The sequence below is a fragment of the Sphingobacterium sp. UBA1498 genome (assembly GCF_002325125.1).
Classification (GTDB): Bacteria; Bacteroidota; Bacteroidia; order Sphingobacteriales; family Sphingobacteriaceae; genus Sphingobacterium.
This window is the reverse complement of the sequence record NZ_DCRG01000023.1, coordinates 1-57,671: the sequence shown is the minus strand read 5'-3', so window position 1 is coordinate 57,671 and position 57,671 is coordinate 1. Positions and strand designations below refer to the sequence as shown.

The 57,671-nt window shown below is 42.1% G+C and carries 32 protein-coding genes (1 of these 32 running past the window's edge); 30 read left to right on the top strand and 2 right to left on the bottom strand.

The genetic code is table 11. The features are described from left to right. From araA to B3139_RS13460, 5 genes are all read left to right on the top strand, one after another. A protein-coding gene (gene araA / locus B3139_RS13480) for an L-arabinose isomerase (RefSeq protein ID WP_293883928.1) crosses the window boundary here: on the top strand, positions 1 to 849 show its 3' portion. Its footprint begins 654 nt before the window's first position; 849 of the gene's 1,503 nt are visible here — the last part of the coding sequence; the start codon falls outside the window, past its left edge; it ends in the stop codon at positions 847 to 849. Between the two features lie 72 nt (positions 850 to 921). Then, positions 922 to 2,622, top strand: coding sequence for a sodium:solute symporter family transporter (locus B3139_RS13475; protein ID WP_293883926.1), 1,701 nt, complete (start codon positions 922 to 924; stop codon positions 2,620 to 2,622). 95 nt (positions 2,623 to 2,717) lie between these two features. Then, positions 2,718 to 3,866, top strand: coding sequence for an aldose epimerase family protein (locus tag B3139_RS13470; RefSeq protein WP_293883924.1), 1,149 nt, complete (start codon positions 2,718 to 2,720; stop codon positions 3,864 to 3,866). Positions 3,867 to 3,878: 12 nt separating this feature from the next. Further along, a complete protein-coding gene (locus B3139_RS13465) occupies positions 3,879 to 5,420 on the top strand; it encodes an alpha-N-arabinofuranosidase (protein ID WP_293883922.1) in 1,542 nt (513 codons plus the stop codon). Positions 5,421 to 5,471: 51 nt separating this feature from the next. Further along, positions 5,472 to 7,433: an alpha-L-arabinofuranosidase C-terminal domain-containing protein gene (locus B3139_RS13460; protein ID WP_293883920.1), complete on the top strand. Its 1,962-nt coding sequence runs from the start codon at positions 5,472 to 5,474 to the stop codon at positions 7,431 to 7,433. Between the two features lie 147 nt (positions 7,434 to 7,580). Here the strand turns inward: B3139_RS13460 and B3139_RS13455 are convergent, their stop codons facing one another. Both B3139_RS13455 and B3139_RS13450 read right to left on the bottom strand, forming a co-directional pair. Continuing rightward, positions 7,581 to 9,494 (bottom strand): DUF294 nucleotidyltransferase-like domain-containing protein, encoded by a 1,914-nt coding sequence (locus B3139_RS13455; RefSeq protein ID WP_293883918.1) that lies wholly within the window; start codon positions 9,492 to 9,494, stop codon positions 7,581 to 7,583. Between the two features lie 10 nt (positions 9,495 to 9,504). Further along, positions 9,505 to 10,125, bottom strand: coding sequence for a 3'-5' exonuclease (locus B3139_RS13450; RefSeq protein ID WP_293883916.1), 621 nt, complete (start codon positions 10,123 to 10,125; stop codon positions 9,505 to 9,507). Positions 10,126 to 10,290: 165 nt separating this feature from the next. On the opposite strand from B3139_RS13450, the gene B3139_RS13445 reads away from it, so the two are divergent. The 25 genes from B3139_RS13445 (at position 10,291) to B3139_RS13325 (ending at position 57,461) form a co-directional block, all read left to right on the top strand. Continuing rightward, positions 10,291 to 13,002 (top strand): alpha-d-galacturonidase, encoded by a 2,712-nt coding sequence (locus B3139_RS13445; protein ID WP_293883914.1) that lies wholly within the window; start codon positions 10,291 to 10,293, stop codon positions 13,000 to 13,002. 107 nt (positions 13,003 to 13,109) lie between these two features. Next, positions 13,110 to 14,648 carry an MGH1-like glycoside hydrolase domain-containing protein gene (locus B3139_RS13440; RefSeq protein WP_293883912.1) on the top strand — a complete coding sequence of 513 codons (1,539 nt, stop codon included), beginning with the start codon at positions 13,110 to 13,112 and terminating at the stop codon, positions 14,646 to 14,648. Position 14,649: 1 nt separating this feature from the next. Then, on the top strand, positions 14,650 to 16,236 hold the full coding sequence (locus B3139_RS13435; RefSeq protein WP_293883910.1) for a glycoside hydrolase family 28 protein: 1,587 nt from the start codon (positions 14,650 to 14,652) through the stop codon (positions 16,234 to 16,236). Continuing rightward, a complete protein-coding gene (locus B3139_RS13430) occupies positions 16,236 to 19,034 on the top strand; it encodes a glycoside hydrolase family 95 protein (RefSeq protein WP_293883908.1) in 2,799 nt (932 codons plus the stop codon). Before B3139_RS13435 ends, B3139_RS13430 begins: the two co-directional genes overlap by 1 nt. Before the next feature lie 47 nt (positions 19,035 to 19,081). Next, positions 19,082 to 22,543, top strand: coding sequence for a malectin domain-containing carbohydrate-binding protein (locus B3139_RS13425; protein WP_293883906.1), 3,462 nt, complete (start codon positions 19,082 to 19,084; stop codon positions 22,541 to 22,543). 221 nt (positions 22,544 to 22,764) lie between these two features. Then, positions 22,765 to 23,337, top strand: coding sequence for a DUF3826 domain-containing protein (locus B3139_RS13420; protein ID WP_209578190.1), 573 nt, complete (start codon positions 22,765 to 22,767; stop codon positions 23,335 to 23,337). 15 nt (positions 23,338 to 23,352) lie between these two features. Continuing rightward, the gene (locus tag B3139_RS13415) at positions 23,353 to 26,607 is read left to right on the top strand and encodes a SusC/RagA family TonB-linked outer membrane protein (RefSeq protein WP_293883903.1); all 3,255 of its coding nucleotides are present in this window, start codon (positions 23,353 to 23,355) and stop codon (positions 26,605 to 26,607) included. Between the two features lie 7 nt (positions 26,608 to 26,614). Beyond that, positions 26,615 to 28,639 carry a RagB/SusD family nutrient uptake outer membrane protein gene (locus B3139_RS13410; RefSeq protein WP_293883901.1) on the top strand — a complete coding sequence of 675 codons (2,025 nt, stop codon included), beginning with the start codon at positions 26,615 to 26,617 and terminating at the stop codon, positions 28,637 to 28,639. A 119-nt stretch (positions 28,640 to 28,758) separates the two neighbouring features. Beyond that, positions 28,759 to 30,390 (top strand): polysaccharide lyase, encoded by a 1,632-nt coding sequence (locus B3139_RS13405; RefSeq protein WP_293889405.1) that lies wholly within the window; start codon positions 28,759 to 28,761, stop codon positions 30,388 to 30,390. Between the two features lie 4 nt (positions 30,391 to 30,394). Further along, a complete protein-coding gene (locus B3139_RS13400) occupies positions 30,395 to 32,029 on the top strand; it encodes a polysaccharide lyase (RefSeq protein ID WP_293883897.1) in 1,635 nt (544 codons plus the stop codon). 2 nt (positions 32,030 to 32,031) lie between these two features. Further along, positions 32,032 to 35,148, top strand: coding sequence for a DUF6298 domain-containing protein (locus tag B3139_RS13395; protein ID WP_293883895.1), 3,117 nt, complete (start codon positions 32,032 to 32,034; stop codon positions 35,146 to 35,148). Positions 35,149 to 35,152: 4 nt separating this feature from the next. Then, positions 35,153 to 36,553, top strand: a complete 1,401-nt coding sequence (locus B3139_RS13390) for a glycoside hydrolase family 140 protein (protein ID WP_293883893.1) — start codon at positions 35,153 to 35,155, stop codon at positions 36,551 to 36,553. Further along, positions 36,553 to 37,482, top strand: coding sequence for a glycoside hydrolase family 43 protein (locus tag B3139_RS13385; protein WP_293883891.1), 930 nt, complete (start codon positions 36,553 to 36,555; stop codon positions 37,480 to 37,482). The genes B3139_RS13390 and B3139_RS13385 overlap by 1 nt, the downstream gene beginning before the upstream one ends. A gap of 1 nt (position 37,483) precedes the next feature. Continuing rightward, the gene (locus tag B3139_RS13380; protein ID WP_293883889.1) at positions 37,484 to 39,316 is read left to right on the top strand and encodes an exo-alpha-sialidase; all 1,833 of its coding nucleotides are present in this window, start codon (positions 37,484 to 37,486) and stop codon (positions 39,314 to 39,316) included. After that, positions 39,317 to 40,432 (top strand): sialate O-acetylesterase, encoded by a 1,116-nt coding sequence (locus B3139_RS13375; protein ID WP_293883887.1) that lies wholly within the window; start codon positions 39,317 to 39,319, stop codon positions 40,430 to 40,432. A gap of 12 nt (positions 40,433 to 40,444) precedes the next feature. Beyond that, positions 40,445 to 43,174 (top strand): glycoside hydrolase family 2 protein, encoded by a 2,730-nt coding sequence (locus B3139_RS13370; RefSeq protein WP_293883885.1) that lies wholly within the window; start codon positions 40,445 to 40,447, stop codon positions 43,172 to 43,174. Continuing rightward, entirely contained in the window at positions 43,083 to 45,818 is a 2,736-nt protein-coding gene (locus B3139_RS13365) for an alpha-L-rhamnosidase (protein WP_293883884.1), read from the top strand. Before B3139_RS13370 ends, B3139_RS13365 begins: the two co-directional genes overlap by 92 nt. A 40-nt stretch (positions 45,819 to 45,858) precedes the next feature. Continuing rightward, positions 45,859 to 47,007, top strand: coding sequence for a sialidase family protein (locus B3139_RS13360; RefSeq protein WP_293883883.1), 1,149 nt, complete (start codon positions 45,859 to 45,861; stop codon positions 47,005 to 47,007). Continuing rightward, positions 46,988 to 48,400 carry an acetylxylan esterase gene (locus B3139_RS13355; protein ID WP_293883882.1) on the top strand — a complete coding sequence of 471 codons (1,413 nt, stop codon included), beginning with the start codon at positions 46,988 to 46,990 and terminating at the stop codon, positions 48,398 to 48,400. The genes B3139_RS13360 and B3139_RS13355 overlap by 20 nt, the downstream gene beginning before the upstream one ends. Beyond that, on the top strand, positions 48,397 to 49,278 hold the full coding sequence (locus B3139_RS13350; protein ID WP_293883881.1) for a sugar phosphate isomerase/epimerase family protein: 882 nt from the start codon (positions 48,397 to 48,399) through the stop codon (positions 49,276 to 49,278). Before B3139_RS13355 ends, B3139_RS13350 begins: the two co-directional genes overlap by 4 nt. Then, on the top strand, positions 49,275 to 50,738 hold the full coding sequence (locus tag B3139_RS13345) for a glycoside hydrolase family 28 protein (protein WP_293883879.1): 1,464 nt from the start codon (positions 49,275 to 49,277) through the stop codon (positions 50,736 to 50,738). The genes B3139_RS13350 and B3139_RS13345 overlap by 4 nt, the downstream gene beginning before the upstream one ends. A gap of 39 nt (positions 50,739 to 50,777) precedes the next feature. Continuing rightward, positions 50,778 to 53,516, top strand: a complete 2,739-nt coding sequence (locus B3139_RS13340; RefSeq protein WP_293883877.1) for a family 78 glycoside hydrolase catalytic domain — start codon at positions 50,778 to 50,780, stop codon at positions 53,514 to 53,516. A 105-nt stretch (positions 53,517 to 53,621) separates the two neighbouring features. After that, positions 53,622 to 54,737 carry a glycosylase gene (locus B3139_RS13335; protein WP_293883875.1) on the top strand — a complete coding sequence of 372 codons (1,116 nt, stop codon included), beginning with the start codon at positions 53,622 to 53,624 and terminating at the stop codon, positions 54,735 to 54,737. Positions 54,738 to 54,891: 154 nt separating this feature from the next. Beyond that, positions 54,892 to 57,288, top strand: a complete 2,397-nt coding sequence (locus B3139_RS13330; RefSeq protein ID WP_293883873.1) for a glycoside hydrolase family 2 TIM barrel-domain containing protein — start codon at positions 54,892 to 54,894, stop codon at positions 57,286 to 57,288. Positions 57,289 to 57,320: 32 nt separating this feature from the next. Further along, positions 57,321 to 57,461: a hypothetical protein gene (locus B3139_RS13325; protein ID WP_293883871.1), complete on the top strand. Its 141-nt coding sequence runs from the start codon at positions 57,321 to 57,323 to the stop codon at positions 57,459 to 57,461. The last annotated feature ends 210 nt before the right edge of the window (positions 57,462 to 57,671 follow it).

The window sequence follows — 57,671 nt, the reverse complement described above, 5'->3', positions numbered from 1 at the left end:
ATCAACGCCAGTACTGAAGCGGAAATTGAAGCCTTGCTGGCGGAGTACGAATCGGCTTATGAGTTGGCCGAAAATGTGAAAGCTGGCGGAGCGTTTCATACGAACTTAATCGAGGCCGCTAAAATCGAAATTGGTTTAAGGAAGTTTTTGGAACAAGGAAACTTTAAAGGTTTCACGGATACTTTTGAGGATCTGCATGGTATGGTGCAACTTCCGGGCTTGGCAGTACAGCGATTAATGGCTGAGGGATATGGTTTTGCAGGTGAAGGAGATTGGAAGACTCCAGCTTTGGTGCGTGCATGTAAAGTGATGGGAGCAGGATTACCAGGAACCACTGCATTTATGGAAGACTATACTTATCATTTTGATCCACAGAATCCAATGGTACTTGGTTCACATATGTTAGAAGTAGACCCGGCATTAGCAACCGGAAAACCGCGTATCGAAGTGCATCCGCTAGGGATTGGTGGCAAGGCGGACCCTGCCCGTTTGGTGTTCAACGGTCAGAGCGGAAATGCACTGAATGCTTCATTGGTCGATATGGGAACGCGCTTTCGTTTGATCGTTAATAAGGTACAAGGTGTTTCCGTGGAAGAGGATTTACCAAAGCTTCCCGTCGCACGCGTGTTATGGAAACCGCTTCCTGATATGAAAACAGGTTGCAGCGCCTGGATTGTAGCTGGAGGTGCTCACCATACCGCTTACAGTTTGAGCTTGACGCCTGAATATCTCGAAGATTTTGCGCGTATTGCCGGACTGGAATATGTTTTGATCGATGAGGAGACTACACTAGCGAAACTCGAAGATCAATTAAAATGGAATGAACTTTATTATTTACTCAGTAAATAATAACTTAAGCCATTTATGTGCTTCTCTCGTGAAGGCATAAATGGCTTATTTATAATAACCAATTTGGGAAATATGGAAAAATTTGCAACGGTAGATTACATCATCTTTGTAATTTACTTCTTTATCGTAGCTGGCTATGGCTACTGGATTTATCGTAAAAAGACCAATAGTTTGAGCAGTAGCAAGGACTACTTTTTGGCGGAAGGATCACTTACCTGGTGGGCCATAGGCTCTTCATTGATTGCGTCAAACATCTCGGCTGAACAATTTATCGGGATGAGCGGTAACGGCTTTGAGGTTGGTATTGCTGTGGCGGCATATGAGCTTATTGCGGCGGTAGCGCTAATTATTGTGGCGGTTTGGTTTATACCGGTCTATTTGAAAAATAAGATTTTCACCATGCCCCAGTTTTTGAATAATCGATACAATGAAACGACAAGTCTTATCATGGCAATTTTCTGGTTGTTTTTATATGTTTTTGTCAACCTGACATCGATTTTGTATTTAGGGGCAATTGCCATTTCGAGTATGGCCGGTGGCGGAGATAGCTTTCATACGATAACAGTCGCTTTAGCTGTATTTGCGGTGATTATTACCCTAGGTGGAATGCGTGTTATTGGTTTTACGGATGTTATTCAGGTTGTTGTGTTGATTATTGGTGGTATAGCTACGACCTATGTAGCGTTGACTTTAGTCAGCGAACATTTTGGTTTAGGAAAAGATGCGTTAGCTGGATTTAATAAACTGATGGAAGACTCTCCGGAGCATTTCAACCTTTTTGTTGATAAACCCGGACCAGGCGCCAGTCAGGAAGATATTAATAAATATCTGATGTTACCTGGAATAGGGATGTACCTTGCGGGAATCTGGATAGTCAATTTAAATTACTGGGGTTGCAATCAATATATCACCCAACGCGCTTTGGGTGCTGATTTGAAGACTGCGCGAACCGGAATTCTCTTTGCGGGATTTCTAAAATTGTTTATGCCAATTATTGTCATGCTTCCAGGCATAGCTGCTTATGTGCTCTATAAAAATGGGGCATTACAACAAGAAATGGCCCCTGGGGGCGTGTTTCATGCCGATAATGCATATTCAGCAATTTTGGGCTATTTGCCAAATGGTATGAAAGGACTTGCATTAGCTGCCTTAACAGCTGCTATTGTTGCTGGATTAGCAGGAAAAGCAAATAGTATCGCAACAATCTTCACATTGGATATTTTTAAAAAATATATCAATAAAGATGCGAGTGAAGCTAAAATGGTCTGGGTAGGAAAGATAACGATCGTTATCTCTATTTTACTTTCTGTGCTGTTTACGTGGAATGATGCGCTGGGCATCGGCGGGGCCGGAGGATTTACATTCATTCAAAAATATACCGGTTTTATTAGTCCTGGGGTTTTTGCGATGTTTTTGTTGGGTATGTTTTGGAAAAGAACCACCGGAGCGGCGGCTATCACTGGACTGATCACTGGATTTGCGTTGTCTATATTCTTCAACGAGTTTGCAACGAAAGTTTTTGGACCAGAGACATGGATCTATACTGCGTATCTGAATAAAGCTGGTGTATATGAAATTCCGTTCCAGATCTGTATGGGGTTAGCTTTTGTATTTACTATGATCGCTATGATTGCCGTTAGCTTATTCGGACCGAAGGTTAATCCAAAAGCTTTCGTCTTGGATCGATCGATGTTCAAAGTAGAACCATCCGTATTGGCATTAATTGTCGTGACTTTATTATTGGTCACTGCTATTTATGTGCGTTTTTGGTAGCATTAACGCTGTTTGATTAAATAAATGATTATGAACCATTCCTAATTGAAATTAGGAAGCCTCCATCAAAACGATGGAACAAAACTTAATTGCAGATGAATAAGAAAATTATTATTGGTTTGTTGACCTGTGCTTCATTAGCTTATGGCTGTCAGTCCCCGTCAACTCAAAATAAGCCAGCATCGACATTGGCTGATTCTTCTTCCAACCAGGCTTTTGACAGCCAGATTGATGGTAAAGAGGTTAAACTATTCCAGCTTAAGAATGACAAACTTGCCATTACCTTGACAAATTATGGTGCACGCTTGGTGAGTTTAAATGTTCCTAATAAGGATGGTCAAATGACAGATGTGATTTTGGGTTACGATTCAGCTAATGAATACAAGGAAAACTATAATAATTTTTATGGGGCTATTGTAGGACGGTATGGTAATCGGATTGGTAAAGCTTCGTTTAAGCTGAATGGAGAGGTGTACTCTCTGGAAAAGAATGATGGCGAAAATTCCCTTCATGGTGGTACAAATGGTGTGTATAATAAAGTGTGGGATGTCGTTAGTAGCACGGAAACATCCATTACATTGGCCTATACTTCACCCGATAAAGAAGCTGGTTATCCGGGGACAGTCAAGATGGAGGTAACTTACACCTTGGACGACAATGGGTTGGCTATAGACTATCAAGCAACAACGGATAAGGAGACCGTATTGAACCTTACCAACCACGCTTACTTTAATCTTAATGGGGCCGGTGATTCTTCGATTTTGGATCACGAACTTCAGATTGATGCAAAGACGATTACAGAAGTTGACGACAGCTTAATTCCAACAGGAAAGAGTTTGCCGGTAGCGGGTACAGCATTCGATTTTAAGAAGCCGGCACGTATTGGTGCTCGGATTGAGGATGAAAATGCGCAGCTAAAGATCGGAAAGGGCTATGATCATAATTTTGAACTTGATAAGAAAGATGGTTTCCAAAAGGTTGCTCAGGTGTATACAAGCAAGACTGGTATTGCAATGGAAGTCTATACGACCGAACCTGGTTTGCAGTTTTACAGTGGCAATTTTATGAAGGATACAGACCCTAAAGGGAAAGCAGGAAAAGTCTATCCATTCCGTTCGGCATTCTGTTTGGAAACGCAACATTTTCCAGATGCACCGAATCATCCCAATTTTGCATCGACAGTATTAAAGCCTGGAGAGCAATATAGCTCCAAAACGACTTATAAATTTATCGTGAAAGAGTAAAGTCAATATAGGATGAAGCTAAGATTTACATTAGGCGTTGTATTCGCGCTGGTCAATGGGCTACTCCATGGACAGAGTAGTGTCAAATTGCAAACTCCGCAGCAAGAGCAGATTATAAGTCGACATATATATGGTCATTTTGCTGAACATTTGGGCCGCTGCATTTATGATGGATTTTATGTTGGTGAAAAAAATGACTCGATTCCCCATGCTGATGGCGTTCGGAAAGATGTTATCGAAGCCCTCAAAAATTTGAACATCCCCAATCTACGTTGGCCCGGTGGATGTTTTGCCGATACGTATCATTGGAAGGATGGAGTTGGCCCCAAAGCCCAACGTCCTGCTATGGTTAATAACTGGTGGGGTGGCGTGACAGAGGATAATTCATTCGGAACGCATGATTTTCTAAATATGTGTGAATTGCTTGGGGCAGAACCTTATCTAGCTGGTAATGTTGGTAGTGGTGAGGTGCAGGAGCTTGCTGATTGGGTTCAATATGTAAACTTTAAAGGAGAAAGCCCCATGTCAGATTGGAGACGTAAAAATGGACGGCAGGAACCTTGGAAGGTTAAATTTTGGGGTGTAGGAAATGAAGCTTGGGGCTGTGGTGGAAATATGACTGCCGATTATTATACTGATATCTACCGCAAATACGCGACTTTCATGTCGGATTGGACGAATGGGAGTGGTCTATATCGAATTGCTTCTGGAGCCAATAGTGCAGATTACAATTGGACCGAAACACTCATGAAGAAAATTCCAAGTGGTTTGATGAAAGGTATGGGATTACATCACTATGCGGTCATCAACTGGGATAAGAAAGGCTCTGCAACGAAATATTCGGAAGAGGAGTATTTCAAGACCATGAAATCAGCTTGGTTTATGAATGAACTAGTGGAGAAGAATATTGCCATCATGGACAAATACGATCCAAAAGGACTGATAGATCTAATCGTAGACGAGTGGGGGGGCTGGTATGAGGTCGAACCAGGGACGAACCCTGGCTTTCTCTACCAACAGAACACCATGCGTGATGCTATGATTGCTGGTATGACATTGAATATCTTTAATAATCATGCTCGTCGGGTTAAGATGGCCAATTTAGCCCAGGCAGTAAATGTATTACAAGCGGTTATTCTTACGGAAGGGAAGAATATGATTTTGACGCCTACGTACCATGTCATGGAAATGTATAAGGTACATCAGGACGCTAAGTTAATTCCTATATCGCTGCAATCGACTGATTTTGAATTTAATCAAGAGAAAATCCCTGCGGTTTCGGTTTCAGCCTCAGAGGACAAACAAGGCCGTACACATATTTCCCTTGTGAATATTGACCCAAAAAAGAAAAATAAGGTGCAGGTGGATTTGGGCTCGTTGAAAGCCGGAAAAGTAACTGGTAGAATACTTACCGCTGAGCATCTGCGCGATTTTAATTCGTTCGACAAACCGACAACGATTACACCTGCCGTGTACAATAAGGCGAAGGTTGTTAATGGTACCGTTGAAGTAGATATTCCTGCTTTTTCAGTAATCGTATTGGAATTAACCTAAGATAGTTTTAAAACTCATTAATTAAACATTAATGATCAAATAATTATATAGATGAAGAAAGTTGTATCGTTGATGGTAGCGCTAGCGGGTTTAGGCTTTTCAGCTGCGGCGCAGTCACCAATAGCATTAAATATTCAGTTAGATAAGCCCTCGGGGAAAATATCGCCACATATGTGGGGCGTGTTTTTTGAAGACATTAACTTGGGCGCTGATGGGGGAATCTATGCTGAATTGGTGAAGAATAGATCCTTTGAATTTGATGAACCTTGGATGGGCTGGAAGAAGCTCGAAAATGGTGTTGAGGGGACTTATTTGCTGGTGAATGACAGTAAGCGGAAGGGTAATAAACGTTATTTAAGATTAAATAATGCGGGCAATCTAAAATTAGGATTGCAAAATGAAGGCTTTAGGGGAATGGGGGTAAAAGCGGGAGGAGCATATGAGTTTTCTTTACAGTACCAAAGTACTGCGAAAGGAATGACAATCCACGTTGAACTGCTTGATCCTCAAAATAAGGTAATCGGGGCCGCTGAACTTCCTCTTGATCCCGTCGCATCGTGGTCGGAAGCTGCGGTTAAATTTCCTGTTGACCAAACAACAGAAAAGGCTAAATTAAATGTTTGGTTTACAGGTGAGGGCACTTTAGACGTCGATATGTTGTCTTTGTTTCCCGTCGACACTTGGAAAGGGAGACGAAAGGGATTACGCAAAGACATGGTTCAAATGCTTGCGGATATGAAACCTGGTTTTATCCGGTTTCCGGGAGGTTGTATTGTGGAAGGTAGAGATTTGGCCAATCGATTTCAATGGAAAAAAACGGTTGGTCCAATTAGTGAACGAGAACTGATTATTAACCGTTGGAATACTGAATTTAAACATCGTTTAACGCCAGATTATTTCCAAACTTTTGGCTTAGGTTTCTTCGAATATTTTTTATTGGCAGAAGATATCGGCGCCACTGCGGTGCCTATCCTTAATTGTGGGATGGCGTGTCAGTTTAATACAGGCGAAGTTGTACCATTAGATGAGTTAGATGAGTATGTTCAGGATGCCTTGGATCTGATTGAATTTGCCAACGGATCTACTGCTACAAAATGGGGTAAATTGCGTGCAGAAATGGGGCACCCTGAGCCATTTCATCTCAAAATGTTAGGCGTAGGCAATGAAAATTGGGGTCCTCAATATATTGAACGTCTGGCCATCTTTAAGAAGGCATTGAACGAAAAGCATCCAGAGATCAAAATTATAGCGAGTTCAGGTACTGATCCAGAGGGGGATCGCTTTGATTTCTTAGATGATAAGTTGCGTGCCATGAATATCGATATCATCGATGAACATTATTATCGCCCACCATCCTGGTTTCTTTCAAGTGCGAGCCGTTATGACAATTACAACCGAAACGGCGCAAAGATTTTTGCGGGTGAATACGCTTCACATACGACACGACCAAATGGTCCTGGAAAAAGTACGTGGGAGGCAGCTCTTTCTGAAGCTGCATTCATGACTGGTCTTGAACGAAATGGTGATGTGGTTGAAATGGCATCTTATGCGCCATTGTTTGGTCATGTTGATGGGTGGCAATGGTCTCCGGATCTAATTTGGGTTGATAATCTGCAGGTATATGGTACACCTAGCTACCAGGTTCAAAAGTTGTATGCAACCAACAGGGGCACAGCTATTATTCCGATTATGCGTGATGGTGAATCCGTTTCGGGTAAAGATAGTTTGTATGCATCTGCAGTTTATGACGAGTCTTCAAAGGAATTGATTGTGAAAGTTGTCAATTACAATAGTCAGCCGAAAAAAGTTAATCTTGATGTAGTTTCCAAGAAGAAGCTAACGGCCACGGCACAGCTTGTTACGCTGGCGAATCCCGACCTAAATGTCAGTAATAGTTTGGAAGAACCATTAAATATTCGTCCAAAGGAAAGTACTGTTGTTTATAATGGGAAAAAACTTGTTCAAACTTTTGCACCATACTCCTTTACGCTGATTAGACTGCCTACGAAATAGGCAGCAAAACCATCTAGAAATAAGTTGAATATGCGTTAAGGAAGCCATCAGTTTACTGATGGCTTCCTTGTTTTCCTTATGGACATAGGGATATAAAATTGAACTTTCGGAAAGAGATTTTTAACAATTTGGTGTTAATTCGACCTGTTAACCGAAGAGGTTGCTGGTAAATTTTACTTTGATTCCCAACTGAAAGTTAGTGATCGTTTTAAATATCTCTTTGATGGTTGCTTTTTCAATATTTGTCAGGCTGTCCATCGGTACATAATTGTTTGGACTCAGTTTGGCTATTCTAATCTGATTTGCTTGATTTTTCAGACGAATCGACATCAGATAATAATAGGATTGATGTAATTCTTCATATTGTTCTTGTGTGAATATTCCTAATTCTAATAGCTGTTTGAGCCTACCACCAGTGTTTTCTTCATAAATTCGGTTTTTGAGCGCGTATACGCGGACCAAGTCAACAATAGGCGTCATTGCTTTTTTTATATTGAATACTTCGGATGATCCTATAGTTTGGGTTTTTATCGCTTTAAAAAATGTTAGCGGTGGCTCATATTGAAGGGCATTTTTTGCTATAAAGGTAAAAAAGCGATCATTTGGCCGCTGTAATTCAATATTGAGAAATTCTTTAAGCTGATTAATAATGCCTTGATCGCCATACAAGCGTCTGCAGTCGAAAAAAGTTGAAAACTTAATCGCGTTTTCAGGAATACTTTCTTCAATCCATTTTTTGTAGTTGTTTTTCCAATGGGATAGGGAGTGTGTCCACTCGGGATTGCTGGCCATATATCCGCCCGTACAGTAGCTAAAACCTATTGTATTTAGATGATCTGACACCCGGGTAGCAAAATTTAAAAAATATTCTCGGACGAGTTCACGCTGTTCGTTTGCCTTATCTTCATAGATAATGGCATTATCCTGATCCGTCATTAATGTTTGCTCTTTTCTCCCTTCACTGCCAGTCACCATAAATACAAATTTAGCAGGCGGTTCGCCCATTTCTCCGATGACTTTTTCGATGACCTTTAGTGCAATACTGTCTGCTACGGTTGTGATTACCTGATTGGCAATTTCAGCATTTACGCCTCTGCCAAGCAACTGATGGATAATCTCGGGAACGTTGTTCCATTTTTCACGCAATTCATTGAGTGTTTCTGCAAGCTTGACAGATTGAATAAAAACAAGTGGAGATTGGCCCTGTTCGCTTAATAATCTGTTCCGGCTTAAAAATCCAACGTAGTTACCTTCTTTTTCAACCAGCAGATATCTGGATTTTGTCCGGAACATTTTTAATACTGCTTCATAAAGATAAGATTGATCTGAAATGCTAACAATAGGGTTGCCCATGACTTCCATAATTTCGTGGTCGACTGGCACCTGTTTAGCAACTACATTATCGCGCAAGGTCATATCGGTTACATAACCAATAATGCTGTTATCATCTTTTATGAACAGGCAGCTCACCTTTTGATTCGCCATAGTCTTCGCAACTTCATAGATGGGCGTTTGAGGGGAGCAAGCAACAATATCTTTGTAGGTGATGTGTTCGATCTTTCTTGAATATAATTGATCTGCAGCAAAATAGCTTTCTTCAAAGGAAGCTGGAGATTTGACAAAATGGGAAAATTCTTCATCCAACATTCTTCTTCCAAAAGAATTAGTGAAAAAATGAAAAAATTCTTCATTAGCGTTACAAAGCTCGATAAAGTTTTTCCTAGGTAACCGATAGATAATTGTACCTTTTTTGGCAATTACGGATTTTAATGCTTTTGTTCTATTTAAAAGCACGGATATTCCGCCAAAACAATAGGGTTTATGGTGAATTTCTATTAATCTTTTGTTGTCTAAATCGTCCAAGAAAAATGTTTCATATTCACCTTCATAGATTAAGTCTACCCCATCCATGTCTGTAATGCTTTGTCGATAAACAAGCGTGTCTTTGGAGAAGCGGTACTCATTGAATATATCAACAATACTGAGCTGCAGGGATTCGGGCAGTGCCTGAAATGGAGGGGTAGATTTTAGTGTAGAAAGGATAATCTCGGAATTTTTCATTAGGAAAAAATTAAAAGATGTTATGAAATTCTATTTGCTGGTTAAGGATATCTTGATGAGTTAGATCCTTTCGTTGAATCATTTCAAAATAACATTTAGCTGTTATCTCAGCGTCCTTTTCTGCATCGTGTAAATGTTCCGGTGGAGACAAGAATAGGGATTCATGTAACAGCGACAGTGGAAGATGTACCATATTTGGATTTCTAACATACCTTTTGCTATGTAAAAGTGTACAAAAATAATCTATTTCACCAAACGGAAGCGCAAGGTTCGATCGGTAGAATTCCGCAGATAATACTTGTAAATCAAAGGAAAGGAAATGTCCAACAATCTGAGGTTTATATTTTTTGATGTCATGACTGAGCTTGCGCAACACTTCTTTTTTCTTCTCACCATATTGCCTTAAGAAAGGGGGCGTCAACCCATGGATTTGCTCTGATGCCGGACTGATCGGAATGAGTGGTTCGTAGATATATTTATTGCTCCGTTTGATCTCATTTTGGGCTTCGTCAAAAATGATCCAGGCCAATTGCAGTACATGTGGCCAATTATCGATTTCTGTGTACCTTTTATTCCATTTTTTCGGTAGGCCAGACGTTTCTGTATCTAGAAATAGCAAATATTTTTTCAATGAATTATTGTTGAGTATGCTCTAAAATACTAAAATATTCTAGTTAATAATAGAGAAATCTGCATTTGTAAAGCATCTCCTTTGTAAAAAACGAGATACGAATTTTAATGTTTGAAATTTTATATGTAAAATTAACATTTATTAGTGAATTATAAATAACCAATTATGTGCAAAAGACTATTATGCATGTTTCTTTTTGTCTTTTCAATACTTGCTGAACTTTATGCCGGAAATAAAAGTAGTACCGTTCGTTACACGATGGAAGGAATTGTAAATCAAGAACGGTTTCAATATGCAGTTGACCTGTTACAAAAAGAATTGATTAAATCAAGTGTTACCGACGATCTCGATATTGAGGTAAGTACGGCAGTACAAAGAAAATCTTTACCAGACTCAATCAGGAGTAAATTGATTGAAAAAGAACATTTTGTTCTATTTCGAAAGAGCAAAACAGATCCGATCACTTTGATCGGTACGGATGAATCGGGGGTTTTGTATGGCTGTATGGCGTTGCTGGCAGATAGGCATTGGCTGAACGCTGGGCCATTCTTTTTGGCCGATGGACCAAAAATGGTTATGCGTGGCACAAGCATTGGCCTTCAAAAAACTGCGTATTTGCCGGGGCATGATATTTACGAATATCCTTATACACCTGAATCTTTTCCATGGTTTTATGATAAAAAATTGTGGTTGAAGTATTTGGATATGATGGTTGAAAACAGGTACAATGCTTTGTATTTATGGAATGGGCACCCTTTTTCTTCATTGGTGAAATTAAAAGATTATTCTTATGCGCTTGAAGTAGATGAGACAACATTTGATAAAAACGAGGAGATCTATACTTTTTTGACAAAAGAAGCTAATAAAAGGGGGATTTGGATTATCCAGATGTTTTATAACATCATCCTGCCGAAGCCTTTTGCCGATCGTCATGGGTTAAAAACTCAAGAGCGCAATCGTGCTATTACACCGCTAATTTCTGATTACACCCGCAAAAGTATTGCTGCTTTTGTGGCTAAGTATCCAAACGTCGGATTACTAATCACGTTGGGCGAGGCAATGGAGGGAGTCGGTCAAGATGATATTAACTGGTTTACCAATACCATCATTCCGGGAGTAAAGGACGGATTACATGCATCAGGTACTAATGGCGAGCCACCTATTATTTTAAGAGCCCACGACACTGATGCACCAGCTGTTATGAAAGCTGCATTACCAATTTATAAAAACCTCTATACTATGGCTAAATATAATGGTGAGGCGCTGACCACCTATACTCCAAGAGGGAAGTGGGCCGAGTTACATCGCTCTTTAAGTGCCATTGGTACAGTCCATATTCAGAATGTTCATATTTTAGCCAACTTGGAACCATTTAGATATGGCTCACCTGATTTTATCCAGAGATCGGTCAAAGCTATGCATGAAGTTCATCATTCAAACGGTATTCATATCTACCCCCAGGCATCTTACTGGGACTGGCCATATGCAGCAGACAAGGTAAATAATAGATTGCTTCAGGTAGATCGCGACTGGATGTGGTACAAGGCATGGTCACGATATGCTTGGAATGAAAATCGAGATTTGTCACAAGAGCAATCTTATTGGTCGAATGAACTTTCCCGATATTATGGTATTCCCGAGAAGGATGCACTGAATTTACTATTGGCTATCGAAGAAATTGGTGAGATATCGCCTAAAATACTTAGGCGATTTGGTATTACAGATGGTAATAGACAGACGTCTTCACTCGGAATGCTGATGACGCAATTGATAAATCCTTATCGTTATGGTCTGTTTACTCTTCTTTATGAATCTGAAGCTCCTGAAGGAGAAATGATTATTGATTATGTCGAGAGAGATTACCACAAGGAAGGCCATGTTGGGGAGACACCTCTGCAAGTGTCGGAAGAAATTGTGAAACATGGAGATCGTGCAGCTGCGCTGATTAAGGAGTTAGGAAAACCAATGAAAAATGTTGCAGAATTTAATCGCTGGCTTACTGATATACGGATTCATCAATTGTTGGCCAATCATTATAGCTATAAGGTTAAGGCAGCTCTTCAGCTGCTTCAATACAAGTATTCCCATGATCTTGGCGCGCTTCGGAAAGCGCTGCCAGATTTGGAGCAAAGTGTGACGGAATATCGAAAACTTACGCAGATCACAAATCAGGCCTATTTATATGCAAATAGCATGCAGACTAAACAACGTAAGATACCCATGCGCGGAGCTGATGCTTCGTTCATTCACTGGAAAGAGATGCTTCCTGTATTTGAAGCGGAGTTGAATAATTTTAAACATGCGATAGATTCTTTAGCTACAATTTCGGATGTCTATACACATGCCAAAGCGGTATTAAAGTCAGAAGAGATTACGTTTTTGGATGATCAGCAACTTATTCCATTGAAAAAGGGCGCAAAATTGTATGCAGATCAGGAGTTAGTTGTTACCCATCTGGCCAACGAATTGGAAGGACTGCAAGCGGTACAGATTAATACCGAAAAGCAAAAGCTTCAGGGAACACATCTTCGCTTTAAGAATAATAAAGCAGTGAAGATATTGATTGGTTATTTTAATAGTAATGACAAAGTTTTTGCGCCTAAACCTATACTGGAAATTGATGCAAGTGCAAATGATTTTGGTCAAGCAGAGGCAAGAATACGTAATGCTATACGAATACAATACATGCCGATGGTGGATATTCATACCTATTCCTTTCCTCCAGGGGTCAATGAGCTGAAGATTCCAAAAGGAGAGGTGCTTATTTTGGGTATAGTGGATCATGAGCAACTCTCTAATTCATATAATGCAGACGTGGACAATCAAGGAGATGATCTAGACGACTTGTTTGGCTATTATCGGGAAACCAAATTGTAAATACAACCATGTCCTTCAGGATAGTACAGGATAAACAACTTAAACGAAGTGGGTATTTTACGAGAACACAATACATCTACTTCAACTTTTTTGATATTAAATAAGGAATGAAAATTATAAAATCTATTCTTGCGCTTCTTTTCTGTGCGCTATCATGTGTAAAGGCACAGCAGAAATTAGAAGATAAAGTTCACAGCTATGTTCAAGAGTTTAACAAAAACGATAACGAAGCAGTAATCAATAATATTCCGAATAAGGATGCCTATGACTGGATGATGGCTAATATTCCTTTATTTGACTGTCCGGATAAGGAAATCGAGCAAACCTATTATTTTCGATGGTGGTCTTACCGAAAACATATCAAATCTAGTCCGGAAGGCACCTTGGTGACCGAATTTATTGAGCCAGTGAAGCATGCTGGAAAATACAATTCAATCAGTTGTGCGCTCGGACACCATTTGTATGAAGGAAGGTGGATTCGTGACAATGCATTTCTAAAAGAATACATCGACTTTTGGCTTTATCATGCAGACAAGAATCAATCGAAGCCAAGGTTTCATCAATTCAGTTCTTGGCTACCTGATGCCTTACTAGCTTATTGTAAAGTTAATCCTGATAATCAATATCTAAAAGACCGCCTATTGGATTTGGATTTGGATTTTAAAAAGTGGGAAAAAGAAAGAAAGACTAAAAATGGACTCTTTTGGCAATTTGACGTTCAAGATGGTATGGAAGAGTCGGTGTCGGGTGGACGTAAGGTTCATAATATGCGTCCGTCAATCAATAGCTATATGTATGGAAACGCTGTAGCGATTGCGACAATTGCCAAATTGGTGTCTAATCCAAAATTAGAGAAAAAATACAATTCCTATGCACAGACTTTACGCCAATTGATATTGGATTCGCTTTGGGACAAAGAAGATCAATTTTTTAAAACAAAGATGGAAAAAGGGGAGCTACACCCCACGCGGGAAGCAATCGGTTTTATCCCATGGTACTTTCATTTACCTCCGGATAGAACAGCTTATGGAAAAGCTTGGCTGCAGCTACCCGATACCGCAGGATTTAATGCACCTTGGGGAACAACAACGGCTGAGCGGCGTGAACCGACATTTCGAACCCGTGGAACTGGACATAGCTGTGAATGGGATGGTGCAATTTGGCCTTTTACAAGTTCACAGACCATCAGGGGGATGGCTAATTATTTAAGCGATTATAAAAGGAATAAAGCAGTTGACGCAAACGATTTATACGAGCAAATCCATAAATATGCCAAATCCCATGTTATGAATGGTAAACCCTACATCGGTGAATATCAAGATGAGAAAACTGGCGAATGGTTGAAGGGAGATCATCCGAGAAGTAAGTTTTATAACCATTCTACATTTGCGGATATCATTATTCAGGATCTAATTGGAATAAAACCACAAACTAATCCTATTCTTGAGATAAAACCGTTGATTTCGAAAGATCAATGGGACTACTTTTCACTCACCCAGTTAACGTATCACAATAAGAACATTGCTATTTACTGGGATGTCACTGGCGAGAAATATCACAAAGGCAAGGGACTGATCATCTATGTGGACGGTGTAAAGTCAATGCAACAAAAGGATTTAAAAAATTGTAAGATTAACTTAAAGTAATATGATCAGAAAGAGCTATCGTCATGGAATAATAACTGTATTACTCTGTTTATTCATGTTGGGTTTGCAGGCACAAACTTGGCTTAACGTCATGGATTTTGGTGGTCGGAAGGACAGCACGGGAAGTAATACATTGGCTATCAAAAAAGCTATTACAACAGCGTCCAATAGAGGCGGGGGGACGATTTATTTTCCAGCTGGAAAATACGTCACCGGGCCCATTCATCTTAAAAGTAATATTACGATTTATATCGATGCTGGAGCGGAGTTACATTTTAGCGATAATTTTGATGAGTATTTACCTATGGTTGAATCTCGTTGGGAAGGAACTGTTGTTACAAACTTTTCGCCATTATTTTACGGTAATAATCTAGAGAATATCAGTATCCAAGGACGTGGGCTCATTGACGGACACGGTAAAAAATGGTGGGGCTATTCAGAGGTTGATGTTAAGAAGCAGACAGAAGATAGCAAATGGCAAAAAGAGTTTAAACGCCTCAATAAAGATGTTTTGGCTCCGGACCTTCCGGGATGGATTGAGAGAGGATTTTTACGCCCGCCTTTTATACAGTTCTTAAACTGTAAAAATGTACAGATCAGAGATATTAAAATTCAAAATTCGCCGTTTTGGACAATTAATCCACAATATTGTGATAACGTTACCGTAGAAGGCGTTACAATAGATAACCCTCCTTCGCCTAATACAGATGGTATCAATCCAGAATCTTGCTCCAATGTTCGCATTGCCAATTGCCACATTAGTGTAGGGGATGATTGCATTACCATAAAATCTGGAAAGGATCGTTCGGGAAGGAAAATCAATATCCCCGCAGAGAATTATACCATTACAAACTGTACGATGCTTCGCGGACATGGTGGGGTAGTTATTGGGAGTGAAATGTCAGGTGGTGTGAAAAATATTGTTATTTCCAATTGTATTTTCGACGGAACAGATCGTGGTATACGTTTAAAAACCGCAAGAGGTAGAGGTGGGATTGTAGAAAATATTCAAGTCTCCAATATTGTCATGCGTGATATTCGAGATCAGGCTATTGTACTAGATATGGAATATGCTAAAAGTGAACCGGGGCCTGTTAGTGAACGTACGCCTAAATTCAGGAACATCTTTATCAACAATTTATCTGGTACAACAAATCGCATTGGTTATATGCGAGGCTTAGCAGAAATGCCAATTGAAAATGTCGTGTTTTCGGATATTAACATGCAGGGAACCACAGGTTTTTCAGCGCTCAATGTGAATGGATTGACATTGAGTAATGTAAACGTCGCGATCACACAGGGTGCGCTATTATCCGTCAAGAACGGTAAAGAACTGAATCTATTGAATATAAAAAACACAACACCGGTGGCTGAAAGATCGCTTATCGAGCTTGAAAATTGTAAATCAGTGAATGTGCAGAGTTGCTTTCCATTGTTAGGTACAGCACTCTTTTTGGATTTAGTCGGATCAGCGAATGAAGCTATCTATGTTCACGGTAATAATCTAGCTCGTGTAAAACAAATACTCCGTGGTAATTATAGAAACGGTCAGTTAACGTCAAATGTAAACCCTTTGGAAGCTAAATAATGCGTTTGTATCTGTATATTTTATTGTCTTTTTTTTCGATATGGCCCTTGGGCTTCGCTTTTGCACAAACACGTGTGTGGTTTGATCATCCTGCCAAACAATGGGAGGAGGCTTTACCTATTGGCAATGGTCGACTCGGAGCCATGGTTTATGGGGGAGTCGAGGAGGAAGAATTGCAGTTTAATGAGGAGACATTGTGGACGGATGGACCACGAAATTATAATAAAAAAGGCGCATCAAAGTATCTTCAAAACATACGGGAGTTGCTTGATCAAGGGCAACAGAGAGGTGCGGAATCTTTAGCGATGCGGGAATTTATGGGGCTTAAAAGTGAATCAGAAGATCCTGATGCTTGGCTGGAAAAAATTGGGAAAATTCGCGAGCAAAAGCATGGGCCTTTTGAGTTCGTTTTTGACGATAGTAAATGGCCGCTTATAAGGGCTCCGCATTATGAGGGTTGGGAGAGTCTAGGACTGGAGGGTTTGGATGGTGCCGTTTGGTTTCGTTATGAATTTCACCTTTCAAAAAATCAGCTGTCAGAGGTCTGGGCGTTGGATTTAAATAAGATCAGGACCATCGATTATACGTATATCAATGGTAAGCTCGTTGGTCAGTCGGTGGGGGATGATACCAGAAGACTTTATCAAATACCTAAAGGGCTACTGAAAGAAGGGAGAAATAGTATCGCAATTCAGGTGATCAATTTAGAAGGAAAAGGAGGTGTAGCTGGTTATAAGGACACAAAGCAGTCAATAGGATTAAAAAGTTCCACCGGAAAACTAATCTCGCTTAATGGAGAGTGGAAATACTATATTCAAGATCCAAACAGTCCCAAAATAGGAAGTTATCAGGCATCTTATCAGCCTTTTGGTACGTTAAATTTGCAATTCGATCACAAAGAGGCAAAGCGCTACAGCCGGATACTCGATATGGATAAAGGTGAAGTTCGTGTCAATTATGATGCTCATGGAATTCACTATAAAAGAACTTATTTTGCAAGTTATCCCAACAATTTTATCGGCTTAAGATTACAGGCAGATCAGAAGGGAAAAATCACTTTTAGATTACGCTTGAATACCAAACATCAGCGTGCCAAACTTGATCACATGATGGACTCCTCCATCGGTATGGAGGTATGGGTCAAAAATGGTTCGATGCGAGGAACAGCCTTCGTAAAGCTCAAATTGAAAGGTGGTCGGGTATTTTATGAAGGTAATGATCTTGTTGTTAAACAAGCCGATGAGGTCCAGATTTATCTAACTGCATCAACCAATTTTAAATCTTATCGAGAACTGAACGATCAGTATGCTACTGTCGCATTGGATAGATCCAAAAATTTATGGAAGTCGGACTTTGATAAATTGTATCAAATCCATCAAAAAGATTACCAGAATTTGTACCGTCGCTTTGCAATAGAACTTTACGATAGCAGCCAGCTCGATACTATTCCAACAGATAGAAGATTAAGAAGGGCAGTAATGTTGGATGACCCTGGGCTGCTCGCGCTTTATGTGCAATACGCCCGATATCTCCAAATTGCAGCTTCTCGAACAGGTAGCCAACCTATGAATCTTCAGGGCATTTGGAATTCATCTTTAGAACCATCATGGGGGAGCAAATATACGACTAACATAAATTTGGAGATGAACTATTGGCCGACCGAGGTTTTAAATCTCTCTGAATTGCAGGATCCTTTATTCCAAATGATTCAAGATTTGCATGTGGCGGGTGCAGAAACGGCCAAAGAATATTATGCTGCCCGGGGTTGGGTTTTACATCACAATACGGATTTATGGCGGGGTACAGCTCCCATTAATAATTCCAACCATGGTATATGGCCAACAGGTGGAGCTTGGTTGGTGAGACATCTTTGGGAACATTATCTTTACACACAAGATTTACACTTTTTAAAAGAATATTATTCAATTATTAAGGATGCTACCTTATTTTTTAAGGACTTTCTTGTCAAGGACAAAGTAACGGGATGGTTGGTCAGCTCACCTTCAAACTCCCCCGAGAATGGAGGGTTGGTCAAGGGGCCTACTATGGATCATCAGATTATTCGCTCCTTATTTGATATTTTCAACCAAAGCTCCAAGATACTGGATAGCGATAATCTTTTACGGGATTCGATTAGCAACATGCGGAATCAGATTGCACCTAACCAAATCGGGCAATATGGACAACTGCAGGAGTGGTTGGTAGATATGGACGATCCGCAGAATAAACATCGACATGTATCCCATTTGTGGGGTTTATTCCCGGGAAATGAAATCAATCTGATTGGTACACCACAGCTGGTTGAAGCTGCAAAGCGCTCGTTGGTGTTACGGGGAGATGAAGGGACAGGTTGGAGCTTAGCATGGAAAATTAATTTTTGGGCGAGATTAAAAGACGCTCAGCATGCTTATCACATGGTAAAAATGCTATTGCGGCCGGCGGATAATGGAGGTGGTTCTTATCCAAACCTATTTGATGCCCATCCACCGTTTCAGATCGATGGGAATTTCGGTGGGGCATCGGGAATTATAGAAATGTTACTCCAGAGCCACACGGATGGAATTGAGCTATTACCGGCATTACCGGCGGAAATCGGAACAGGAAAAGTCCAAGGAATCAAAGCGCGAGGCGCATTTCAGATCAATATGGAATGGAAAGACGGTCAGTTATTAGGGGTGGCCGTTGAATCGCTTTCAGGAGAAGAACTCCATTTGCGTTATGGTCGTCACGAAATAAAGATTAAAACAAAGAAAGGCGAATCTTATGCCTTTGATAAAGAATTGAAGTTAAAGAAATAATGAAGATTAGATTGACGTTGTTCAGAAAACTGTTTTATTGCGTTTGTATGCTATTGTGCGGATCATTTTCGTATGCCCAAAAACTCCGTAAAACGATCACATTGGATTTTGGATGGGAAACCATAATGCATCAGAAAGATTCCGCAAGATACAATGGATTTCACAATGTGTCTTTTAAGACAGATAAGGACTGGCGGAAAGTGGATGTTCCTCATAATTGGGATGGCTACGAGGGTTATCGTAGATTGCTTCATGGCAATTTACATGGTTATTCTTGGTATCGAAAAAATTTCTCGATCAAACAGCAAAAGAACAAAAATAGGTTCTATTTATTCTTCGAAGGGGTGGGCTCCTATGCGACCGTTTGGTTAAATGGTATGCGCGTGGGATACCATGCGGGTGGAAGAACCACATTTACACTGGATGTCACTGATGCAATTAAATTGGATGGTACGCCCAATCTTTTAGCTGTTCGAGCAGACCATCCGGCACATATTATGGATCTACCCTGGGTAGATGGGGGCTGTTCGACGGAAAGGGGATTTTCTGAAGGATCGCAGCCAATGGGAATTTTTAGGCCAGTGAGCCTATTGATGAAAAATGAAGTCTCTATTACGCCTTTTGGTGAGCATTATTGGAACGATGAGACTGCCGATCATAAAAAGGCTATTGTGCATCAAGCCGTCGAAATAAGTAATAAAAGCCAGAGAAATAAAGATGTGGAGATTGTAACCGAAGTGTTGGATCAGAAAGGGATATCAATTCTTCAATCTACATCGAAAGAGCAGATAAAAGTAAACACAACAAAGGAAATTCGGCTGAAAGATCTGGTTTTGGCCAATCCGCAATTATGGTCTGTGGATTCACCCTACCTATATCGCATAAAAATGCAGATCAAAATTGGTGGACAGATTACCGATGAGGTTGAAACACGTTATGGAGTTAGGTCTGTTCGTTGGTCAAAAGGTTTAAAGCCCTCTGGCGACCCACGTCTCTTGGTTAATGGAAAGCCTATATTTATTAATGGCATTGCGGAGTATGAACATAAGTTGGGGCAATCACATGCCTTTGATAAAGAGGAGATTGATGCCCGGATTAGACAAATTAGAACGCTCGGATTCAATTCATTTCGTGATGCACATCAACCCCATAACCTGCGCTATCAACACGCATGGGATCGTCATGGCATTTTATTGTGGACACAGCTTGCTGCCCATATTTGGTTTGACACACCTGCATTTCGAGAAAATTTCAAAAAATTGTTAACAGAATGGGTACGAGAACGTAGAAATAGCCCTTCAGTAATTTTGTGGGGCCTTGAAAATGAGAGTACACTACCCGAAGATTTTGCATGGGAATGTACAGCACTAATTCGGAAATTAGATCCTACAGCATCTATACAACGACTGGTGACTACATGTAATGGCGGTAGTGGTACCGATTGGGATGTTCCGCAAAATTGGACAGGCACTTACGGGGGAAATCAAAACACCTATGGAGAGGATCTTAAAAAGCAGCAGCTTGTAGGGGAGTACGGCGCTTGGAGGAGCTTGGGCTTACATGCCGAACCACCCTATCTTCCTAACGAGAGTAACTACAACGAAGAGCGCTTTGTCGATATACTACAAACAAAAGTTCGTTTAGCAGATTCTGTTAAAGCCAAAGCGATTGGTCATTATTTATGGCTTTGGAACTCACATGATAATCCGGGGCGTATTCAGGGGGGAGAAGGAAATCGTGATATTGACAGGATTGGCCCGGTTAATTATAAAGGTTTATTAACCCCCTGGGGAGAGCCTACGGATGCTTATTACATGTATCTGTCGCATTATGGTAAAAAGAAGCATCCAATGGTTTATATCGCAATGCATTCTTGGCCAAATCGGTGGTTGGCCCCTGGAGTGAAAGACAACATTCGTATTTTTTCGAATTGTGAGGAAGTCGAACTTTTCAATGATTTAGGATCCCTGTCACTTGGAAAAAAGCAACATCCTGGTTTTGGAAAGCATATTGAATTTAATGGTGTTGAGGTGAGGTATAATATATTGTACGCCGAGGGACGAATAGGGGGAAAGATCGTTAGCCGTGACACCATTATACTACATAATTTTCCCGAAAGTCCACATTTTCGAGACTTTTCCGTAGGCTCATCCAAGATGCTAAAACCAGATCTTGGATATCATTATCTCTACCGTGTTAATTGCGGTGGCGATAATTATACAGATGAATACGGGGTAGAGTGGAAAGCTGACCAACCGTATCGGTCGAAATTGGGCTGGGGCAGTAAATCTTGGGCGGATAGTTTTGAAGGGATGAACACTTATTTTGCCAGTCAACGCGTTATTTTTGATCCAATTAAAGGAACTAAAGACTGGCCTCTTTTTCAGAGCTTCCGATATGGGCTTGAGAAGTTGGGCTATCAATTTGACGTACCTAATGGAGAATATTTAGTTGAATTATATTTCGCCGAACCTTGGTATGGTAAGTTTTCGTCAGGCAATGGCGATCGAGTTTTCGATATTGCTATCAATGGCCAACTTGTTGAGCATAAGTTTGATATTTATAAAAATGCGGGATTCCAGCGCGTAGTCAGAAAAAACTATACTGTTAGGGTTGCTGACGGAAAGATTGTTATCAATTTCCCACGCGTTTATGCTGGACAAGCAGTAATGCACGCCATTGCTATTGCCTCAAAGAAGGGTATTGCCATAGTTTCAGATTCAAGCGGTCAAGATCATTATAATCTAGATTTAGCGCGTCAGAATATAAAACTCCATAGTTGGCTGGATATAGGCAGTGTATTGAAAAAGGATGGCCCTAGCGTAACATCGTTTTTTTCCTTGCCACCATCCTTGTTTGGCTCAGATTATTTTGAGCTTGATAGCAATAGCACCTATCATCTACGTTTTAAAGAACCTACCACTGCTTTCTATCTAGGAAATGAGAAACCGGACAATTTTGAAGAGACCAAAGACAGTGTACAATTGAATACGGGAAAATATTTTGCCGTATTCCGTAGGGTGCTAAAGGTAGGCGAGGAAATTTTGCTGAAAACTGAGCGCGGCGGAGATATTGTGGTCTTTCAGCAGCAAAGTGGGCTTCTTCCAGTGTATGACTTGAAGGAGGTCAAAAACTATAAAGCCTATCAAACCCTTTGGCGGGAAGGTGTTTCCGAAATTGAGTTTGCCGGCCAAAGACGTTTAGTATTTAATGCTAGTGAGAGTTATATCGCTTGGGAGTTTCAGGTCGGTGCAGCGGATGTGTATTCATTATTGGTGAAGTATCATAATCCATTTAAGGAAGTTCGTCGTGCTTACTATGAAATTTTAGACAAAAATAAGCATGTGTTGGTGCCTAAAACTCTTGTATCATTGGAACCTACGCGTTCCGGAAAATGGAATTATATCAATACTGATACAAAGACAATGATCAATGCTGGGACCTATTTTATTAAGCTGTATAGTCTTGATTCTAAAGGTGTTGTTGTGGATAATCTAGAGGTCAAATAGCAAGCAGGTCAGGATAGTACATGACGGTTGCCGATGAAATTTTCAGTTATATTGAGCACTTGAAATTTTGTGTCGTTTTGACGTTTATTTTGAGCAATTATAACGGAAATAAAGTTAAGGGGCTTTATTTAATTTAATATTTAATAACCAAAAAAGGGATAAACCATTTCATGCCTATGAAACGTTTTACATTATTCACAATTTTATTTTTAAGCGTGTCTATGACATTTAGTCAAACAGAGGACGCCTATTGGAAAACTATTACAGATCGGTCTGCAAAAATTGTAGCTAAACTAGCGCTAGCAGATCAAGCCAAGCAAGAGAGAGCGGTTCACATTATTCGTGATCAATATTATCTTTTGAATGCCTGTTATTCGCTTCGCGATTTGAAAATTAAGGAGAATACGGATAAGAGTCTAAAAGAACAGATCGCACAGGAGACGCTTCAGGAAACTTCCAATTTAAATCAAGCTTTCGTGATCCGGTTAAAACAAGTTTTAACACCGGCAGAAGTTGAAGCAGTTAAAAACGGCATGACCTATCATGTTTATCCGAACACCGTGAAGGCCTATCAAGATATGATTCCTAGTCTTTCAAAAGATGAAGTACATATGATTGACAGTTTACTTTATGAAGCTCGAGATTTTGCCATGCAGGCCGAATCTTCGGAAAAAAAACATGCCTGGTTCGGTAAATACAAAGGCAAAATCAATAACTATTTAGCGTCTCACGGCTATAATTTAAAAGAGGAAGGTGACAAGTGGGCCGCGAGACTCAAAAAAACAAACCAATAAACAAGGACCTAAATTATGAATTACTTTATATTCCCAAGGAAATCTTCTATTCGGTTGGCAAAGCTGCTCGCCATTGGAATAATGACAGGTGGGGCCATTCCATGCTTCTCTTATGGTGCGAATCCAAGTGAACTCAATCTGCTTTTTTTTAAAAATATAACAGGAAAGGTGGTTGATCAAAATGGAAAACCTTTGGCGGGAGTAACGATATCCATCAAAGGATCTAAAACTGCGACTTCAACAGACGAGGGAGGTACTTTTAGGCTGAACTTGCCCGTTGGGAATGAGATTTTGGTGCTCAATTTTGTTGGCTATAAAAGATTGGAAATACCGGTTGGCAACCAAAGTGTGTTAAATATACGCATGGAAGCTGAAAGTCAGGAGCTCGATGAGGTTGTTACGGTTGGTTATACCACACAGAAAAAAGCACATTTGACAGGATCGGTTGTGGCAATAAAAGCGGAAGAGATAGAAGATTTGCCTACGACGAACGTGGCCGCTGGATTAGCGGGGCGACTTTTGGGAGTAAATGTTAGTGGGGGCGTATCAAGACCTGGCTCGAAAGCTACCATAGGTGTAAGAAGAAGTATGGCGGCCGGAAAAGATGGCGGGACTTCTGAACCATTGTATGTTATCGATGGAGTAGTTCAGGTTAATGGACAAAATCAACCTGATGCAACGCAATTCAATAACTTGGATCCCTCTGAAATAGAAAGTATCTCTGTGTTGAAGGATGGTGCTGCCGCAGTGTACGGGGTACGTGCTGCCGATGGTGTCATTCTGATCACAACAAAAAGAGGTAAGATCGGTGCGCCAAGAATCAGTTATAACGGTTCTTATGCCATCAATGATGAGGCCTATCGAACAAAAGTCATGAATGCCTATCAATTTGGGATGTACTTTAATATTATGAATGGACCGAACGGGAATAATACCGATCCCTCAAGGCCTGGTTTTGAAAAAGCATTTTTCTCACAGGATGAATTGGATTATTTTAAAGACCATTCTTACAATTGGTTGGATGATGCATGGAAATCCAGCTATTTGACCAAACATTCCTTAAATATTTCTGGTGGAGCAGATAAAGCTACCTATTTTGCGAACGTTGCTTATAACAAACAGAATGGTAATCTATCCACTTTAGACTATGACCGTTGGAACTTTAGAGCAGGTAGCGATATTCAAGTAGCCAGTAATTTCAAGGTGGCGATACAGGTTTTTGGAAACGTGGGAGATTTACAAAAAACCTTTAATAAAATTGGTGGTGAAAATGATGATAACGATTATAGGAACTTATTATTGGCCGCTCCGTATGTTCCTGCTTATGTAAATGGGCTCCCTGCACGATTGCCCGGAACATCAGGAGATTTATCTGCTTATCATTTCTTTGAGTTAGAGCGGTTAAATAATTTAGCAACCTCAGATTCTAGACAATTTGGCGTTAACCTAAGTGGGGAATATCAGGCACCGTGGTTAAAAGGTTTGGTCATTAGAGGATCTTATGCTAGAAACTTTACAAGTTCCCGTGGCACGCAGATCGGAACGAAATATCAAACATATACATTTACCAATGGTGGAGATAATAGACATATTTACGACCTCGGTACCAATCCCATTGCGGCAACTTTCAGCAATGGTAATCGTGTTTATTTTTCCAATGCGAATGGTAACAATTATCAGGCTAATTTTACTGCACTATATGATAAGAAATGGAAACAACACACGTTTTCAGGCTTGTTCTCCATAGAAAAAGGAGAAGCAAAGAGTTCACAGGAAGACGTTTGGAAAGACGATCCACTTGCAAACACCAATGGACAATTCGGTACAGCGTTTGGAGCCGTGGATGGACGTACTGCCGCTTACGAGTCAGGCACGCTAGGTTATGTCGGTCGTATCAACTATCGGTTTGGAGAAAAGTATTTGGCAGAGGTATTGTTTCGTTCGGACGCATCTACAAAATTTGCTCCAGAAAACTATTGGGCGAATTTTTATAACATCTCTGCAGGTTGGGTAATCAGTGAAGAAGAGTTCTTTAAAGTTGATGGGGTAGATTTCTTAAAATTGAGATTTTCGCATGGAAAATTGGGCAGCGATAAAATTCCACTGTGGAATTGGCTACAACGCTATAGCTATCAGACTGGTAAAGGTGCCGTATTTGGCGGGAATGGCGGGGCGACGACTGGTATGAAAATGGAGAAAAGCCCCAATCGCGACGCTACTTGGAGTGCAGAGTATAAAAATAATGTTGGTATTGATGCTCGTTTTTTACGTAGCCGTCTATCGGCCACAATCGAAGGATTCTATTACAAAGGTCATGATGCATTGATCGAACGTACAGGTAATATTCCGATTACAGTTGGAGGATCAGTTGCTGCAGAAAATTTTGGGAGAGAGAATAATTATGGAATAGAGTTCGAATTAGGCTGGCAAGATAAAGTTAATAATTTTAACTACGGCGTTAGTACACGTTTTTCTTGGTCCGATGGAAGGGTCATTCAGGGTAATTTCAATGATATTGATATGTTATATCCTTGGAAACCCAGACCTAATGCCTCTTCTGACCTTGGGGCTTGGGGATACGATTACTTAGGAATGTTTAAGACACAAGCAGATATTGATAACTATGTAAGTCAGTATAACATTACACAAGTATTTGATCAGTCTGTCGATAAATTAAGACCGGGAATGCTATATTATCGGGACGTGAGGGGGCCCCTTCAGTCAGATGGTACTTTCGCAGGGCCTGATGGTATCATTAACGATAATGACCTGATCCAGTTGGCTAAACGTAAGGATAATCATTATACATTAGGCACTACATTAAGAATCGGTTATAAGGGATTTACGGCAGAGTCTGTTATTACAGGTTCGTTCGGAGGTTATTCGGAGATCACAGAGCGTAACAAGCTCAATAATGATATTTCTCGTGTGTATACCAATCTTCCTGACATTTGGGGAAATGTATATGATCCTGTTTTAAATCCCACCGGTACTATGCCGAATCCGCAATGGTCCAGTATTTACAATCAGCCTTCCAGTTTCTGGACTGTTTCGGCCTTTCGCATGCGGATGGCAAGCTTTAATATAGGCTATAAGTTGCCTCAAAGAATGACGCAGTATTTGCGGGTATCGAACGCTAGAGTTTACTTAAGCGCAATGAATCCAATGTCTATCTATAATCCATATAGTTATAAAGATGGAAATGGATCGGCTTGGGATGTCTATCCGAATTTGAGGACATATTCTTTTGGTATTAACCTGACTTTATAAGATTACGATGAGAAAGTTAACGATTTTAACGATGATGCTGGCTTGTTTAGCTTTGACAAATCAGAGCTGTAAGGACAAGTTTTTGGAGGATAAAAAAGACTTTACAGCAGTAAATGGCGATGACGTCTTTAAGGATCCGGTATTGGCTCAGGCGTATGTGGATTACGTCTACGGATTATTTTTGCCAGCAAATAATTCCCAGTCTTTTGTGGCTACAATGGACGCCGCGGAAAACGGTACCTATAATAATGTGTTCACGCAGACAACTGATGAATTAGCTGGCGAGACTGATTTTAATAAACAGTGGAATGCCATTTCTTTTATCAATAACCATGCAAATAAGTATTTTGGTCAACGGATGGGCGCCAACATTGCGAATAACGTGTGGACCCGAATGAAGGAAATTAACCTTTTTCTAAGCAAAATTGATCTTTATGGTATTGATGAGGCTACCCGTAATAAGATGAAGGGGCAGCTCTATTTTTGGCGCGCCTTTCAATATTTTCAACTCGTCAGGATGTATGGCGGTGTTCCTTTAATATTAGAGCCGCAAGTGCCAATTGTAGGTAACAATGAAGCAAATTCTATTCCGCGTAGTGCTACATCAGAGTGTATTGCCAAGATTGTGAAGGATTTGGATTTAGCAAAAAGTCTATTGCCAGGAAAGTGGGACGCTGGAAATTGGGGGCGGATTACTAGTGGCGCAGCAGCGGCTTTGAAAGGACGTGTTTTATTAACTTATGCAAGCCCACAATTTAATCCAAACGATTCGCGAGATCGTTGGGAAGCAGCATATTCCGCAAATACTGAAGCCAAAACCTTATTAGAACAGAATGGCTTTGGGTTGTTCAGGACTGGGGGAGAGGCTAATGGTAAAGCCTGGGGAGACATGTTTTTGAAAGAAGTAGACAATCCTGAAGCAGTAATTGTTTATGGGTTTAATAATGCGGCAGCAACATCCACTGCTGTAAAAAATAATGGTTGGGAGCAAGCAATTCGCCCTAGAGAGCTTTCCGGTGCAGGATCGATTTCACCAACTAAGCAGATATTTGATGCCTTTCCTATGCTGGATGGTAAAAATATTGATGATCCAACCTCTACCTATCCATACGACTCCAAGAAATTTTATAAAAACAGAGATCCGAGGTTTTCAAAAACTTTCGTATATAACGGTGCCTTATTTCCCTATGCAAATGGAACAAATTATCGCCAATGGACTTACTATTGGAAAAATGATAAGGGTGCGTATGTATCTACGGAAACAAGAGGTTCTAACGCAAGTGGCATCTATTTGCGTAAAGGATCTGATCCTGCAGCGTCGGGTACATCAAATGCCGCAGCCGGATTTCAGCAAAGTGGTACAGACTACATAGAAATGCGCTTTGCTGAAGTGCTATTGAATTTAGCTGAATCCGCTATTGGTGCGGACAAATTGGTGGAAGGTTTGAAAGGTATTACTGATATCAGGGCACGTGCAGGTTTGGAAAATAAGGATGGATCTTATGGTTTAAGTAGTATCAGCGGAGACCGAAATAAACTTTTCGGCGCAGTGCTTAATGAACGTAAATTAGAATTAGCGTATGAAGGTAAACGATTTTATGACCTTAGACGTTGGAAGCTTTTTGAAGAGGATTCACCTACCGCCCAACGTATTGGTGTAAAACCATTAAATGGAACAAGAAGAACAGGCTTATTAATTACAGTGAAAAACAATGGCATGGATTATACCGGTGCTTCAGATCCGTTGGTTCGAAATGGCTCAAGTGTTCCTGTCGTTGAACGCCAACCCTCAACTTATCCTGCTGGAATAGCTAACCAGGATCAATACCTCGATTACCTGTATGATAATTATTTTGTAATTGCCGAAAAAGATGATTTAGATCCGACAAATATCCCCTGGAAATTTAGATGGTATACGGAATATTACTTCTTTGGATTAAATCAAACAATCTTGTCTACTTCACCTTATTTACAACAAACTAGTGGTTGGGATAGCATGAATGGAGCAGGAACTTTTGATCCTTTAAAATAGTTTTCCACATACAGAATCTAAAAGCAATGTATGCGTATTGTGACAGACATTGCTTTTGATAAATGTACAGTTGACATATATTTGAAATAGAAATTATAAACCCTACTAACTAGATAAACATGTTACATAAAATAACGCTAACAGCTTTGTTGAGCCTTTTCACATGCATTGCCTTTTGTCAATATCCCAAAATACCAGAAGACGTTAAGAAGTTTACAGATGACCTAATGAAAAAAGCATATCAGCAATCTGACGAAGCATGGCAAAAAGCTTTACCTGTCATAGAAGAATACGCAAAACAAGGTAAACCTTATATTCCATGGGCGGGACGACCGGACGATCTCCCACAAGCTAAGATTTTGGCTTTCCCGGAAGCGGAAGGTGGTGGTAAATTTACTTTTGGTGGTCGTGGCGGCCAGGTATATGTAGTGACTAGCTTAGAAGATAATGGTCCTGGTTCATTGCGGGAGGCCTGTGAAAAAGGTGGTCCTCGCATTATCGTATTTAACGTTTCTGGTATCATCCGCCTAAAAACGCCATTGATTATTCGTGCGCCGTATGTGACTATCGCCGGACAATCTGCGCCAGGTGATGGTGTCTGTGTGGCCGGTGAATCTGTTTGGATCAATACACACGATGTCCTGATCCGACATATGAGATTTAGACGGGGCGAAACTTACGTTGGCCGTCGGGATGACGCCATCGGTGGTAATCCTGTCGGAAATATTATGATCGACCACGTTTCGGCAAGCTGGGGCTTGGACGAAAATATGTCCATGTACCGCCACATGTATAATGATAGTACTGGAAAAGCAGAAGAAAAACGTGGTACTGTAAATATTACCATCCAAAATTCTATTTTCTCTGAAGCTTTAGATACATGGAACCATGCATTTGGTAGTACTTTAGGTGGTGAGAACTGCACATTCATGCGCAATCTTTGGGCAAATAATGCGGCTCGTAACCCATCTATTGGGTGGAATGGTCTGTTCAATTTCTACAACAATGTTGTGTACAATTGGGTACATCGATCAATTGATGGTGGAGACTATCAAGCTACATACAACATTGTTAACAATTACTTTAAACCAGGACCAGCGACACCTTTAAATCAGCCTGTAAGTTATCGCATCTTGAAGCCTGAATCGGGTAGAAGTAAATTGCCTTATGTCGTATTCGGCCGGGCGCATGTCAAAGGTAATATTGTAGAAGGAAACGAGAAAGTAACGGCTAACAACTGGGATGGTGGTGTGCAACTGGAAAATAAAAAAGGGGATGCGATGACTTATGCTGAAGCTCAGCCTTATTTCGCTGCAATGAGCGTTAAGGAACCATTCCCACATGCTAGTTTCCCGGTAATGACTGCGAAGGAAACTTATGGCTTTGTTCTCGAACATGCAGGAGCCACCTTGCCTAAAAGAGACCCTATCGACACACGGGTTGTTGGTGATGTGAAAAATGGTAAACCAGTCAAATTATTAAGCAATGTGAAATTGCCGGAAAAAGATTTTGAACATCGAAGATTACCAAAGGATTCGTACAAAATTGGTATTATTACCGACATATCTCAAGTTGGTGGATATCCAGTATATAAAGGTACACCGTACAAAGATTCGGACAATGATGGTATTCCAGATACAGTTGAGAAAGAAATGGGGCTCAATCCAAATGATCCGAGTGATTCAGCGAAGATTACAGCATCAGGTTACGCGAACATCGAAATCTATCTGAATAAATTAGCTGCTAAATAAAGCTATGACATCGTTACTGAATCGAAATACTGTGTTGCTATTGGGGCTAATAAGCCCCTTAGCGGCATTGGGCCAATATCCGGTTATTCCAGATTCCCTGAAAAAATTGGCTGCAGAACGGGACAATGCAGAAATCATACGTTTAGAAAAAGTCTGGGCAGAAGCACAAAAAATTATAAAGGAGGAAGGGAAGCCTTATATCCCTTGGGCTGCAAAACCGGGTGACTTACCGCAGGCAAAGATTAAAGCATTTCCTGGTGCTGAAGGTGGAGGCGCTTATACCGCTGGTGGACGAGGAGGAAAAGTTTTTGTCGTGACAAGTCTTGCGGACACTGGTCCTGGAACGTTGAGAGAAGCCTGTGAGGCCGGTGGTTCCCGTATCGTTGTATTTAATGTCGCTGGTATTATTCAACTTGAAAAGCCAATTGTTGTCAGAGCGCCTTATATTACGATTGCCGGACAGACAGCGCCAGGGGATGGGGTATGTGTGGCCGGAGAATCTTTTCTGATTGATACGCACGATGTCATTTTAAGGTTTTTACGTTTCCGCCGCGGTGAAACCGATGTAACGAGACGTGATGATGCTGTAGGAGGCAATGTGGTTGGCAATATTATGATTGACCACGTGTCTGCAAGCTGGGGTCTGGATGAAAATATGTCTATCTACCGACATGTATACGACCGTGAAGGTAAAAATCTCAAATTACCCACTGTCAATATTACGATCCAGAATTCTATTTTTTCTGAAGCTCTGGATGCGTACAACCACGCTTTCGGAAGTACAATAGGTGGTTTAAACAGTACCTTTATGCGTAACCTATGGGCGTCAAATATCAGTCGGAATCCTTCCATAGGAATGTATGGTGACTTTGGATTTGTTAATAATGTGATTTGGAACTGGTGGAATAGAAGTGCTGATGGCGGAGATAATAAATCCTTATTCAACTTTATCAATAATTACTATAAGCCGGGGCCAATTACACCCAAAGATAAGCCGATTGCGTACCGTATCTTAAAGCCAGAATCTGGAAGAGATAAAGCCTTTAAAGATCAGTATGGGAAAGTATATGCACATGGAAATGTGGTAGAAGGTTTCCCAGAGGTCACTAAAAATAACTGGGCCGGAGGCATCCAGATTGAAGATCTACCGAATGTTGGTGATCGTGAAAAAGAAATCCGTGTGGATAAGGCGTTTCCAATGGCTCCCGTTACCGCACTATCTGCTCAGGATGCTTACAACTATGTTCTTAAAAATGTAGGTGCATTTCTACCAAAACAGGACGCTGTTGATGAACGGATTATTAGGCAAGTGTCAGAGAATAAAGTGTATTATGATACAACAAAAGCGCAACATGGATTTGTGTCTGCATATGTTAAACGACGCCTTCCAGAAGACTCCTACAAACAAGGGATTATATCCCATATTGCACAAGTAGGCGGATATCCGACTTATCAGGGGATGCCTTACCAAGATTCGGACAACGATGGCATTCCAGATAATGTAGAAAAAAGTATGGGGTTGAATCCAAATGATCCAAGTGATTCTAGAAAGATAGCGAAAAACGGCTACGCCAATATTGAGAATTATTTAAATGGGGTGGTTGCAATAGATGCCGTCGTGCCAAAAAATAAAAAATAATCATGATAAAAAGAATTTCGCTCTTTTCTTGTATCGCATTCTATGCTTTCACCTGCATTGCTTTTACTGCACATGCACAACAAATGAAGGCATATAGTCCTCTAGTATGGGATGAGGCCAAGTTTGTGTACCATGCAGATTCGCTTGGAAATCAGATTCCTGATTTTTCTTACGCGGGATACAAAGGAGGCAATGAAGCTATTCCTACCGGGCAGATTGCTGTTGTTGTTCCTCTAAAAACAGGTGATGCTACACAGCGTATTCAAGCTGCTATCAACTATGTGTCAATGCTACCGTTGGGTAAAGATGGGCTGCGGGGAGTGGTACTTTTAGAAGCCGGGACTTATGAGGTTTCGGGATCCCTGACATTGCATGCCTCAGGTGTTATTCTGCGTGGTAGTGGTTTCACAACAAATGGAACTGTCATCATTGGTGAAGGAACAACAAGAGAAACACTCATCCGTATTCTCGGAAAAGACGATATCACGTTTGCAAAAAAGACAAACGTAACAAGTACTTACGTCCCTGTCAACGCGCGGGTATTGGATATTGATCATGCAGCTTCCTATAAAGCTGGCGATAAAATTAGGATTACAAGACCTTCCACGCAAGATTGGATTAATCAGCTGGGTACTGATCATTTTGGTGGTGGCATTACTTCGCTAGGTTGGAAACCCGGGCAACGCGATGTTACTTGGGATAGAACGATTGTCGCAGTGAAAGGTAATGGTATCGAGATTGATGCACCAATCACAACAGCATTGGACAGACGCTATGGCCAAGCGACTGTTGAGCAATATAATTGGAAAGGAAGAATCGAAAATGTCGGTATAGAAAATATCACACTTAAATCTGCTTTCGATGCGAATAACCCGAAAGACGAAGACCATCGCTGGATGGCGATTACTATTGAAAATGCGGAAAATGTATGGGTGCGTCGCATGCAGTTCCAGCATTTCGCAGGATCAGCCGTTTACGCTTTAGCAAGTACCCAAAAATTAACTGTTGAGGATTGTATTTCCCGGGACCCGGTTTCAGAAATTGGTGGCCAAAGAAGATATACTTTTTTCACAAAAGGACAACAGACCTTATTTCAGCGGCTCTATTCTGAGCAGGGATATCATGATTTCGCAGTGGGCTATCTGGCAGCAGGGCCAAATGCTTTTGTCCAATGTCAGGCAGTAGAGCCTTTCAGTTTCAGTGGTGGGATAGACAGCTGGGCGTCGGGAGTTCTTTTTGATAATGCAGATATAGATGCGCAGGCACTAAGCTATAAAAACCGAGGTCAAGATGGCCAGGGAGCTGGCTGGTCGGCAGCAAATTCTGTATTTTGGCAGTCGACAGCTGGACTTGTAGAGTGTTATCAACCCCCAACGGCACAGAACTGGGCTTTTGGGATTTGGTCTCAATTTCAGGGAAATGGCTATTGGGAGCAATCGAATGAATATATCAAGCCCAAAAGCTTGTATTATGCGCAGTTACGGGAAAGAATTGGCCTAGCGGCTGATGAACGCACAGTACTGTTGCCAGTTTTGACCGAAGCATCCAGTAGTCCGCCCGTCAGTGTTGCCATGGAGTTGACGCGTCAGTCTGAAAATCCAATGACGAAACTGGTTGACTTTATTGCAGAAGCCGGTGATCGTTATCCCTTAAATACGACCGCAAATGTAAAAACCATCGATCAAATCGGCTATAAAGAGATCACCCTAGCAAAAAAACAAGCCGATATGCGTGTCGTAAACGGTTGGTTGGTACGTGGTGATGAAGTACTCGTAGGGGCCAAATCGGATGTTCCGTGGTGGAATGGTAGCGCTAGACCGCATGGTGCTGAAAAAGCTAAACCACATATCACGCGCTATGTGCCTGGAGAGGTTGGCACGGGGTTGACGGACGATCTTGAAGAGATGACGGATGCATTAAAAAAAGATAATATTATCGCCATTGATCATAATTACGGGCTTTGGTACGATCGGAGACGTGATGACCACGAGCGTATTCGTCGGATCAATGGGGAGGTGTGGCCTCCGTTTTATGAACTGCCATTTGCGCGTAGTGGCCAGGGCTTAGCTTATGACGGCTTGTCTAAGTATGATTTAACAAAGTACAACGAATTTTATTGGGGACGCTTGAAACAATATGCAGATCTAGCAGACCAAAAAGGTTTGGTATTGCTGCATCAAAATTATTTTCAACATAATATTATCGAAGCTGGTGCACATTACGCGGACTTCCCATGGCGTGCAGCTAATAATATCAATAATGTCGGATTTCCAGAACCTGTTCCTTATGCGGGTAATAAACGAATTTTCATGGCAGAACAGTTCTACGATATCGATAACCCTGTTCGTCGTTCATTACACCGCGCATACATCCGTCAATGTTTAAATAATTTTAAAGACAACTCGGGAGTTATTCAGATGATCAGCGCCGAATATACCGGACCGTTGCATTTCGTTCAGTTTTGGATCGATGTGATCAAAGAATGGAAGGCTGAGACGGGTAAAAATCCAATGATTGGTTTAAGTGCTACGAAAGACGTACAGGATGCTATTTTGGCGGATACCGAACGTGCCAAAGAAATCCAGGTCATTGATATCCGCTACTGGCACTACCAAGCCGACGGAAAGACCTATGCGCCACAAGGAGGGCAAAATCTGGCACCGCGTCAACATGCACGATTGTTGAAACCAAAGAAAACATCGATGGAGGCCGTTTATAAAGCCGTATCCGAATACCGCACAAAATATCCGGATAAAGCAGTGTTATACTTTGCTGACAACTACCCAACGATGGCATGGGCCTCCTTTATGGCCGGTGGTTCTATGGCAAACTTACCTAAGATAGGAAACAACGATTTCTACCGTGCAGCATCAGCGATGAAAGCAACAGAAATCAATGGCGCCTGGTTGCTAAAAGGTAGCCAAGGTCTGATCATTTATAAGGAAAAATCCGATGCAGAAGATATTGATCTATCCGATTATAAAGGCGGTTTTGAAATGACACGCATTAATCCGAAAAACGGAACGATTATCAAAATAGAGAAGATCAATCTCGGGAAGCATATTCATTTGAGCAATTATACCAAAGAGCCAGAAATAATTTGGCTAAATAAGAAATAAAAATATGTCGATTCGTAAGAAACTTATATTATTTGCAGTTGCAGGAGCACTCTTTTCGTGTGCATCCAATAAAGAGACGAAGCACCTGTCACTATTGAAGATATCGGAAAATGGTAGGTACATGATGACAGAAGATGGAGAGCCCTTCTTTTGGTTGGGCGATACAGGCTGGTTATTATTTAATAAACTAAACCGTTCTGAAGCTGATCAATACCTAGAAGATCGAAAACAAAAAGGTTTCAATGTCATTCAGGCCATGGTGCTGCATACCGTTCCTTCTGTAAATAGTTATGGGGACTCTTCGGTGGTCAACAAAGATATTTCCAGACCGCTGGTGACCGAAGGGAACAATCCGGATAATGCAACAGCGTATGATTATTGGGATCATGTCGATTACATTATTGATAAGGCAGCTGAAAAGGGACTCTACGTTGCTTTGGTCCCGATTTGGGGGTCACCAGTGAAGGAAGGAAAAGTATCGGTAGAGCAGGCAGGAAAGTACGCCACATTTCTTGCGGAGCGTTGGAAAGATCGCCCAAATATCATTTGGTTAAATGGTGGAGACATCAAAGGATCAGATAAGATGGAAGTATGGGAGAAAATTGGCCAAACAATAAAATCCATTGATCATACGCATTTAATGACTTTTCATCCTAGAGGACGAACGGCTTCTTCGGATTGGTTTCACGATAGGCCTTGGCTAGATTTCAATATGGTGCAATCTGGACATCGTACCTACGCTCAGGACACTTCCGCGAATGAACAGAAACATTATGGCGAGGATAACTGGAAGTTTATGTCAGCCGACTGGAATGTAAAGCCCATTAAACCAACGATCGACGGAGAACCTTCTTATGAAGGTATTCCTCAGGGATTACACGATATTAAGCAGCCGCGCTGGAAAGATGCTGACGTCAGAAGATACGGCTACTGGTCTGTATTTGCGGGGGCGTTTGGCTATACTTATGGACAGAACTCAGTGATGCAGATGCATGGAAAACAAGACTCGACATCGGCGTATGGTTCGGATGAGCTATGGAATTCGGCAATTCATGCGCCGGGGGCTACTCAGATGAAATTTTTGAAGGAACTTATGCTTTCCAGAGACAATTATTTTGATCGTGTTCCCGATCAGTCTTTAATTGCGGATAATGGTGAGAAATACAATCGTTTACTAGCGACACGAACAGCGGATTACGCATTTATCTACAATTACAACGGTAGGGAAATGAAAATTAATATGGGAAAAATCAATGGGGACAAAGTAAAAGCGTCCTGGTTTGATCCCCGAAATGGGTCGATCAAAGTGATCGGGGAGTTTGAAAATAAAGGTGTACAAACTTTTGTGCCTGCGGGAGGACAAAAGGATGGAAACGACTGGGTATTGATCTTAGATAGCATTTAATGAGGAATTTGGTCAAATTGTTTATTTTATTTAGTGTGGCATCGATCTTGGCTTCCTGTCAGCGGGATGTTTACCTATTTACCTCGTTCCACGAACCCGCCAATGAAGGTTTGCGCTATCTGTATAGCAAAGATGGCTACCATTGGAATGCAATTAATGGGGTTTATTTAAAACCAGAATTAGGAAAACAGAAAATCATGCGCGATCCGTCGATGATACGGGATAAACAAGGTATTTATCATCTGGTATGGACCATTGGGTGGCAGGGAAATGAAGGAATCGGCTATGCACGTTCAAAAGACTTGATCCATTGGGAAAATCAACAGATCGTTCCAGTGATGCAACAAGAAGCAACCACCGTCAATGTTTGGGCGCCAGAGTTATTTTATGATGATATAGAAGACCGGTTTATTATTATTTGGGCTTCCACCATTCCTTATCGTTTTGCAAAAGGCGTAGAAGAAGAGAAAAACAATCACCGCATGTACTATACGACAACAAAGGATTTTAAATCCTTTACGGAGACGAAATTATTTAGTGATCCGGGCTTTAGTATCATTGATGCCGTCATTGTCAAAAAAAAGCAAAAAGATTATGTGCTTGTATTAAAGGATAATACGCGGCCCAATCGAAATCTAAAGGTGGCCTTTGCAAAAAATCCGTTGGGGCCATTTCAGCAGATCTCTGAGCCTTTCTCGCCCTATTTAAGTGAGGGACCTGCGGTGCTTAAAGTCAAGGATCAATGGTTAATCTATTTCGATTCATATGGTAGCAAAAGCTATGAGGCTGTGTCCACCAAAGATTTTAAGGTCTTCGAAAAAATCAACGACAAGATTTCCGTTCCGGAAGGGCATAAACATGGAACGATCTTCAAAGCATCCAATAAAGATTTAAAAAATTTGCTTCGGGTTGAAGCCAAAAAGAAATAGTATGTGTATCAAATTAGTATTAGTGGGGCTATCGCTGTCTTCTGTTATGAACCAGGCGGTAGCACAACAAGATACAGTAAAGTATATAGGAAAGACATTATCCAATGTAGATTACCATCATGGACAGCTGACCCCTGCTGTGGGTACGCACAATATCCAGGTATTTCGAGCCAATAGAGAGTTTCCTGATTTGGCCGGAGGGCATAGTTTTACCTATAACCACCAGCCTTTTTTAGCGTATTGGAACAATACTTATTACCTACAGTTTCTCAGCAATCCTGTGGGGGAGCATATTGCAGAAGGAAAAACCTTGTTGCTGACATCAAAAGATGGCCGAAATTGGTCTAATCCGACAGATTTATTCCCGACCTATCTCGTTCCGGAAGGTTTTACCAAGCCGGGACGTACGGATAAGGCCGGGAGAGATTTATATGCAATCATGCACCAACGTATGGGTTTTTATCATGCAAAGAATGATAAACTGCTGACGCTCGCATATTACGGTGTAGCACTGGATGCCAAGGACGATCCAAATGATGGAAATGGTCTTGGGCGTGTAGTCCGGGAAATTCACAAAGATGGTAGCTTCGGACCTATTTATTTTATTCACTTCAATGCCTCTTTTGATGAGAAGGGTGCCAAATATCCCTTTTATAAAAAGAGCAAAGACAAGGCTTTCGTACAAGCTTGTGACGAGTTGCTCGGCACACCACTTATGATGCAGCAATGGGTGGAAGAGTCCGACCGAAACGATCCATTAATTCCTTTGCAGCGTCCGGTAAAAGCATTTTCCTTTTATCATCTCAATGATGGAAGGGTCGTCGGTTTATGGAAGCATGCATTGACATCGATGAGCAAGGACAATGGAAAAACCTGGCAGTACTCACCATTGCGCGCCCCCGGGTTTGTGAACAGCAATGCGAAGATCTGGGGACAAAAAACATCCGACGGGCGCTATGCAACAGTGTATAACCCATCGGAATTCAGATGGCCCTTGGCCGTATCGACCAGTAATGATGGATTGAATTACACGGATTTGTTATTGGTTAACGGGGAGATCACCACAATGCGTTATGGCGGTAACTATAAGTCATATGGACCGCAATATGTTCGTGGTATCGTCGAAGGAAATGGCAAGGTTCCCGATCGTAACATGTGGTTGACCTACAGTATGAACAAAGAAGATATTTGGACTGCTGTTGTACCTGTTCCGATCAAGTCTACCGTAGAAGAGGCCGTGAACGATGATTTTGCGAAAAATGCAGGACAAGCCTATAACAACTGGAATATTTATAGTCCGCTGTGGGCAACTGCCAAGGTCGAAGGTACAGCGTTGGTTTTGCGAGATAAAGATCCTTTCGACTATGCAAAGGCAGATCGCGTCATTCAATCGGCCCAAAAAGGGACCATTGAATTTACGGTGACGCCACAGCAAAATGATCATGGCTCTTTACAGATTGAGTTGGTGAATGATAGTGGCTTGGCAGCTGCTAGAATTATTATGGATAAAGATGGCATTATTAAAAATAAAGCCGGGTACCGAAATGCATCGTTGACGAAATATGAGATGGGAAAGATGTATCATTTTGCGTTGACTTTCGATGTGAGCACCCGCTCTTATCAAGTTGCCATCAATGGAGAAGATAAAGGGACAAAGTTATTTTTCCAACCGGTAAGCAACGTGAGCAAGGTGTCGTTCCGTACGGGCGATGTCAGAAGATTTCCCAATGCGGATACGGAAACAGACCAAGATTTTGATGTTGAAAATGCAGGTGCTTCGGTCAAAGAAGCCATTTATCAGATTACTTCGCTGAAAGCTCAAAAGCTGAAATAAATGAGACGGTTTATTGTACATATAGCTTTATTGGTAGCCGGTTTTTCGGCAAGGGCGAATGTCATATTGCCGAATATTTTTGCGAATCACATGGTTTTGCAACGCAACCAGCCGGTCGCCATTTTTGGTTCAGCGAGCCCTGGCGAGCAGGTAAGCGTAGCTTTTCAAAACCAGTTGAAGACGACAGAAGCCGATCAAAACGGTCGTTGGAAAGTTGAACTAAAAGCCATGCCGGCTAATGCGGTTGGACAGACGTTGACCATCAGGGGAAACAATACGATCGAACTTAAAGATGTTTTGGTCGGTGAAGTATGGTTGTGCTCGGGCCAATCGAATATGGAATACCAAATGCGTAAAATTGAGAAAGTTAAAGCTCCGTTGAGAGCTACCTATTTCCCTAAAAGCGAAGTTTCCGAAGCAAACAATCCCAATATCCGAATTTTTTTAGTACGCCGAAAATTTCTGGCCAAGCCGGATGGCCAATATGAGGGCTGGGCTGTAGCCCGGGATTCGGCACTGCGTCAATTTTCTGCACCGGCCTATTTCTTCGGGAAAACGCTACAGCAAGAATTAGGTGTTCCTGTAGGCATTATTTCATCAGCTGTGAGCGGCAGCAGAATCGAGCCCTGGTTCTCCGAAGAATATTGGACAAGTTCACCTTATCTGAAAGATAAAAAGAAAGAAGGCGATCCNNTGGTCGATGATCCACACGATCTCCATCCAAGTTATAAATGGGAAATCGGTCGTCGTCATGCCCTTAAGGCTTTAAAATATGTCTATCATAAAAATATTGTAGCCGATGGCCCTGAACTAGAGTCCGTAAAATATCAAGGCAAACAAGCAAGGGTAAAATTGAAACATGCTGATGGATTAAAGTCCGTAGACGGCAAGCCCTTAACATCATTTGAAGTTGCGGGTGAGGATGGCATCTTTTATCCAGCGCAGGCTGCTATCAACGGACAGACAGTCGTACTTGAAAGTGAACAGGTACAACAGGTCCATCAGGTCCGGTTCGGATGGGACGAAGCTGCCCAGCCTAATCTGGTGAATGCTGCAGGTTTTCCCGCGGCACCCTTTAGAACAAATAATCCACTACAACATATTAAATTGAAATAGTCTTTAGCGATCATGAACTTGAAAACAAAAATAGCGTTATCCTTACTTTTTTTTGGGACTATGGGATTGCAGGTATCTGCCCAAAAAACAGCGAGCCAATACCTCTCTGGAACGGGAAAGGATGATGGTGTGTTATGGGATTTTTATGTGACCGAAGGCTTGAACGCTGGGAAATGGACTAAAATACCAGTTCCCTCCAACTGGGAACAACAGGGTTTTGGGAAATATAATTACGGTTTCAATAAAGAGGCTGATAAAGGCAAAGAGGTCGGTCACTATAAATATAGATTTAATGTATCCGATGCCTGGAAAGATAAGCAGGTTCAGATAGTTTTTGAAGGTTCGATGACCGATACCGAAGTCAAGATCAATGGCAAGCTGGCTGGCGCTATCCATCAAGGATCATATTATGTTTTCAAATATGATATTACAAAACTAGTGAAATTTGGGAAAGAAAATCTATTGGAAGTCCATGTTGCTAAGCATTCGGCAAACAAGTCAGTGAATGCGGCGGAACGGGAAGGTGACTTCTGGATTTTCGGCGGCATTTTTAGACCGGTCTATTTGGAGGCCCTGCCCCAGCATCATATTGAACGTGTTTCATTGGACGCAAAGGCCGATGGTACATTCCGGGCAAAAATAGCGACAGCGGGAGAAGCGGACGAAATTACGGTTCAACTGCTTGATGCAAAAGGAAAGAAATTTGGAAAACAGCTGAAAGCAAAGCTGTCAGACAAAAACAATTGGCTCGAGGGGCAATTTTCAAACCCGCAATTATGGTCTGCCGAATTTCCGAACTTATATACAGCGCAATTCACCTTGTCGAAAAATGGTAAGGTACAGCACCAGCTGGAGCAAAAATTTGGTTTTCGGACTATAGAAGTCAAAGAACGTGATGGCGTTTATGTCAATGGCGTAAAGGTCCGATTCAAAGGGGTCAATCGGCATGCGTTCGTTCCGGAATCCGGACGGACGACGAGTAAAGAAGTTAGCATTGCCGATGTGAAGCTCATGAAGGAAATGAATATGAACGCTGTCCGAATGGCCCATTATCCACCAGACAATCATTTTCTGGCTGTCTGTGATTCATTGGGTTTATATGTCATGAACGAGATAGCGGGCTGGCACGGACACTACGATAAGGAAGTCGGTACTAAATTATTACGGGAGATGATGGTCGTATCTGAAAATAATCCTTCCGTTGTTTTCTGGGCAAATGGGAATGAAGGTGGACATAATCCAGATTTTGATCCCATCTTCGCAGAAGAGGATATTCAAAAACGTGCTGTGATTTATCCTTGGGCCGTACATGATGGTTTTGAAACAACCCATTACCGGGAATATAACTATGGTATTGGTACCTATGATCATGGGCACAATATCATTATGCCGACGGAGTTTTTGCATGGCATGTACGATGGCGGGCATGGTGCCGGATTGGAGGATTATTGGAAAGCGATGCTTGCCAATCCCCTTGCTGCGGGTGGTTTTCTTTGGGATTTTCGTGATCAGGGAATCGTCAGGACGGATAAAGGCGGTATTATAGATACTGATGGAAATCGTGGTCCGGATGGTATTATTGGCCCACATGGCGAAAAAGAAGGAAGCTTCTTTACGATAAAAGAGGTATGGAGTCCTATTTTCTTTGAAAAGCGGGAAATGACCAAGGGATTTGATGGGGCATTCCATATTGAAAATAGATACGCATTTACCAATGTTAACCAGTGTACCTTTTCGTACGAACTCAAAAAGTTGGGCGGTTATGATGAGGTTAAGGAAACAAAAAAAGGAACGATTGTCGCTCCCAATATCCGCCCCGGTGATAAAGGGATTTTAAAAGTTGATTTCCCTACAGGTTGGGAGGACTTTGATGTCTTATATATTACCGCAAAAGATGTGTATCAACAGGAACTCTTCACCTGGAGCTTTCCGATTACATTGCCGAATCAGGTGGCAAGTAGCCTCCTGAAACCAAATGGAACAGGGGATATTGCCGTACAGGAGACCGCGAATGCCTATTTGGTGAAAGCGAATGGTATTAGCTATCAGATCAATAAGACAAGCGGATTGCTGGAGCAGGTTCAAAATGCCAAAGGAGTAATTCCTTTCAAAAACGGACCGGTTTTGCAGGAAGCGGCGACAAATTATAAGAATTTCAAATTGGACCGTGAGGATGGAAAGGTGATTATCGCATCTACTTTTGATAAAAAAGATAGTTACAATACCTTGCGTTGGGAAATCCTTGCTTCGGGACAGTTGAAAATGCATGTTCAATATTTTCCTGAAAGTTATTTTACACGTTTTGTCGGAGTGAATTTCGATTTTCCAGAAGATCAAATCGAAGGTGTTGAATATCGGGGAATGGGCCCTTATCGGGTTTGGAAAAACCGGATGAAAGGGAATCAGTTTGGCGTGTGGAAAAAGAAGTACAATAACACCGCAACGGGCGAATCGCCATTCGAATATCCCGAATTTAAAGGGTACCATGCCAATATGTATTGGACCAAATTTATCGGAAAGGATCAAAGTTTCCGCGTGTTTACCGATCGGGAGGATGTGTTTCTGCGTTTATATACGCCAAAAGAACAGCAAGATACCGAATGGAAAAACATGGAACCTACTTTTCCGAAAGGCGATATTTCTTTTATGAATGGTATTTCAGCCATCGGCACGAAAACACAAAAGCCAGAAACGACCGGGCCNNGCTACAGCGCAGATCACTGTTGCAAACCTGCGGACTGAATTACGTTCGAATCCGATCGGTATAGATGTCATTGCTCCAAGACTGAGCTGGCAATTGCAGGGCAGTGAGCGGTCTATCCGACAAGAAGCCTATCAGGTACTTGTCGCTTCCTCACAAGAAAAACTGGATCAGAATATCGGCGATTTTTGGGATTCTGGGAAACAGGTTTCGAATAATTCCACGTATGTTATTTATGAAGGCAGCGCTCTACAGAGCCGCATGGAAGTGTTCTGGAAAGTAAAAGTGTATACGAATAAGGGTGAAAGTAGCTGGTCTGAGCCGGCTGGTTGGACTATGGGACTGCTGCATTACAAAGATTGGACAGGACGCTGGATTGGTTTTGATCAGTATTTCCCATCAGACAATGAAAAGACTGGTCAATTGTCTGCCCGTTATTTCAGAAAGGAATTTACAACAACCAAACAGATTAAGCAGGCTACAGCCTATGTGATGGGGCTAGGACTTTATGAATTATATATTGACGGCAAGAAGATAGGTGATCAAGTACTGGCTCCAGTGCCTACGGATTATACCAAGAACATTAAGTATAATGTTTTGGATGTAACACAATCACTTTCGGCAGGTAAGCATGCGATCGGGGTGATCTTGGGAAATGGACGGTTTTATGCCATGCGTCAAGCAAAACCTTATAAAGTAAAAACCTTTGGATTCCCAAAATTGCAAATGCAGCTTATGCTGACTTATACGGATGGCTCTACAGAGGTCATTAAGACCGATGATTCGTGGAAAGGAACGACCGAAGGACCCATAACGGCAAATAACGAATATGATGGTGAGGATTATGATGCCAGAAAAGAACTAACGGGCTGGGCAAATCCAGGTTTTAACGATAAAACATGGTTGAAGGCTGCTTTTGTGCAAGAGCCCGGTGGCAATTACGAAGCGCAGTCGGAAGGTATGAAGGTGATGCAAGATATTGCACCAATTTCGATCGTCAAAAAGTCCGAAGGAAAATACATCCTTGATTTTGGACAAAATTTCTCGGGTTGGGTAAAGATGAAGGTGTCCGGTAGGCGTGGAACAGCAGTGACACTGCGTTTTGCAGAATCTTTGACGGAAGAAGGTGAATTATTTACGACCAATTTACGTGACGCGAAAGCAACGGACCATTATGTATTAAAAGGTGGCGGAAAGGAAACCTGGGAGCCGCGATTTACCTATCATGGATTTCGTTATGTCGAAGTCAGCGGCTATCCGGGTATAGCTTCAAAAAGTAATTTTGTTGGCCGCTTTGTCTACGACGATATACCCAATGCGGGAACTTTTGTGTCTTCCAACACACTCATCAATCAGATCCATCAGAATGCATGGTGGGGGATTGCTTCAAACTACAAAGGTATACCGGTAGATTGTCCACAACGCAATGAGCGTCAGCCCTGGTTGGGTGATCGTCCAGTGAGTGCATACGGTGAGAACTTTCTCTTTGATAACGCTAATTTTTATACTAAATGGCTCGAAGATATTCGGCTGTCCCAAAAGGAGGATGGCGCATTACCGGATGTTGCACCAGCATTTTGGCGCTACTATAGTGATAATATCAGCTGGCCTGGAACTTACCTATTGATCGCCGATATGCTTTATCAGCAGGCTGGCGATCTGCGAATCTTGAAAAAACATTATCCGGCCATGAAAAAATGGATGGATTATATGCAGTTACGTTATACAGGAACGGATGGTATTATTACCAAGGATAGTTATGGTGATTGGTGCTTCCCACCGGTAACCATTGAAGCTGGAAGAGGTAAGATTGCCGATAAAAAATATCCGAGTGCATTGATCGCAACTTCCTATTACTATCATTTGTTGCAGACGATGGCCCGATTTAGCATCCTCGTCGGCAATGGACAAGATCAGGCTAACTTTTTGGATCGCGCAGCGAAGATGAAAGTAGCATTTAATGCTGCGTTCTATCACGAAGCAGGATATTATGGTGGCAATTCATTGACTGATAATATATTGGCGTTATCTTTCGGCTTACTCGAAGATACGAACAAAGAAAAGCTTAGCAACCGGATCGTGGAGATTGTGGAAAAAGAAAATCACGGGCACCTGAGTACAGGACTTATCGGAACACAATGGATTATGCGCACGCTGACCAAAATCGGCCGTGTGGATCTTGCCTATAAAATTGCAACCAATAAGACCTATCCTTCCTGGGGTTATATGGTCGAAAATGGGGCCACAACAATTTGGGAGTTGTGGAATGGCAATACAGCCCATCCCAAGATGAATTCACAAAATCATGTGATGATGTTGGGCGATCTCTTGGTATGGCTCTATGAGGATTTGGCGGGCATCAAATCAAAAGAGCATGCCTTTCAGACTGTTGTCATGAAACCGCAGGTCGTAGCAGGATTGGATCATGTGGATGCAAGCTATAAAAGTGTTTATGGAACCATTCAATCCAATTGGAGCAAAAGCAAATCGACTTTCGAATGGAAGATTTCTATTCCGGCCAATACCAGAGCAGAGATCTATCTGCCTACGACAGAACTGTCCACGATCCTGGAAAATAATCAAAAAATAAAAAACGATAAAGATATTCAGATCCTACGACAGGAAAAATCAGGTGTTTGGCTCGCAATAGGATCAGGAGATTACCAATTCAAAATTAAACTATAAGCAGTATTTAGTATACATGTATAATATTAAAAATACATTTATGAAGATAAAAATTAAATTAGCAACAGCCCTATTGTTTTTATATTCCTTGTGTTCTTACGGACAAAATCCGACATTAAAAGAATGGCAAAAAGGCGTAATAAAAGATGAGTTTATTTATGATACAGCATCTTTTCCGTCCTGCCATTCTGCTACGATGGCAGAGACGGATCAAGGCCTGGTATATGCCTTTTTTGGTGGAACGAAAGAACGTCATCCCGATGTGGAAATCTATGTGAGTAGACTTGAAAACGGTAACTGGTTAGCGCCAGTGTCGGCAGCGGATGGTGTACAGCCAGACGGCAAGCGCTTGCCAACCTGGAACCCAGTTTTATATCAAATACCCAACGGAGATCTCTTGCTATTCTATAAAATTGGACCCAAGCCATCGGAATGGTGGGGGATGCTCAAACGGTCCAAAGATGGCGGTAAGACTTGGTCTGCTGCCGAGAAGTTGCCCGAGGGCTTTATTGGACCGGTGAAAAATAAGCCTGTTCTTTTGCAAAATGGCACCTTGCTGAGTCCTTCCAGTACAGAAGGAAATGGCTGGAATGTACATTTTGAGGCGAGTTCGGATTTTGGTAAGACTTGGCGTAAAATAGGCCCTATCGCCCGTGGTGCAGATAATCTGGATGCCATACAACCGAGCATACTTGACCACGGAAATGGTCGGTTGCAAATATTGGCGCGCACACGCAACCGTGCGGTCGTAACATCTTGGTCTAAGGACTGGGGCGAACATTGGACCCCACTGGAAAAAACGGCGCTCCCAAACAATAATTCGGGGACGGATGCCGTAACGCTAAAAGACGGACGGCATGTGTTGGTGTATAACCACGTGCTTCCGGAAGGTAACTTAGCCAAAGGGGCACGTACACCATTGAATGTTGCTTTTTCCAAAGATGGCAAGCAGTGGCAGGCCGCACTTATACTTGAGGATTCGCCAATCAGTCAGTATTCTTATCCCGCAGTGATTCAAACCAAAGATGGGCTATTGCATTTTGGCTATACCTGGCGTAGAAAGAAAATGAAACATGTCGTCGTAGATCCGAAGAAAGTGAAATTAATCCCGATTGAGGATGGCATCTGGCCAACAAAAAAAGGATATAAAAAACCAGACCCTAATGCATATGTCAAAGAAGAAGATTAAGCTTGTTTTCACCGCATGTCTGTTTGTGGTTTCGCTTGTTGTCAAGGGGCAGGACAGCTTACTCAATTATGAGCATAAATTTAAGCAACCCCTGGAAAAAGTGCTTGCCTTGATGCAAAAACGGTATCAGGTCAAGATCAAATATGATCCACGTAATGTCAAAGACATTATGGTGGATTACGCACCCTGGAAGTTTAGGGCAGATCTTGTGGGCACAGAAGTCAATTTGCTGTATCCCTTGGGTTTTAAACTGCAGGAGGAAGCCAAGCCCAATATCTATAAATTAAAATCATACGAGTATTACCGCTGGAAACCACAGGAAGGTTGGGACTTTCTAAACTTACTGTCCAAAAAATATACGGATCAGGCAAGTTGGGAAAAGAGAAAAGATCAATTGCGTGTTGCGGTGAGACAAGCGATGTACTGGGATAAGCTGAAAAGTATACCGAATCAACCGATCCGATTGGGCAAGGCACGTCGCTATGCGGATTACCAAGTTGAGAATTTTGCCTTAGAAATTATCCCGGGAGTATATATCAATGGTAGTATCTATTCGCCGCTCAAGCAAAAGAAAAATATCCCTGTGATGTTATCTCCTGATGGCCATTGGCCAAATCAGCGGTATCGTTCGGATGCGCAAAAGAGATTTATCACCTTAGCTCGACTAGGATGTATGGCAGTAAGCTATGACCTATTTGCCTGGGGAGAATCCCTATTGCAGTTTGCTTCGACAGATCATCGCAGCAGCGAAGCCATGTTGATGCAGACCTGGGGAGCAGCACGAATTATGGAATATGTAATGAGCTTGCCTAATGTCGATCGAAGCCGAATAGGAATCAGTGGCGGATCGGGTGGTGGTAGCCACAGTATTTTAATGGCTGCTTTAGACGATCGCTTCACGTTGGTCGCTCCTGTCGTTGCAATGTCTTCTTATTTCTTTGGTGGATGTCCCTGTGAAAGTGGAATCCCCGTACATTTTGTCTGCGGTGGGACCAATAATGTTGAACTGGCTGCGATGACAGCGCCCAAACCACAACTGATCATCTCCGATGGACAGGATTGGACGAAGGAGACCGCTATTAACGATTTTCCATATCTGCAGCATATCTATGGTTATTATGGTCAGCAAAATCAGGTGCAACACGCACATTTTCCCGAAGAAGGTCATGATTTTGGCTACAACAAAAGGCAGGCACTCTACAAATTCCTACTGGATCATTTTCATTTAGATCAGACTAAAGCTGCCGATATCATCGTGGAAACCGGTATTCAGATCGAGCCGGAGGAGTTATTATACAGTTTTGGAAAGAAGGGGGAAAACTTACCAAAGAACGCGATTCGTGGGATGGAACAGTTGAAAGCATTGTTAAAATCATATCAGATTGAACTATGATGAACCGAAAAAAATTTATACGCGATACCTTGGCTTTAATTGCCGTAGCAGCCCTGCCTTCTGCTGTCTTTGCTGCACCTAAGCGACGTTACAACGTCGCCGTAATTGATCTGATGATCTTAAAGCGGCAAAAGCTAAGTGCCTTTGACCTGGCAAAAGAAATAGGAGCAGACGGGTTGGAGGTAGATATGGGCGGACTGGGCAACCGGATTACTTTTGATAGTAAGTTGGGCGATCCAGCACAACGGAAGGCTTTTCTTGACAAAGCAAAGGAAACCGGAATAACGATCTGTTCGTTGGCCATGACCGGCTTTTATGCACAGTCTTTTGCTACGCGGCCGACTTATCAGCAGATGGTAGGGGATTGTTTGGAAGCTTGCCAGAATATGGGGGTTAAAGTCGCTTTCTTGCCTTTGGGCGTGACGTGCGACTTGGTTAAATATCCCGAACTGCGACCTGCTATTGTGGAGCGTCTTCGTATAGTAGGTGAGATGGCAAAAAAAGCCGGTGTGATCATCGGGATTGAAACAGCATTGGATGCAAAAGCTGAGGTTGATCTTTTAAAGGAAATTGGGTCCAAACATATACAGATCTATTTTAATTTTTCCAATCCGTTGAAAGAAGGGCGTGATCTGATTCAGGAGGTGACTATTTTAGGAAAGAAGCGGATCTGTCAGATTCATTGTACGGATGAAGATGGTGTATGGCTCGAAAATAACAAACGACTGCATATGCCTTTGGTAAAACGAACCTTGGACCGTATGGGCTGGCGCGGTTGGCTCGTGATCGAGCGATCCCGTGACGCTAATCTATCACCACGTGCCGTCAAAGAAAATTTTGGTGCAAATACACGCTACGTAAAACAGGTGTTTCAATGAAATTAAACTGGATAATATCGCTTGTAGTGGTAGTAATGGGCATGCAGGGATGTCGAAGTCTTTCGGTTAAAAAGCAACTGGATAAGACCCTGTTACGTGCCGATCAGGTAGGAGCGGGAGAGATGCCTCTTGAGCCACAGAAGGTACAATCCCCTTTTACGGCATGGAAGGTCCAGCGGCCGACATTTCCGATGCGACATGATACTGCAGGGCCTGCTGAAAATATACAGGCTAAGCTCGATCAGCTTGCGGCACAGGGGGGAGGTACGTTAGTACTGAAAGGACATCACCATACAGGACGGATTACGCTAAAGTCCTATATTAATCTAAAATTGGATGAAGGTTCCGTTTTGGAATTTAAGCATGAAATCAATGATTTTCTGCCTGCGGTGTTTACACGGCACGAAGGAGTAGAATTATATAGCTTGGGGGCTTGTATTTATGCCAATGGGGCAGAAAACATTGCCATCACGGGATCAGGTAGAATTATTGGCCCCGGTGAAGGCAGCGTCCGGAATAAAACCATGACGCATGACGTCATTGAAAATATTGTCGATAGTAATACGCCTGTTGAGCAGCGGATCTACGATGGAAAGACCGCAGATTTCATCTTCCCACCGGCACTCATTGCGCCTATTAACTGCAAAAGTGTCTGGATTGAAGGTGTATCGCTCGAGCGTACTGCTTTTTGGAATATCGTGCCCACTTATTGTGAGGATGTCGTGATCCGTGGAGTTCGCATCCATTCTACGGGTATACCACGTGGGGATGGGATCGATATTGAATCATGCAACCGCGTGCTTGTGGAGTACTGCACCCTAAATACTGGAGACGATTGTATTGCCGTGAAAGCAGGACGTGGGTTCGACGGACTACGGGTGAATAGACCTTCGGAAAATATAGTTGTCCGCTATTGCTTTTCCGAAAAAGGTCATGGTGGATTTACGATCGGTAGTGAGACTGCCGGCATGGCCAAGCAGGTGTATGTCCATGATTGTGTGTTTGGAAAAACCAATGTTGGCATCCGTTTTAAGACCAGAAGGCCACGCGGTGGTGGCGGATCTGATATTCACTTTGAGCGTATCCGGATGCAGGAGGTGGAATCAGCTTTACGCTGGGATATGCTTGGACAAGCCCAACATGTGGGCAATCAGGCTAGCCGTGATTTCGAAGTTCAAAAGAACGCTCTGACACCACGTTTCTCGGATATCCAAATAAAGGATATATATATTGATGCGGCTAAAAATTGTATTAAGATCGAAGGTATTCCAGAGTCTGTTTTGGAAAACGTATCTATTGATCGTGTTTTTGGACGCGGAGACCGGTATCTGTCGATTAAAGATGCTAAAAATATCAAGATTAAAAATAGTGTTTTTGTGTGTAAAGATACCAGTATCTCAACAACCAATGTTTTGGGGCTGATACAAGATCGCGTACGTGTCATCACGGAATCGCCCTAATAGTTGGTTATGAATACAGTCGGGGAAAAAAGAAAAAGAATGAAGAATATTGTAAAACAGGGAATCGTTTTAGGAAGCATTTTCCTGTTATTGCTAGCTATGCCCGTAGTGGGTATGGCTAAGTTATCAGTAACGCGTGTTTTGATAGAAGGACGCGAAAACCCATTGGGTATAAATACATTAAAGCCTTCATTTAGCTGGCAACTGCACAGCGATAAATTTGATGTGCAACAACAGGCTTATCGTATCGAGGTCAGTAAAAGCACTCGTTTTGCAAAGCAGGATTTGCTTTGGGATTCCCAATGGGTAGCGACAGAGCAATCCCTAAATTTGTTATACCAGGGAAATCCTCTAGCTACGGGTACAAGTTATTACATCAGAATACACGTTCGTGATAATAAAAAGGAGACAGCCACAAGTGCGGTGCAACGGTTCCACACAGGGTTATTGCAAGCCCAAGATTGGGGCAGTGCAAAGTGGATTGCAAAAGATATATTACCGGATTCATTGGTCAATCCACTGCCACTAAGCTCCAGCAAGCTCCGCCTGGATAAAAGTTATGACCTTCCGGTTTTCCGGAAATCAGTTCAGGTGAAAAAGAAGATCAGTTCTTCGATTGCTTATGTGGCTGGCCTGGGACATTATGAGTTGCTATTGAATGGCAAGCGGGTAGATGATGCAGTGCTACAGCCGGGGTGGACAAAATATGACAAAGAAGCCTGTTATGTGGTTTATGATCTTACCCAAGCCTGGCAACAGGGAAAGAATACAATCGCTGCCCTATTAGGAAATGGGTTTTATTATATTCCACCAATTAAAGGCCGATTTCAAAAACATAAAGTTGCTTTTGGTCTGCCAAAGCTCAAACTTAAGATCGTCAATACCTATACGGACGGGACGCAAGAAATCATCGTTAGTGATGCAGGCTGGAAAACACACCGGTCACCCATTACTTTTTCCAGCATGTATGGGGGCGAGGATTACGATGCACGGATTTTACCTGATTATTGGTCAGCCCCTGTTTACGATGACAGGAACTGGCAGCAAGCGCTCATAACGGATGGACCACATCTACGGGCTCAGGATATTGATCCGGTAAAAATTATGCAGCGCTTCCCACCTGTTGGATTTCAGCGAGCTGAGGGGGGGAAACGGATCACCTATGATTTTGGACAGAATGCGTCGGGCATTGTCACTATGCAAATGACCGGACAAGCGGGAGATACCGTACGGGTGTATCCGGCCGAATTGTTGACGGCGGATGGACGCCCCAGTCAAAAGCATTCAGGAAGCCCTTATTATTATCAATATATTTTTGCAAAAGATGGGACGGTATCCTGGCAGCCACGTTTTACGTATTATGGATTTCGCTATGCTGAAGTTCAGTTGCATCCTGCCGGCAGCAAAGCGGTTCGGATGGATGCGATACAGTTGGCCCATATCCGGAATAGTACAGCGCAGGTAGGAAGCTTTCAAAGCTCCGATACGCTATTTAATCAGATCCATGGATTGATCAATTGGGCTATTAAGAGTAATATGGTCAGTGTCTTTACCGATTGTCCACACCGCGAAAAATTGGGCTGGCTGGAGCAGCTACATTTAATGGGGCCGTCGGTACAATTTAACTTTGATGCTGAACGCCTGTTTGCCAAGTCGCTGCGGGATATGCGGCAATCTCAGACAAAGGATGGTCTAGTTCCTGAAATAGCGCCCGAATATGTGCAGTTTGACTGGGGCGGCGATATGTTCAGGGACTCACCCGAGTGGGGAAGCAGCTCGATTATCTTGGGCTGGTATGCCTATCGCTGGTATGGAAACAAGTCTTTTCTTGCCGATAATTATGCCATGATGACCCGTTATATCGATTATTTGGGTACAAAAGCGAAGGGACACATTTTAACACAGGGTTTGGGTGACTGGTATGATTTGGGACCGGAGCGTCCCGGTGTTTCCCAGCTGACTACTCCCGGGATTACGGCTACGGCAATCTATTACTATGACTTGAAACTCATGGTAGACATCGCTATGCTACTTGGACAAAAAGAAGATGCCGAAAAATTTGAAACGTTACGGCAGGCCGTTTTCAGTGCCTTCAATCAACAATTTTATCGACCTCAGGAACATAGCTATGGCTCCGGTAGTCAGACAGCGTTGGCCATGCCACTGTATGTTGGACTGGTACCTCAGGAGGCCCAACAGGCAGTTTTTGAAAAACTAACAACAACCGTTTGCCAAAATGATACGGCGTTGACGGCAGGAGATATCGGTCATCGTTACCTGCTACAGGTGTTACACTCCAACAACCGTGATGATCTGATTTATGCCATGCACCATCGTGATGACCGGCCCGGATATGGATATCAGCTGCGAAAAGGTGCCACGGCACTGACCGAGTCTTGGGCGGGTCTTCCAAACGTCTCCAATAATCATTTTATGCTTGGCCACCTGATGGAGTGGTTTCATACCGGCTTGGGCGGAATACAGCAAGATGCAGCATCGACCGCATTTAAACACTTTCGAATCGAGCCCAAAATGATGGATGCACTGAAAGACTGTGAGATAAGTTTTAGAAGTCCATATGGAAAAATTTATTTTAACCGAGAACAATCTAAAGGAAATTATCAAGTAGAGATACCTGTCAATAGCCAATGTATATTGGTTTTGCCAAAGGGAACTTATCAGGTCAATGGAAAGGCCATGGAGGCCCAAACTGTCAATGTAAAAGAAGACCATGTTGAATTCAAATTGGGCTCAGGAAAATATACAATTACTCAATGAAAGCTGATATCGTGATTATTTTAGCCAGTTATAAACCCATTGAAATACCATTAGACAACAACGTAAATAGTTCAGATTGTACTAACGAAGAAAAAGAGTAGACAGATGAAAAGATTAATGCTATTGCTATCCATTGCTTTGGCCGGTCCTAAATTAAAGGCTCAAACTCCGGCAGTTTCCAGTGCGGAAATGACAAAAATTTATGAAGAAGTAAAGACCCCCTATAAGTATGGACTTGTTTTAGTACCTGCGCATAAAGGTGAATTGATGGATTGTCCGACCATTTATAAGGAGGGGAAATATTGGTATATGACCTACATTGTGTTTGATGGAAGTGGTTATGAGACCTGGCTGGCGCAGAGCTCGGATCTTTTGAACTGGAAGACCTGGGGGAAACAACTCTCCGTGGCACCAGATGGCAGCTGGGATGCTAAGCAGCGAGCAGGATATAATGCCTTGGTGGATACAAAATGGGGCGGGAAGTATAAGCTCAACAGCTACGCTGGAAAATACTGGATGTCCTATTTCGGTGGTTCCACACCTGGTTACGAACCTGAGCCGCTGGCGATTGGGATGGCTTATACAACTAAAAAACCAACACAACCTGTGGAATGGCAACGGTTGTCCAAGCCCGTGTTGACCAGTACGGATCCGGATGTTTCCTGGTGGGAAAATCGGCATAAGCTATTCAAAAGCTATGTGATTGAAGATACTGATAAACAGACGGGCCATCGCTTCGTCATGTATTACAATGCCGTAGGCGATTCATTACCCAATAATAAAGCAACACGATGGTATGAACGTATTGGTATGGCTGTGTCAGATGATCTGGAAAACTGGAAGAGGTTCCAGCCGAACCCTGTGGTTCACCATCCGGTAGGAATTACGGGAGACCCTATGATTCAGCGGATCCACAATACTTGGGTCATGTTTTATTTTGGCGCTTTCTGGAAAGACCGTAAAGGGGCATTCAATCGATTTGCGGCATCCAAGGATCTAATCCACTGGACAGATTGGGATGGTGCAAATCTGATTGAATCAAGTGAAAGTTTTGATCAGCAATATGCGCACAAATCATTTGTATTGAAAGCGGAGGGTGTTGTTTATCATTTTTATTGTGCAGTGGACGGCAAAGGTAACCGCGGTATCGCCTTGGCAACTTCGAAAGATTTAGGTACAAGTACGGTGCGTTTTAAAGACTTAAGCCATGAGCAAGAATAGCCCCTCAGGCCTAGGTCACTTTTCAAAAAACTATTCCTAATGGATAAACCCGAGGGAAGTTTAAATACCTCCATATAGACTAACGAATAAAGACGCAAGCACGAAGCCATCATTGACTGCAATGAAAGCAGTGCTTATAAATAACCATTTACTTATGAATTTATATTATTTTATTTCTATTCTCTTTTTATTTCAACTTCAGCTTGTATACGGACAAGGACGTTCAAAAATCAGCTTTAATGACAATTGGAATTTTACGTTGCAGGATCAGCTGGGCTATCGCTTGAACGACGGAGATGCCCAAGCTTGGGAATCGGTTGAATTGCCTCATGATTGGAGTATCAAAGCTGATTTTGATGCTAGTTACCCAGCAGGTAATGCAGGAGGAGCATTGCCTGGCGGAATTGGCTGGTATAGTAAGGAGTTTAAGTTGCCGACCGCAGATCAGGGTAAAAATATACAGTTGTACTTTGGCGGAGTTTACCGTTATGCAGAAATATGGATTAATGGTGTTTATTTTGGGAAAAAGCCCAATGGTTACCTCTCTTTTACACTGGACCTGACTCCGCATATTAAATTTGGAAATCAACCCAATCGCATTGCTATTCGTGTGGACAATAGTAAACAGCCAAACTCCCGGTGGTATTCAGGTTCCGGAATCTACCGTGATGTTTATCTCCTAAAAAGCAGCGAAGTACACCTCGACGAACAAGAAACTTTTATCACTACGCCGGAAATACAGGGTGTATTGGGACAGCTTAAAGTGCGTTCTAAATTGAATAAGTTGGCGCGACCTAAAGGCGTTGCAGGGAATAAATATCAAATTACTGTATGGGATCCCAAAGGAAATATACTGTTAAAAAAGACAGGGGTTGAGAAAGATGGATATATTGATGCATCACTTCAAGTGGAAAAGCCACAATTGTGGAGCCTAGCGTCGCCAAATTTATATCGTGTGCAACTCACTCTTTTAACTAAAAATAATACAGTCGAAGATCAAATTGAAAAGAGAATCGGATTCCGGACAATTCGCTTTGATGCGAAAACTGGCTTCTACTTAAACGGCGAGGCCTTGAAAATTTTAGGAGTATGTATGCATCATGATTTGGGTGCTTTAGGAGCCGCTTTTAATAAGTCTGCTGCGAAAAGACAGCTTGTCATGATGAAAGAAATGGGTGCAAATGCCATTCGAACTGCACACAATCCACCCGCAGACGAGTTACTTGATCTCTGCGACGAAATGGGAATTTTGGTTTACAATGAAGCATTTGACATGTGGAAAAAGCGAAAAAATAAGTTCGACTACCACATTGACTTTCCTACGGAACACCTCAAGGGTATTGAAGCATGGGTGCGTCGAGATCGCAATCATGCTTCGGTTATCCTATGGAGCATCGGAAATGAAATCCGAGAACAATTTGACTCCACGGGTATTACCTTAACGCAAGAAATGGCCAAATTGGTAAAATCTTTGGATCCAACACGCCCCGTTACTGCCGCCTTGACCGAAAATAATTATGTAAAGAACTTTATCGCACAGGCAGAGGCTTTGGATGTACTGGGCTTCAACTACAAACATGAAGATTATGATAAATTACCTGTAGAATTCAAAAATATACCGCTGTTGGCATCAGAAACTGTTTCTGCCTTACAGACTAGAGGGGTGTATGACAAATTGCACGATACGATTCAGTTGTGGCCAGCATCATCAAAGGACAAATATGTCGTTAACGGTAATCCCGATTTTACAGTTTCGGCCTATGATAATGTTGCTGCCTATTGGGGCACAAGTCATGAGAAAGCTTGGCTAGCGGTCAAGAGTCGTCCTTTTTTGGCTGGAACATTTGTCTGGACCGGTTTTGATTATCTTGGCGAACCCGTTCCTTACCCTTATCCTGCAAGGAGCTCTTATTATGGTATTGTCGATCTTGCCGGTATTCCCAAAGATGTGTACTACATGTATCAGTCTGAATGGACAAACCAGGATGTCCTTCACCTTTTACCGCATTGGAACTGGAAAACAGGTGATACTGTGGACGTATGGGCTTATTATAATAAAGCTGACGATGTCGAGTTGTTCCTGAACGGCAAAAGTCTGGGAACTTCAGCTAAAACAGCAGATCGTCTGCACGCCAGCTGGAAGGTGCCTTTTGAAAAGGGGGAACTGAAAGTTGTTAAAAAGCGAGACGGTAAGATTGTTCAGGAAGCAAGTATGCGTACAGCGGGAGAAGCTAAGCGGGTAAAAGTCTCCTTAGAACATGAAAAATATGCCACAGGGGAATCCCGAGACCTTTATTTTGTGACTGCGGAATTGGTGGACCAAGCAGGACAGTCCGTGTTGCACAATGATCAAGAAATTGAGTTCATTGTAAAGGGAGATGCAAAAGTACTCGGGACTGACAATGGGTTTCAAGCCGATCTAAGAGGGTTGCATCGTCCCAACAGAAAAACATTTAAAGGAAAAGCATTAGGAATTATTCAAAAAATAGCGGATACGCCTTGCACCATAATTATCCGTTCGGTTTTGGGCGATCAACAAATATCGATCTAGGTACAGCGAGATATAGTTTTTATCGTTTTTTGGTGAAATTTAATTCAGGTTCGTTATTCAGTCCTAAGGTAAACAGCTGTACGAATGGTGTTGATGCCCTTCGGCCAATTCCTCAGGGACAGATGGACGCCATTAGCAACCCAGGCGAATTTCTTCAGAACAATGGCTGTTGATAGCATTGTTCTGAGGCCATAAGCCAAGGTGAAACGAAGTAGTATGATATTTTAAAATTATTTTCAGATGAAGCAGACAATTCTCATATGGGTCTTTATATTTTTTTCGCTAGCTGCGTTCTCAGCTCAGGGAGGAGAGATCTATGTGGGTAAACAAAGCAACAAGGAACAACGGGATGGCACTCGGGGAGCTCCATTTTCATGTTTGGA

Excerpts from the sequence above, each read along its gene's own strand:
- B3139_RS13405 (WP_293889405.1), top strand. The coding sequence starts at position 28,759 with ATGTTACATAAAATAACGCTAACAGCTTTGTTGAGCCTTTTCACATGC.
- B3139_RS13390 (WP_293883893.1), top strand. The coding sequence starts at position 35,153 with ATGTCGATTCGTAAGAAACTTATATTATTTGCAGTTGCAGGAGCACTC.
- B3139_RS13335 (WP_293883875.1), top strand. The coding sequence starts at position 53,622 with ATGAAAAGATTAATGCTATTGCTATCCATTGCTTTGGCCGGTCCTAAA.
- B3139_RS13410 (WP_293883901.1), top strand. The coding sequence starts at position 26,615 with ATGAGAAAGTTAACGATTTTAACGATGATGCTGGCTTGTTTAGCTTTG.
- B3139_RS13350 (WP_293883881.1), top strand. The coding sequence starts at position 48,397 with ATGATGAACCGAAAAAAATTTATACGCGATACCTTGGCTTTAATTGCC.
- B3139_RS13430 (WP_293883908.1), top strand. The coding sequence starts at position 16,236 with ATGCGTTTGTATCTGTATATTTTATTGTCTTTTTTTTCGATATGGCCC.
- B3139_RS13465 (WP_293883922.1), top strand. The coding sequence starts at position 3,879 with ATGAAGCTAAGATTTACATTAGGCGTTGTATTCGCGCTGGTCAATGGG.
- B3139_RS13440 (WP_293883912.1), top strand. The coding sequence starts at position 13,110 with ATGAAAATTATAAAATCTATTCTTGCGCTTCTTTTCTGTGCGCTATCA.
- B3139_RS13445 (WP_293883914.1), top strand. The coding sequence starts at position 10,291 with ATGTGCAAAAGACTATTATGCATGTTTCTTTTTGTCTTTTCAATACTT.
- B3139_RS13460 (WP_293883920.1), top strand. The coding sequence starts at position 5,472 with ATGAAGAAAGTTGTATCGTTGATGGTAGCGCTAGCGGGTTTAGGCTTT.
- B3139_RS13400 (WP_293883897.1), top strand. The coding sequence starts at position 30,395 with ATGACATCGTTACTGAATCGAAATACTGTGTTGCTATTGGGGCTAATA.
- B3139_RS13435 (WP_293883910.1), top strand. The coding sequence starts at position 14,650 with ATGATCAGAAAGAGCTATCGTCATGGAATAATAACTGTATTACTCTGT.
- B3139_RS13360 (WP_293883883.1), top strand. The coding sequence starts at position 45,859 with ATGAAGATAAAAATTAAATTAGCAACAGCCCTATTGTTTTTATATTCC.
- B3139_RS13340 (WP_293883877.1), top strand. The coding sequence starts at position 50,778 with ATGAAGAATATTGTAAAACAGGGAATCGTTTTAGGAAGCATTTTCCTG.
- B3139_RS13355 (WP_293883882.1), top strand. The coding sequence starts at position 46,988 with ATGTCAAAGAAGAAGATTAAGCTTGTTTTCACCGCATGTCTGTTTGTG.
- B3139_RS13330 (WP_293883873.1), top strand. The coding sequence starts at position 54,892 with ATGAATTTATATTATTTTATTTCTATTCTCTTTTTATTTCAACTTCAG.
- B3139_RS13385 (WP_293883891.1), top strand. The coding sequence starts at position 36,553 with ATGAGGAATTTGGTCAAATTGTTTATTTTATTTAGTGTGGCATCGATC.
- B3139_RS13395 (WP_293883895.1), top strand. The coding sequence starts at position 32,032 with ATGATAAAAAGAATTTCGCTCTTTTCTTGTATCGCATTCTATGCTTTC.
- B3139_RS13475 (WP_293883926.1), top strand. The coding sequence starts at position 922 with ATGGAAAAATTTGCAACGGTAGATTACATCATCTTTGTAATTTACTTC.
- B3139_RS13455 (WP_293883918.1), bottom strand. The coding sequence starts at position 9,494 with ATGAAAAATTCCGAGATTATCCTTTCTACACTAAAATCTACCCCTCCA.
- B3139_RS13415 (WP_293883903.1), top strand. The coding sequence starts at position 23,353 with ATGAATTACTTTATATTCCCAAGGAAATCTTCTATTCGGTTGGCAAAG.
- B3139_RS13425 (WP_293883906.1), top strand. The coding sequence starts at position 19,082 with ATGCTATTGTGCGGATCATTTTCGTATGCCCAAAAACTCCGTAAAACG.
- B3139_RS13345 (WP_293883879.1), top strand. The coding sequence starts at position 49,275 with ATGAAATTAAACTGGATAATATCGCTTGTAGTGGTAGTAATGGGCATG.
- B3139_RS13470 (WP_293883924.1), top strand. The coding sequence starts at position 2,718 with ATGAATAAGAAAATTATTATTGGTTTGTTGACCTGTGCTTCATTAGCT.
- B3139_RS13420 (WP_209578190.1), top strand. The coding sequence starts at position 22,765 with ATGACATTTAGTCAAACAGAGGACGCCTATTGGAAAACTATTACAGAT.
- B3139_RS13380 (WP_293883889.1), top strand. The coding sequence starts at position 37,484 with ATGTGTATCAAATTAGTATTAGTGGGGCTATCGCTGTCTTCTGTTATG.